The 56,387-nt window shown below is 69.3% G+C and carries 53 protein-coding genes (2 of these 53 only partly in view); 14 read left to right on the forward strand and 39 right to left on the reverse strand.

Annotated elements, in window-relative coordinates; all coding sequences use genetic code 11:
• Positions 1-327, forward strand: partial view of a sensor domain-containing protein gene (locus tag MPE_RS15400; protein WP_148210967.1) — the 3' end only. Its footprint begins 2,076 nt before the window's first position; only the last 327 of its 2,403 coding nucleotides appear in the window; its start codon lies off the left edge, out of view; the stop codon is at positions 325-327.
• A 45-nt stretch (positions 328-372) separates the two neighbouring features.
• Here MPE_RS15400 and MPE_RS15405 read toward each other — a convergent pair whose 3' ends face one another.
• From MPE_RS15405 to MPE_RS15445, 9 genes are all read right to left on the reverse strand, one after another.
• Positions 373-1,155 carry an SDR family oxidoreductase gene (locus MPE_RS15405; RefSeq protein ID WP_011830629.1) on the reverse strand — a complete coding sequence of 261 codons (783 nt, stop codon included), beginning with the start codon at positions 1,153-1,155 and terminating at the stop codon, positions 373-375.
• A 17-nt stretch (positions 1,156-1,172) separates the two neighbouring features.
• Complete coding sequence (locus tag MPE_RS15410) at positions 1,173-2,081, reverse strand: DMT family transporter (protein WP_011830630.1); 909 nt, start codon at positions 2,079-2,081, stop codon at positions 1,173-1,175.
• Complete coding sequence (locus tag MPE_RS15415) at positions 2,081-3,706, reverse strand: gamma-glutamyltransferase family protein (protein ID WP_011830631.1); 1,626 nt, start codon at positions 3,704-3,706, stop codon at positions 2,081-2,083. The genes MPE_RS15410 and MPE_RS15415 overlap by 1 nt, the downstream gene beginning before the upstream one ends.
• 93 nt (positions 3,707-3,799) lie before the next feature.
• Complete coding sequence (locus tag MPE_RS15420) at positions 3,800-5,308, reverse strand: tripartite tricarboxylate transporter permease (RefSeq protein ID WP_011830632.1); 1,509 nt, start codon at positions 5,306-5,308, stop codon at positions 3,800-3,802.
• Positions 5,309-5,324: 16 nt separating this feature from the next.
• Positions 5,325-5,789 carry a tripartite tricarboxylate transporter TctB family protein gene (locus MPE_RS15425; protein ID WP_011830633.1) on the reverse strand — a complete coding sequence of 155 codons (465 nt, stop codon included), beginning with the start codon at positions 5,787-5,789 and terminating at the stop codon, positions 5,325-5,327.
• 127 nt (positions 5,790-5,916) lie between these two features.
• A complete protein-coding gene (locus MPE_RS15430) occupies positions 5,917-7,758 on the reverse strand; it encodes a GspE/PulE family protein (RefSeq protein ID WP_011830634.1) in 1,842 nt (613 codons plus the stop codon).
• A gap of 10 nt (positions 7,759-7,768) precedes the next feature.
• Complete coding sequence (locus MPE_RS15435; RefSeq protein WP_041929718.1) at positions 7,769-8,581, reverse strand: spermine/spermidine synthase domain-containing protein; 813 nt, start codon at positions 8,579-8,581, stop codon at positions 7,769-7,771.
• A complete protein-coding gene (locus MPE_RS15440) occupies positions 8,581-9,144 on the reverse strand; it encodes a DNA-deoxyinosine glycosylase (protein WP_083767990.1) in 564 nt (187 codons plus the stop codon). Before MPE_RS15440 ends, MPE_RS15435 begins: the two co-directional genes overlap by 1 nt.
• The gene (locus MPE_RS15445) at positions 9,141-9,995 is read right to left on the reverse strand and encodes a TatD family hydrolase (protein ID WP_011830636.1); all 855 of its coding nucleotides are present in this window, start codon (positions 9,993-9,995) and stop codon (positions 9,141-9,143) included. Before MPE_RS15445 ends, MPE_RS15440 begins: the two co-directional genes overlap by 4 nt.
• A gap of 157 nt (positions 9,996-10,152) precedes the next feature.
• Here MPE_RS15445 and MPE_RS15450 point away from each other — a divergent pair, with 157 nt between their 5' ends.
• A complete protein-coding gene (locus tag MPE_RS15450) occupies positions 10,153-10,809 on the forward strand; it encodes a pyridoxamine 5'-phosphate oxidase family protein (protein WP_011830637.1) in 657 nt (218 codons plus the stop codon).
• A gap of 4 nt (positions 10,810-10,813) precedes the next feature.
• Here the strand turns inward: MPE_RS15450 and MPE_RS15455 are convergent, their stop codons facing one another.
• The 12 genes from MPE_RS15455 to flgB form a co-directional block, all read right to left on the reverse strand.
• Positions 10,814-12,025: an EAL and HDOD domain-containing protein gene (locus MPE_RS15455; RefSeq protein ID WP_011830638.1), complete on the reverse strand. Its 1,212-nt coding sequence runs from the start codon at positions 12,023-12,025 to the stop codon at positions 10,814-10,816.
• A gap of 21 nt (positions 12,026-12,046) precedes the next feature.
• Positions 12,047-13,243: a flagellar hook-associated protein FlgL gene (gene flgL, locus MPE_RS15460; protein WP_011830639.1), complete on the reverse strand. Its 1,197-nt coding sequence runs from the start codon at positions 13,241-13,243 to the stop codon at positions 12,047-12,049.
• Between the two features lie 26 nt (positions 13,244-13,269).
• Entirely contained in the window at positions 13,270-15,231 is a 1,962-nt protein-coding gene (flgK, locus tag MPE_RS15465; RefSeq protein WP_011830640.1) for a flagellar hook-associated protein FlgK, read from the reverse strand.
• A 10-nt stretch (positions 15,232-15,241) separates the two neighbouring features.
• The gene (gene flgJ, locus MPE_RS15470; protein ID WP_011830641.1) at positions 15,242-16,090 is read right to left on the reverse strand and encodes a flagellar assembly peptidoglycan hydrolase FlgJ; all 849 of its coding nucleotides are present in this window, start codon (positions 16,088-16,090) and stop codon (positions 15,242-15,244) included.
• Position 16,091: 1 nt separating this feature from the next.
• Entirely contained in the window at positions 16,092-17,246 is a 1,155-nt protein-coding gene (locus MPE_RS15475) for a flagellar basal body P-ring protein FlgI (RefSeq protein WP_011830642.1), read from the reverse strand.
• Positions 17,247-17,288: 42 nt separating this feature from the next.
• Positions 17,289-17,963: a flagellar basal body L-ring protein FlgH gene (locus MPE_RS15480; protein WP_011830643.1), complete on the reverse strand. Its 675-nt coding sequence runs from the start codon at positions 17,961-17,963 to the stop codon at positions 17,289-17,291.
• 17 nt (positions 17,964-17,980) lie between these two features.
• The gene (gene flgG, locus MPE_RS15485; protein WP_011830644.1) at positions 17,981-18,763 is read right to left on the reverse strand and encodes a flagellar basal-body rod protein FlgG; all 783 of its coding nucleotides are present in this window, start codon (positions 18,761-18,763) and stop codon (positions 17,981-17,983) included.
• A 99-nt stretch (positions 18,764-18,862) separates the two neighbouring features.
• Positions 18,863-19,591: a flagellar basal-body rod protein FlgF gene (gene flgF, locus MPE_RS15490; RefSeq protein ID WP_011830645.1), complete on the reverse strand. Its 729-nt coding sequence runs from the start codon at positions 19,589-19,591 to the stop codon at positions 18,863-18,865.
• 25 nt (positions 19,592-19,616) lie between these two features.
• Positions 19,617-20,879 carry a flagellar hook protein FlgE gene (flgE, locus tag MPE_RS15495; RefSeq protein ID WP_011830646.1) on the reverse strand — a complete coding sequence of 421 codons (1,263 nt, stop codon included), beginning with the start codon at positions 20,877-20,879 and terminating at the stop codon, positions 19,617-19,619.
• 37 nt (positions 20,880-20,916) lie between these two features.
• Positions 20,917-21,570 carry a flagellar hook assembly protein FlgD gene (locus MPE_RS15500; protein ID WP_011830647.1) on the reverse strand — a complete coding sequence of 218 codons (654 nt, stop codon included), beginning with the start codon at positions 21,568-21,570 and terminating at the stop codon, positions 20,917-20,919.
• A 26-nt stretch (positions 21,571-21,596) separates the two neighbouring features.
• The gene (gene flgC, locus MPE_RS15505; protein WP_011830648.1) at positions 21,597-22,013 is read right to left on the reverse strand and encodes a flagellar basal body rod protein FlgC; all 417 of its coding nucleotides are present in this window, start codon (positions 22,011-22,013) and stop codon (positions 21,597-21,599) included.
• A gap of 11 nt (positions 22,014-22,024) precedes the next feature.
• A complete protein-coding gene (flgB, locus tag MPE_RS15510; RefSeq protein ID WP_036230094.1) occupies positions 22,025-22,429 on the reverse strand; it encodes a flagellar basal body rod protein FlgB in 405 nt (134 codons plus the stop codon).
• A 147-nt stretch (positions 22,430-22,576) separates the two neighbouring features.
• On the opposite strand from flgB, the gene flgA reads away from it, so the two are divergent.
• The 10 genes from flgA (at position 22,577) to MPE_RS15560 (ending at position 33,667) form a co-directional block, all read left to right on the forward strand.
• A complete protein-coding gene (gene flgA, locus MPE_RS15515; protein WP_011830650.1) occupies positions 22,577-23,296 on the forward strand; it encodes a flagellar basal body P-ring formation chaperone FlgA in 720 nt (239 codons plus the stop codon).
• Positions 23,297-23,434: 138 nt separating this feature from the next.
• On the forward strand, positions 23,435-23,743 hold the full coding sequence (gene flgM, locus MPE_RS15520; protein WP_011830651.1) for a flagellar biosynthesis anti-sigma factor FlgM: 309 nt from the start codon (positions 23,435-23,437) through the stop codon (positions 23,741-23,743).
• Between the two features lie 40 nt (positions 23,744-23,783).
• On the forward strand, positions 23,784-24,176 hold the full coding sequence (locus MPE_RS15525; RefSeq protein WP_011830652.1) for a hypothetical protein: 393 nt from the start codon (positions 23,784-23,786) through the stop codon (positions 24,174-24,176).
• A gap of 169 nt (positions 24,177-24,345) precedes the next feature.
• Positions 24,346-25,509, forward strand: a complete 1,164-nt coding sequence (flhB, locus tag MPE_RS15530) for a flagellar biosynthesis protein FlhB (RefSeq protein WP_011830653.1) — start codon at positions 24,346-24,348, stop codon at positions 25,507-25,509.
• Between the two features lie 109 nt (positions 25,510-25,618).
• Entirely contained in the window at positions 25,619-27,721 is a 2,103-nt protein-coding gene (gene flhA / locus MPE_RS15535; RefSeq protein ID WP_011830654.1) for a flagellar biosynthesis protein FlhA, read from the forward strand.
• Positions 27,722-27,758: 37 nt separating this feature from the next.
• On the forward strand, positions 27,759-29,324 hold the full coding sequence (flhF, locus tag MPE_RS15540; RefSeq protein WP_011830655.1) for a flagellar biosynthesis GTPase FlhF: 1,566 nt from the start codon (positions 27,759-27,761) through the stop codon (positions 29,322-29,324).
• Between the two features lie 31 nt (positions 29,325-29,355).
• Entirely contained in the window at positions 29,356-30,255 is a 900-nt protein-coding gene (locus MPE_RS15545; protein ID WP_011830656.1) for a MinD/ParA family ATP-binding protein, read from the forward strand.
• Between the two features lie 50 nt (positions 30,256-30,305).
• Positions 30,306-31,019 carry an RNA polymerase sigma factor FliA gene (locus MPE_RS15550; RefSeq protein ID WP_011830657.1) on the forward strand — a complete coding sequence of 238 codons (714 nt, stop codon included), beginning with the start codon at positions 30,306-30,308 and terminating at the stop codon, positions 31,017-31,019.
• 31 nt (positions 31,020-31,050) lie between these two features.
• Positions 31,051-32,397: a methyl-accepting chemotaxis protein gene (locus MPE_RS15555; RefSeq protein WP_011830658.1), complete on the forward strand. Its 1,347-nt coding sequence runs from the start codon at positions 31,051-31,053 to the stop codon at positions 32,395-32,397.
• A 121-nt stretch (positions 32,398-32,518) separates the two neighbouring features.
• Complete coding sequence (locus MPE_RS15560; protein WP_148210968.1) at positions 32,519-33,667, forward strand: DUF6607 family protein; 1,149 nt, start codon at positions 32,519-32,521, stop codon at positions 33,665-33,667.
• 30 nt (positions 33,668-33,697) lie between these two features.
• On the opposite strand, the gene MPE_RS15565 is transcribed toward MPE_RS15560, so the two are convergent.
• Positions 33,698-35,131 carry a wax ester/triacylglycerol synthase family O-acyltransferase gene (locus MPE_RS15565; protein WP_011830660.1) on the reverse strand — a complete coding sequence of 478 codons (1,434 nt, stop codon included), beginning with the start codon at positions 35,129-35,131 and terminating at the stop codon, positions 33,698-33,700.
• A 108-nt stretch (positions 35,132-35,239) separates the two neighbouring features.
• Here MPE_RS15565 and MPE_RS15570 point away from each other — a divergent pair, with 108 nt between their 5' ends.
• Positions 35,240-35,494 carry an acyl-CoA-binding protein gene (locus MPE_RS15570; protein ID WP_011830661.1) on the forward strand — a complete coding sequence of 85 codons (255 nt, stop codon included), beginning with the start codon at positions 35,240-35,242 and terminating at the stop codon, positions 35,492-35,494.
• 350 nt (positions 35,495-35,844) lie between these two features.
• On the opposite strand, the gene MPE_RS15575 is transcribed toward MPE_RS15570, so the two are convergent.
• The 6 genes from MPE_RS15575 to MPE_RS15600 all read right to left on the reverse strand — a co-directional run bounded on the left by MPE_RS15575 (position 35,845) and on the right by MPE_RS15600 (position 41,862).
• Complete coding sequence (locus MPE_RS15575) at positions 35,845-36,192, reverse strand: polyhydroxyalkanoic acid system family protein (protein WP_011830662.1); 348 nt, start codon at positions 36,190-36,192, stop codon at positions 35,845-35,847.
• 18 nt (positions 36,193-36,210) lie between these two features.
• On the reverse strand, positions 36,211-37,302 hold the full coding sequence (locus MPE_RS15580) for an aminopeptidase (RefSeq protein WP_011830663.1): 1,092 nt from the start codon (positions 37,300-37,302) through the stop codon (positions 36,211-36,213).
• Between the two features lie 30 nt (positions 37,303-37,332).
• Complete coding sequence (locus MPE_RS15585; RefSeq protein ID WP_011830664.1) at positions 37,333-38,049, reverse strand: hypothetical protein; 717 nt, start codon at positions 38,047-38,049, stop codon at positions 37,333-37,335.
• Positions 38,046-39,371: an ammonium transporter gene (locus MPE_RS15590; RefSeq protein WP_011830665.1), complete on the reverse strand. Its 1,326-nt coding sequence runs from the start codon at positions 39,369-39,371 to the stop codon at positions 38,046-38,048. The genes MPE_RS15585 and MPE_RS15590 overlap by 4 nt, the downstream gene beginning before the upstream one ends.
• A gap of 107 nt (positions 39,372-39,478) precedes the next feature.
• Entirely contained in the window at positions 39,479-41,521 is a 2,043-nt protein-coding gene (locus MPE_RS15595) for a molybdopterin-containing oxidoreductase family protein (protein ID WP_011830666.1), read from the reverse strand.
• Positions 41,500-41,862, reverse strand: coding sequence for a hypothetical protein (locus tag MPE_RS15600; protein WP_148210969.1), 363 nt, complete (start codon positions 41,860-41,862; stop codon positions 41,500-41,502). Before MPE_RS15600 ends, MPE_RS15595 begins: the two co-directional genes overlap by 22 nt.
• Positions 41,863-42,013: 151 nt before the next feature.
• Between MPE_RS15600 and MPE_RS15605 the strand changes: the two genes are divergently transcribed.
• Positions 42,014-43,207, forward strand: a complete 1,194-nt coding sequence (locus tag MPE_RS15605; protein WP_011830668.1) for a M20 aminoacylase family protein — start codon at positions 42,014-42,016, stop codon at positions 43,205-43,207.
• Positions 43,208-43,239: 32 nt separating this feature from the next.
• Here MPE_RS15605 and MPE_RS15610 read toward each other — a convergent pair whose 3' ends face one another.
• The 11 genes from MPE_RS15610 to MPE_RS15660 form a co-directional block, all read right to left on the reverse strand.
• Positions 43,240-43,869 carry an HAD family hydrolase gene (locus tag MPE_RS15610; RefSeq protein WP_011830669.1) on the reverse strand — a complete coding sequence of 210 codons (630 nt, stop codon included), beginning with the start codon at positions 43,867-43,869 and terminating at the stop codon, positions 43,240-43,242.
• Positions 43,866-45,503: a glucose-6-phosphate isomerase gene (gene pgi, locus MPE_RS15615; protein ID WP_011830670.1), complete on the reverse strand. Its 1,638-nt coding sequence runs from the start codon at positions 45,501-45,503 to the stop codon at positions 43,866-43,868. Before pgi ends, MPE_RS15610 begins: the two co-directional genes overlap by 4 nt.
• On the reverse strand, positions 45,503-46,453 hold the full coding sequence (gene tal / locus MPE_RS15620) for a transaldolase (RefSeq protein WP_011830671.1): 951 nt from the start codon (positions 46,451-46,453) through the stop codon (positions 45,503-45,505). Before tal ends, pgi begins: the two co-directional genes overlap by 1 nt.
• An 82-nt stretch (positions 46,454-46,535) precedes the next feature.
• Positions 46,536-46,817 carry an STAS domain-containing protein gene (locus tag MPE_RS15625; protein WP_011830672.1) on the reverse strand — a complete coding sequence of 94 codons (282 nt, stop codon included), beginning with the start codon at positions 46,815-46,817 and terminating at the stop codon, positions 46,536-46,538.
• 6 nt (positions 46,818-46,823) lie between these two features.
• A complete protein-coding gene (locus MPE_RS15630) occupies positions 46,824-47,453 on the reverse strand; it encodes an MlaC/ttg2D family ABC transporter substrate-binding protein (RefSeq protein ID WP_011830673.1) in 630 nt (209 codons plus the stop codon).
• Between the two features lie 150 nt (positions 47,454-47,603).
• The gene (locus MPE_RS15635; RefSeq protein ID WP_011830674.1) at positions 47,604-48,392 is read right to left on the reverse strand and encodes an MlaA family lipoprotein; all 789 of its coding nucleotides are present in this window, start codon (positions 48,390-48,392) and stop codon (positions 47,604-47,606) included.
• The gene (mlaD, locus tag MPE_RS15640; protein ID WP_011830675.1) at positions 48,389-48,871 is read right to left on the reverse strand and encodes an outer membrane lipid asymmetry maintenance protein MlaD; all 483 of its coding nucleotides are present in this window, start codon (positions 48,869-48,871) and stop codon (positions 48,389-48,391) included. Before mlaD ends, MPE_RS15635 begins: the two co-directional genes overlap by 4 nt.
• 32 nt (positions 48,872-48,903) lie before the next feature.
• Entirely contained in the window at positions 48,904-49,686 is a 783-nt protein-coding gene (gene mlaE / locus MPE_RS15645; RefSeq protein ID WP_011830676.1) for a lipid asymmetry maintenance ABC transporter permease subunit MlaE, read from the reverse strand.
• Positions 49,683-50,522 (reverse strand): ABC transporter ATP-binding protein, encoded by an 840-nt coding sequence (locus MPE_RS15650; protein WP_011830677.1) that lies wholly within the window; start codon positions 50,520-50,522, stop codon positions 49,683-49,685. Before MPE_RS15650 ends, mlaE begins: the two co-directional genes overlap by 4 nt.
• 124 nt (positions 50,523-50,646) lie before the next feature.
• The gene (locus MPE_RS15655; RefSeq protein WP_011830678.1) at positions 50,647-52,113 is read right to left on the reverse strand and encodes a glutamate synthase subunit beta; all 1,467 of its coding nucleotides are present in this window, start codon (positions 52,111-52,113) and stop codon (positions 50,647-50,649) included.
• Positions 52,114-52,151: 38 nt separating this feature from the next.
• A protein-coding gene (locus tag MPE_RS15660; protein ID WP_011830679.1) for a glutamate synthase-related protein crosses the window boundary here: on the reverse strand, positions 52,152-56,387 show its 3' portion. The gene runs 504 nt beyond the window's last position; the window shows 4,236 of its 4,740 coding nt (coding positions 505-4,740); its start codon lies off the right edge, out of view; the stop codon is at positions 52,152-52,154.

The following is a 56,387-nucleotide window of genomic DNA, read 5'->3' on the forward strand; positions in this document are numbered from 1 at the left end:
CTCAAGGCGCTGGGCATGCGCATCTCGGTCGACGACTTCGGCACCGGCTACTCGTCGCTCGGTCACCTGAAGGAACTGCCGATCGACAAGGTGAAGATCGATCGATCCTTCGTGCAGGACGTGCCGCAGAACGCCGACGCCGCGGCCATCGTGCAGGCGATCGTGCAGCTCGGCCGCAGCCTGGGCATGACCGTCATCGCCGAGGGCGTGGAGACCGAGGCCCAGGAGCGCTTCCTGCGCGAGCTGGGTTGCGAGGAACTGCAGGGCCTGCGGATCGCGCCGCCGCTCTCGGAGGCCGACCTGCAGCTCTGGGCCTCGCGGCGCTAGGGCCGTTGACGCGACCGGAGGGCTCGCGCCCGTGCTGCGCAGGCCCTAGAACGTGCCGGGGTAGGCCCCGCCGTCCATCAGCAGGTTCTGACCGGTGATGTAGCCGGCCTGGGCGCCACACAGGAAGGCGCACGCCGCGCCGAACTCGGCCGGCGTGCCGAAGCGCCCCGCGGGGTTCTTCAGCGCACGCTGCGCCATCACCTGCGCCGTCGTCAGGCCGCTGGCCTGCGCGGCACCCTCCAGCGTCCTGGCGAGCCGTTCGGTCTCGAACGGGCCGGGCAGCAGGTTGTTGATCGTCACATTGCGCGCCACCGTCGTGCGCGACAGGCCGGCCACGAAGCCGGTGAGCCCCGAGCGCGCGCCGTTGGACAGGCCCAGGATGTCGATCGGCGCCTTCACCGCCGCCGACGTGATGTTGACGATGCGGCCGAAGCCGCGCGCCATCATCGGATCGACCACCGCCTTCATCAACTCGATCGGCGTCAGCATGTTGGCGTCGAGCGCCGCGATCCAGGCGGCGCGGTCCCAGTCGCGGAAGTCGCCGGTCGGCGGACCGCCCGCGTTGTTCACCAGGATGTCGACCTGCGGGCACGCCGCCAGCGCCGCGGCACGCCCTTCGGCAGTGGTGATGTCGCCGGCGACCGCGCGCACCTCGATGGCCGGGTTCGACGCGCGCAGCGCGGCCGCCGCCGCCTGCAGCGCCTCGGCCCCGCGCGCCGTGATCACCAGGTTCGCGCCCTCGGCGGCGAGCGCCTGCGCGCAGCCCAGGCCGAGCCCCTTGCTGGCGGCGCACACGAGCGCCCATTTGCCGGTGATGCCCAGATCCATGTCGTGCTCCTTGTCGTTCAGCGCGCCCGCGCCAGCAGCCAGATGCCCACCAGCACCAGCGCGGTCCCGGCAGCGACCCAGGCGGTGAAGGGCTCACCGAGGATCACGATGCCCATCAGCAGCGTGCTCATCGGTCCCACCATGCCGGTCTGCGCCGCCAGCGTGGGGCCGATGCGCTCGATCGCCATCATCACCATCAGCACCGGCGCCACGGTGCAGACCGTGGCGTTCAGCAGCGACAGCCACAGCGCCGGCTCCGGCACGGCCAGCGCCACCGCCGGCGAGCGCAGCACGAAGAACTGCGCGATGCACAGCGCGCAGGCCACCGTGCTCGCCAGGCCCACCAGCCGCATCGAGCCCAGGCGCTGCACGAGCTCGCCGCTGTAGACCAGGTAGACCGCATAGCTCACCGCGCTGGCGAACACCAGCAGCGCGCCCAGCACGACGTCGGGCCCCTGGAAGCCGACCTCGTGGCCGAACACCAGCAGCACGCCGAGGTAGCTGACGCCGATCGCCAGCGCCTGCGGGCGCGTCACGCGCCGGCCGAACAGCAGCACGCCGAAGGCCAGCACCAACGTGGGGTTGAGGTAGAGGATCAGCCGCTCCAGGCTGGCGCTGATGTACTGCAGGCCCAGGAAGTCGAGGAAGCTCGCCAGGTAGTAGCCGGTGACGCCGAGCAGCAGCACCATGCGCCTGTCGTGCGCCGTCAGCGGCCGCCTGCCGCGGCTGACCCACCAGGCCATCGCCAGGAACAGCGGCAGCGCGAACAGCATGCGGAAGAACAACACCGTGACGGCGTCGAGGCCGTGGCGGTACAGCAGCTTGGCGACGATGGCCTTGCCGGAGAAGGCGATCGCACCGGCCATCGCCAGCGCCAGCCCGCCCCAGGGCAGGCCGGGCCGCACCGCGGACGGCGGTGGCGACACTACCAGCCCACCGCCTGGCCGTCGCGCCGAGGATCGCTCGCGGCGACGTAGCCCTCGACCGCCGGATCGCCCAGGCGCCAGATGAACTGCCCGGCGCCGAAGTCCTGGTAGCTGTCCTGGATCACTTCCATACGGTGACCCAGCGCCGCCAGGCCCTGCACCGTGGCCAGGTCCATGCCGGCCTCGACGTTGATCTCCAGGCCGGCGTTGTAGCGCCAGCGCGGAGCGTCGCAGGCGGCCTGCGGGTCCTGGCCGTAGTCGACCATGCGCACCAGCGTCTGCAGGTGACCCTGCGGCTGCATGTTCGCGCCCATCACGCCGAAGCTCATGCGCGGCGCGCCGTCGGCATCGCTCAGGAAGGCCGGGATGATGGTATGGAAGGGCCGCTTGCCCGGTGCCACGACGTTGGGGCTGCGCGTGTCCAGGCTGAAGGCGTGGCCGCGGTTCTGCAGGCTCAAGCCCCAGTCCGGCAGCACCACGCCGGAACCGAAGCCCATGTAGTTGCTCTGGATGAAGCTCACCATCATGCCGGTCTCGTCGGCTGCGGTGAGGTAGATGGTGCCGCCCTTGACCGGGTTGCCGGCGCCGAAGTCCTGGGCGCGTTTCGGGTCGATCAATCGGGCCCGGACGGCCAGGTAGTCGTCGGCCAGCAGCTGTTCGGCACTCACCTCCATGCTGCCGGGCTCGGCCACGTAGCGGTAGACGTCTGCGAAGGCGAGCTTCATCGCCTCGATCTGCAGGTGTTGCGACGCCACGCCGTCGACCGGCAGTGCGGCGACATCGAAGTGCGCCAGGATGCCGGCCGCGAGCAACGCCGCGAGGCCCTGCCCGTTCGGCGGAATCTCGTGCAGCACCTGACCGCGGTAGGCCTGCGCGATGGGCGTGACCCATTCGGGTCGGTAGGCGGCGAAGTCCTGCACGGTCAGCGCGCCGCCCTGCGCGCGTGCCTGCCGCGCCAGCGCCTCCGCGATCTCGCCGCCATAGAACGCCGCGCCGCGCGTCGCGGCGATCGCGTGCAGCGCCCGGGCCGCACCGGGCAGCTTGAACAACTCGCCGACCCGCGGCGCGCGGCCCTGCGGCAGGAAGGCCTCGGTGAATCCGGGCTGAGCCACCAGCGCCTCCACCTGGGCGGCGGCGGCCCACTTCTGTCCCACCACGACCGGCACCGCATAGCCGCGCTCGGCCACCTCGATCGCCGGCGCCAGCAAGTCGCCGAAGGGCAGCTTGCCGAAGCGCTCGCTCAACGCCAGCCACGACGCCACCGCGCCAGGCACCGTCACGCTGTCCCAGCCGCGCGCCGGCGGCGAGATCGTGTCGCGACCGTACTTGCGATGGAAGTACTCGGGCGTCCAGGCCTGCGGCGCGCGGCCCGAGGCATTGAGTCCGTGCAGCGCCTGCCCGTCCCAGAGGATGCAGAAGGCGTCCGAGCCCAGGCCGTTGCTGCAGGGCTCGACGATCGTCATGACCGCGGCGGTGGCGACCGCGGCATCGACGGCATTGCCGCCAGCCGCCAGCATGCGCAGCCCGGCCTGGGCCGCCAGCGGATGCGAGGTGGCGACGACGTTGCGTGCGAACAGCGGCAGGCGCTGGCTGCCGTAGCCCGCCCGGTAGTCGAAGGGGTTCATGGTTCGATTATGGGCAGCGGCCTCGCCGCTCGCTGCCCGGACCGTCCTGCCACAGCCGGATGCGGGGGCTTGGAGAGCCCCCGGGGCGCAGCGTCAGTCGGCGTCCTGGAAGGCTTCTTCGCGCTTGCTGCGGATCGAGGGCAGCATCACCACCACGATCATCGCCACCGCCGCCAGCAGCAGAGCGGCCGACAGCGGACGGGTCGCGAAGGTGCTCCAGTCGCCGCGGCTCAGCAGCAGCGCGCGGCGCAGGTTCTCCTCCATCATCGGCCCGAGGATGAAGCCCAGCAGCAGCGGCGCCGGCTCGCAGCTGAGCTTGTAGAACAGGTAGCCGATCAGGCCGAAGCCGGCCGCCATGTAGACATCGAAGTTATTGTTGTTCAGCGTGTACAGGCCGATGCAGCAGAACGTGAGGATCGCGGGGAACAGAAAGCGGTAGGGCACCGTCAGCAGCTTGATCCAGATGCCGATCAGCGGCAGGTTCAGCACCACCAGCATCAGGTTGCCGATCCACATGCTGGCGATCAGGCCCCAGAACAGCTCGGGGTTGCTGGTCATCACCTGCGGGCCGGGCTGGATGCCCTTGATGGTCATCGCGCCGACCATCAGCGCCATCACCGCGTTGGGGGGGATGCCGAGCGTGAGCATCGGGATGAAGCTGGTCTGCGCGCCGGCGTTGTTGGCGCTCTCCGGACCCGCGACGCCGCGGATGTCTCCCTTGCCGAACTTGCGCGCGTCCTTCGCGACCTTCTTCTCCAGCGTGTACGCGGCGAACGAGGCCAGCAGCGCGCCCCCGCCCGGCAGGATGCCGAGCACCGAACCGAGCGCCGTGCCGCGCAGCACCGCAGGCGCTGCCAGCTTGAAGTCTTCCTTGGTCGGCCACAGACCGCCCACCGACTTGGTGAACACCTCGCGGTGCTCGGGCGGCTGGCCGAGGTTGGCGATGATCTCGCCGAAACCGAACACGCCCATCGCGATGGCGACGAAGCCGATGCCGTCGGTCAGCTCGGCGATGTCGAAGCTGTAGCGCGGCACGCCGGAGATCACGTCGGTGTTGATCTGGCCCAGCAGCAGGCCCAGCACGATCATCGAGATGGCCTTCACCAGCGACCCCGAGGCCAGCACGACCGCGCCGATGAGGCCCAGCACCATCAGCGAGAAGTACTCGGCCGGGCCGAACTTGAAGGCCAGCTCGGTGAGCGGCGGCGCGAACGCGGCCAGGATGATGGTGCCCACGCAACCGGCGAAGAACGAGCCCAGGCCGGCCGTGGCGAGCGCGGCGCCGGCACGGCCCTGGCGCGCCATCTGGTAGCCGTCGATCGCGGTCACGACCGAGCTCGACTCGCCCGGCACGTTGATCAGGATCGCGGTGGTCGAGCCGCCGTACTGCGCGCCGTAGTAGATGCCGGCCAGCATGATCAGCGCCGGCGTCGCGTCGAGCGCGTAGATCGACGGCAGCAGCATCGCGATGGTGGCGACCGGGCCGAGGCCGGGCAGCACGCCGATCAGCGTGCCGAGCACGCAGCCGAAGAAACCGTACAGCAGGTTCTGGAACGAGAGCGCGACGCCGAAGCCGGTCGCGAGGTTGTTGAGCAGGTCCATGACAGTGCGCCTCGCTTCAGCCGCCCAGGAAGGTGGGCCACATCGGGATCGTGAGGTTCAGGCCCTTCACGAACACCAGGTAGCTGCCGACGGTGAGGATCACGCAGGTCGCCAGCACGCCTTTCCAGTGGAACTCGTCCCCGCCGAAGCTGGCGATCACGATCAGGATCGGCACCGTGATCGCCATGCCCAGCCGCGGCAGCAGCGCGCCGAACAGGATCACCGCGCCCAGGATCAGCAGCAGCGGCTTCCAGGCGATGCGCCCGATCGGGTCGCCCCCGTCGCTCTCGATCGTCAAGGCCTTGAACAGCACCGCCGCACCCAGCAGCGCGAGGATCAATCCCAGCAGCAGAGGAAAGTAGCCCGGCCCGGGCTTGGCCGACGTGCCGAAGCTGTAGGTTGTCGCGCCGATCGCGAAGCCCAGGCCGATGGCGACGAACATCACGCCGGACACGAAATCTCGCTGACTCTTGATCTTCACCGGATGCCTCCTCGCGGTCCGTGCCCTGTGGCACTGTTGTGAACCCGATTCTAGGAAGCGCCCGGCGGCACGCTCTGTGTGGTTTACACGTAGCGTCCGAGAGCCCCGGCGCGATGTCAGCGTCGGTCTAGGCCTCCCAGCGCGGCGTGGCGCGCAGCACCTCGTCGATCGTGGTCAGGCCCTGCGCGACCTTCATCGCACCGGCCAGTCGCAGCGGCTGCAGGCCCTGCTTCACCGCCTGCCTGCGCAGGGCTCCGGCGTCGTAGTGAGGATGGATGCTCGACTGCAGTGCGTCGTTCAGCTCCAGCAGTTCGTACAGGCCGGCCCGGCCGCGGTAGCCGGTGTGGCGGCATTCGAGACAGCCGACGGGCTTGCAGGGCCGGTACTCGCCGTTGAGCTTCCAGGGCCGGATGGCCTCGTCGAGCACCTCGCGGCCGGCGGCACTGTCGTCGGGCTGCTTGCACGACGGACAGAGCGTGCGCACCAGGCGCTGCGCCAGCACGCCGATCACCGTCGCGCCGATCAGGTAGGGCGGCACGCCGAGGTCGGTGAGCCGCGTGACGGCCGCCGCGGCGTCGTTGGTGTGCAGCGTGCTGAACACCAGGTGCCCCGTGAGCGCGGCCTGGATCGCCATCTCGGCGGTCTCGAGGTCGCGGATCTCGCCGACCATGATGATGTCCGGGTCCTGCCGCATCAGCGCGCGCAGGCCCTCGGCGAAGCCGAGGTCGAGCACCGGCTGGACCTGGGTCTGGTTGAAGGCCGGCTCGATCATCTCGATCGGGTCCTCGATGGTGCAGACATTGACCTCGTCGGTCGCCAGGCGCTTGAGCGTGGAGTAGAGCGTGGTGGTCTTGCCCGAACCAGTGGGGCCGGTCACGAGGATGATGCCGTGCGAGCGCGTGACGAGTTCCTCCCACAGTCGCACCTCGTGCGGCGCGAAACCCAGTCCCGACAACGGCTTGACCGCCGCATCGGGGTCGAAGATGCGCATCACCATCTTCTCGCCGAACGCCGTGGGCAGCGTGGACAGCCGCATTTCCACATCGCGCGACGTGCCCTCGGGGCCGGGCCGGCGCGTCTTGATGCGACCGTCGAGAGGGCGTCGCTTCTCGACCACGTCCATGCGGCCGAGCAGCTTGATGCGGCTCGTCATCGCGCCCATCACCGACAGCGGCACCTGGTAGACGGTGTGCAGCACGCCGTCGATGCGGAAGCGGATCGCCCCCATCTCGCGGCGCGGCTCGAGGTGGATGTCGGAGGCGCGCTGGTCGAAGGCGTACTGCCACAGCCAGTCGACCACCTGCACCACGCCCTGGTCGTTGGCGTCGAGCTGCTTGTTGCTCTTGCCCAGCTCGACGAGTTGCTCGAAGCTGGCCGGCCCGGCGCCATCGCCGCTCTTCTGCGCCGCACGCACCGAGCGCGACAGCGTGTAGAACTCGGTCGTGTAGCGCTGGATCTCCAGTGGGCTGGCGAGCGCGAGCTTGATGGTCTTGCGTGTGTGGGCCTCGATCTGCGGCAGCCAGTCGGTGTCGAAAGGCTCGCAGGTCGCCACCAGCGCCTCGGTCGGGCCGACCTGCAGCGGCAGCGCGCGGCGGCGCTCGGCGTAGGTGGCCGACATCACGTCGGCCACGCGCGCCACATCGACCTTCAGCGGGTCGATGCGCACATAAGGCAGCTGGCAACGCTTGGCCAGCCACTCGGTCAGCGATTCGACGTCGAGCGCCGCGCCGGTGGTCGCATGCACCAACCCGGCGCCGCTCAGCCGCACCAGCGGGTGCTGCGCGCTGTCGCCGGCGGCGAAGCGCTGCGCCACGCGCTTGCCGTCGGCCAGCGTGATCACGCCGTCGGTCAGCAGCCAGGTGACGAGCTGGCGCCAGTGCAGCGGCCCTTGCGGCGCCGCGTCGGCCGCGGGAAGCGCCGTGTCAGCGGAGGCCGGCGCGCGCGCGGCAGCGGGAGTGCGAGCGGTCATGCAGGTTTCGTCAGGCAGCAGTGGGGAGGCGTTCGGGCAGATTCTGCAAGAGCTTGAGCCATTTGCGGGCCGGCAGGTCGAACTTTGCCTCGATCGCCGCGGCACGGCGTTCGAGTTCTTCACGCCCCGGCCGATCGCTGCCTCGCCAGGCCAGCAGGATGGTGTTGCCCTCGCGGGTCGGCTTGAGCATCAGGATCCGGTCGGCACCGAACACCGCGGCGATGCGCCGCGCGCTGCGATCGAAGCTCACGTCGCGGCCGAACAGGTTGACGCTCATCACCCCACCCTCCGCCAGCAACGCGCGGCAACCGCGGTAGAAGGCCTCGTCGTCCAGCACCGGGGCCGCGGCATCGTGGTCGTAGAGATCGACGCACAGCGCATCGGCCTGGCCGGCGTGCGCCGCATCGGCCGCGTAGGCGCCGGCGTCGGCCTCGATCACTGCCAATCGCGCGTCGTCGGCCGGCAGCTTGAACCACATGCGGCACACGCCGATCACGCTCGGGTTGATCTCGACGGCGGTCGTGCGCCAGCGCAGCTTCTTGTGACAGAAGCGCGTGATGGCCGCCGCCCCCAGGCCCAGCTGCACCGCATGCGGAGGCTCGCCATCGGGGTCCTTCTCGACCGCGGCGCCGTGCAGTCGGTCCGAAAGCAGCATCCACGCCATCATCCGCTGCACGTACTCGAGCTCGATCTTCTGCGGCTTGGCGATGCGCATCGCGCCCTGCACCCAGGGCGTGCCGAGGTGCAGGTAGCGCACGCCATCGAACTCGGACATCGTGGCCGGCGCGAGCGTCGGCGACTTGGGCTTGCGGGAGGTCGCCATCAGGAGGTAGGGATCAGTCCGTGTTGTTCGAAGACCGCCCGCCAGGCCGCGAGCTTGCGCTCGAAAGACCAGCTGGCGTTGGCGGGGCTGGTGGAGGGCAGCCGGTGCACCACCAGCCCGAGCGCGGCGGTGAGGCGCGCCGACCGCGCCGACTCCCCACCGTTGTGGGCCACGGCCTGCCAGTGCGGCGCAAGCCGGCGCAGGCCGGCCAGGTCGTTGGGCCGCGCGTCGCGGATCGCGCTGTCCAGGCTGCCTTCGCGCCGGCAGGTGGCGTACACGTCCCACAGGCCGAGACCGCGCGCGGTGAGCTCCTGCAGCCGCCGCGGGTAGTCGAGCGCGCGCAGGTCCACGCCCCACAGCGCTGACAGCAGCGGCCAGAAGTGGTTGCGGGGATGCGCGTAGTACTGCTGTGCGGCCAGCGAGGCCGCGCCGGGGAAACTGCCCAGCACCACCAGGCGCGTGGCCGGGCCGACGACCGGCGGCAGGCCGGACAGAGGCGGCAGCGTGGCAGCGTCGACCCGCGATCCGGCGGCCAGGGCATCCGGCGCCTGCGGTCGGGTCATGTCGACGCCTCCACGGCATCGAGCGTGGCCAGGCGCGGCAGGGCCGTGCGCGCATTGGTCTGGGTCGCGTGCGCCAGCGCCTCGAGCGTCAGGCCTCGCAGGGCGGCCAACCCGGCGGCGATGCGCGGCAGTTCCGCCGGCTCGTTGCGGCTGCGCTCGCCGGCAGTGCGCTGGGCTGCGGTGCGGTACAGCCACTGTGGCGGGATGTCGGGCGCATCGGTCTCCAGCACGATGGCCTCCAGCGGCAATTCGGTCGCCAGCCGGCGTAGCTGCAGTGCGCGCTCGAAACTCATCGCGCCCCCGAAACCGAGCTTGAAGCCCTGGGCCACGAAGGACTGCGCCTGCTGGGCGCTGCCGTTGAACGCGTGTGCGATGCCACCGACCTCCGGCATGCGGCGCAGGTGCTTGAGCAGGCTGTCGGCCGAGCGGCGCACGTGCAGCAGCACCGGCAAGCCGGCCTCGCGCGCCATCGCGAGCTGCTGCACGTAGAAGTGCTCCTGCTTCGCGCGATCGAGCCCCGGCACGAAGTGATCCAGACCGATCTCGCCGACGGCGACCAGCCGGGGGTCGTCGCGGTGCGCCGCCAGCGCCTCGCGCAGCGCATCGAGCGCCGCGTCGTCGAGCGGGCCGGTGTACATCGGGTGGACGCCGAGCGCATAGGCCAGCCCGTGGCGGTGCGCCAGTTCCCGCACGGTGTCGAAGTCGAACGGCGCGACCGCGGGCAGCACGATCTGCGTCACCCCGGCATGGCGCGCACGCTCGACCACGGCCGTCCGATCGGCATCGAACTCCGGGGCATCGAGGTGGCAGTGGGTGTCGGTCCAGCCGGCGGGCACGGTGGGCGTGGCCATGGCGACATTAGACCGCGGGCCGCGCCACCGCCCCATCGGGCGCCGGCAGGCGCAGCGGTTCTGTGGGTAATCCTGGGCCCGCAACGGACGGGCTCGCCCCTACCCTAGCGCGTTTGCTTGCGTCACACGGCCCGATCGGCCCCAAAGGAGACCCCGGATGAGCGATTTCTATGGCGATGCACAGCGCCAGCTTCAGGACCGGTTCGGCAGCCGCGCGCTGGCGGACCGCCTCACCGAACTGATCATTCACGACGAAGTGCAGGACGACGAGCGCGGCTTCATCGAGAGCCGCGACATGTTCTTCCTCGCCTCGGTCGGCGCCGACGGTCAGCCGTCCTGCTCCTACAAGGGCGGCGCCCCGGGCTTCGTGCGGGTGGTCGACGCCAGGACGCTGGCCTTCCCGAGCTACGACGGCAACGGCATGTTCCTGTCCACCGGCAACATCCGCACCAGCGCGAAGATCGGCCTGCTCTTCATCGATTTCGAGACCCCGCACCGCCTGCGCGTGCACGGCGAGGCCTCGATCGCCGACGACGACCCGCTGAAGGCCCACTACCCGGGGGCAGAGCTGGTGGTGAGGCTGGCGATCTCGTCGATCTTCGTCAACTGCCCGCGCTACATCCACCGGCACCAGAAGATCGCACCGTCGAAGTACGTGCCGCAGGCCGCCTGCGAAGCGCCGCTGGCGCAGTGGAAGCGGATCGACCTGGTGCAGGACGTGCTGCCGGCGCAGGACGTGGCCCGCGTCCCCGCGGCCGGCGGGGTGATCGACTTCGGCAACTACCTGGGCAAGGTGGCCGCCGGAGACGGCTGAACGCTCAGGCGTCCAGCTGCGCCGCTTTCGCCAGCGCGCGCAGCAGGCCGCGGTTGATCTCGGCCGGATCGGTGAACAGGCCGTCGCAGGCCTCGCGGATCGCGTCCAGCGCGTTGCCCTCGACCGCGCGCACCAGCGTGCAGTACGGGGCATAGGGCCCGGACTCGTCGGCCAGTGCCTGGTACACCCGCTCGGGCACCGGGATCGTGCTCAGCAGATCGGAGAACGGCTGCTTGAACATGCGGTCGAGCAACGAGAACACGCCACAGATGAAGAGCTCGTTGCGCATTTCCTCGTCGCCGAGGTTGCGCACCAGCTCCTCCATCAGCATGCCCCGGCGCACGGCGGCGAACATCACCGGCTTGAGGTTGGCGTCCTTGCTGCCGGTGGCCAGCAGCAGTGCCAGCCAGCGCTTGAGCCGGCTGTAGCCCAGCATCATGATGGCGTGGCGAAACGAGCTGATCTCCACGCTCAGCCCGAAGGCCGGCGAATTGATGTAGCGCATCAGCTTGAAGGCCAACGTCGGGTCGCGCCGCAGCGTGTCCTCGAGCTTCTCGATCGGCTCCTGCTGGTCGACCCGGTGGATCAGCTCGACCATCACCTGCAGGTCCGGCGTCGCCGCCTTGGGGTCCTTTTCCTTGCTGACCGACGAGTGCGCGATCGCATCGTCCATCGGCCAGCCGAGCACCGCGACCGCGCCGCGCGCGAACGAGGCCTCCATGTCGACGAGCGTGTTCACGCCCGACTGCACGTAGCCGATGCTGCGCGTGAAGCCGGCGGCCGGTGCCGTCTCGCCGACGCGGCGGTCGTCGGCCAGGTCGACGATCGAGTAGCGGAAACAGGGCAGCACCTCGCGAGGCAGTTCGCGCAGCGGCCGGCCCTTGATGAGCAGGGTGCTGCCACGCGCATGCAGGTCCTGGATGGCCTGGGTGTGCGCCTCGTCGCCGGCCATGAAGGCCGGGATCTCGATCATCACGTTCGGCGTCGGCTGCGCCTGCAGCAGGCCGGTCAGCAGGTTCTCGCTGACGACGTTCAGCGACACCTGGCCGCCGCCCTCGGGCCACACGCCGGCCACCTCCTCGAGCAGGCCGGCCGCGTCGAGTTCGGCGCCGGGCTGCAGCGGGAACACCGTCAGACGGGTCGCGCTGACCGTGCGCTGCCGGTCGATCATCGGGGAGTAGCTCAGCGCCACCTGGCCAAGGAGGGAGTCACTCACGAAAGGGTCTCCGCAGACGAATCACACATTGAGGTATTGGAACAGCGACAGGTTCTGTACCGAAGCATAGGACTTCAGCGCTGCCTCGTAGCCGGTCTGTTGTTTCTGGAACGTGGAAATCGCCTCGACCATGTCGAGATCCTCGGCCTGCGAGCGGTCGGTCTGCGCGGCGAGCTTCTGCCCGCTCAGGCGCTCGGCGGCGCGGTCGATGCGGTTCAGCGTCTCGCCCGCCACGGCGCGCTGCGCCGTCAGCTTGGCGCTGGACGCGTCGATGTCGCGCAGCGCGGTGGCCACCGACTGCGCGATCTGGCCGTTGTTGCGCCCGGGCGTCTCCAGCTCGGTGGCGACGCGGTCGAGCACATCGAAGATGCTGAGCGACGCCGAGGACGGGGTGATGTCGAAGCGGTCGGCGTCGGCCGGCGCGCCGGTCACGGTGAACGACAGGCCGTCGATCTCGATCGCCTGCCCGCTCTGGTAGGGCACGTCGGTCAGTGCGGTCGGGTTGCCGTCACGCAGCACGGTGTAGGTCGTCACGCCGCCGGCCACGGTGAAGCTCAGGCTGTAGGGATCCCCGGTCGCAGCCGACGGATCGATCACGCTGCCGGTGTTGATCCACCCGGTGCCCGCCTGCTGGGTGGCACTGGTCACGAACACGCCGTTGCCGCTGGAGGCCTGCAGCCAGGTGCTGCGGCCGTCCATCGTCAGCGGCAGCGGCTCGGTGGAGGGCGCGCCGGTCTCGCCCGACACGCCGCGGAACTGCACGCCGGTCGGCGTGTCGACGAACGGCGGGTTGCTGGCGCCCTGCCCGGCGAACAGATAGCTGCCGGCGCCGTCGGGGCTGTTGGCGATGGTCAGCAGTTCGGCGCGCATCTGGCGCAGGCTGATCGCGAGGTTGGCGCGCTCGGCGTCGCTGAAGCTGGCGTTGCCGGCCGAGACCACCGAGTCGCGCGCCTGCTGGAGCAGGCCCAGCGCGTCGCCGAGGGTCGATTCGGTCTGGCTCACCGCGTTCATGCTGGCGTCGATGGCCCGCTGCGTCGCGGCGCTGCGCGCCTCGACGGCGAGCGCCCGTTCGGCCCGGGCGGCGGCCGTCGGGTCGTCGCTGGCGCGGTTGACGCGCTTCAGGCTGCTCATCTGCTCCTGGCTGCGGCTCAGCTCCTGGGCCCGGCGCTGCAGGTTGGCGATGGTGGCGTCGTAGGTGCTGGAAGTGCTCACGCGCATGGAGGAATCCTCGTCGTGTCGATCGGTCAACGGGCGGCGACGCTGAGCAGCGTGTCGAACACGCTCTGCGCCACCTGCAGGACCTTGGCAGCGGCCTGGTAGGCCTGCTGGAACTGGATCAGGCGGGCGGCTTCCTCGTCGAGGTTCACGCCGGACACGCCGGCGCGCGCCGCCTCGGCATTGGTCGCGACGGCGGTGGAGATGTTGCTCGACGAGCGTGCGCTCTGCACGCGAACGCCGATGTCGGCCATCGCGCTGGCGTAGGCGCTGGTGATGCTCTCGCCGGCCGACACCACACCACCGGCCAGCAGCTGCTCGCCCACGATGCCGGCGTCGCGCAGGGCCAGCAGCGACAGCGCGTTGCCGTTGTTCGCGGCCGGGAAGGTGGTAGGCGCGACCTGCACAGCGTCGCCGCTGCGCGGTACGCCGGCCAGCGTCAGTTCGAAGCCGTTCAGCGCGATGGTCGACCCCGCGGTCCAGGTGCCGGTGCCGCTGCTGACCACCGCGTTGCCGGCGTCGCGCAGCTCCCAGTTGTAGTTGCCGCTGTCATCGGTGAAGCTGATGTTCGCGGTCTGGGTCGGGTCCAGCGCCGTGCTGGTGACGGTGAGCGAGCCCACCGTGGCGGTGCCGGTGTTGCCGGAGGCCACCGTCGCGACCACCGGCGACGACGCGGCGATGCCGTTGGGGTTGTTGAGCACCCGCGCCATGCCCTGCGCGGCCTGGCTCACCGGCTGCAGCAGGAAGCGGTCGGTCGCGCCCGGCGCCGGCGTGCCGATGGCGAGTGTGAAGCCGTCGACGGTGTCGCCGTCGGCGACGGTGCGCGTCACGCCGTCGCTGAGCCGGGTCAGGAAATACTGCCCCGGCGTGCTGGCGTCGGTGCGGAGTTCGTAGTCGCTGGCCTGCAACTGCTTCGGATCGGCCACGGTGAGCGAGACCGAAGACAGGAAGTTGCCGCCGGCATCGCGCGCATTGGTCGACGCCGGCAGCGCCGCGGGTGCACCGAGCGCGAACATCGGTGCACCGCTGCCCGCCGGCTGCCCCAGGTCCAGGCCGAGCGACTGCTGGCGGTTCACCGCGCCGGCGATCGCACTGGCCAGCTGCCCGATCATCGCCCGTGCGTCGGCCAGATCCTGGTTCTGGAAGGCCAGCAGGCCGGGCAGCTTGCCCGCCACCAGCGAGTCCTCGGGCAGCAGGCGCTCGCCGCCGGCCTCGCTGATCGCCAGGCGCACCTTGGCGGCGTCGTAGGCGTCCGGCACGACCTTGAGCTGCTGGGCATTGCTGCCGAGCACCAGCCGCTGGCCGCCGCCGATGAAGACCCCGAGCGAGCCGTCGTCGGCCTCGATGGTGGTGACCTGCACGTAGCTGCCGATCTCGCTGATCAGCTGGTCGCGCTGGTCGAGCAGGTCGTTCGGCGCATGGCCGCTGCCCTGCGCCGCGGCGATCTGGCGGTTGATGTCGGCCACGCGCTTGGCCAGCGTATTGACCACCGTGACCGAGTTCTTCACGTCCTCGGTCACGCCGCTCTGCAGCGCGTCGAGCTGGCTGTCGGCGGCACGGAACCGCGAGGCCAGTTCCTCGGCGCGCGCCAGCACCACCTGGCGCGCCGAGGCATCCTGCGGGCGGTTGGCCACGTCGACGAAGGCATTCAGCAGGTCGCCCGCGGCATAGCCGAGGCCGGACTCGCCGGTCGGGAACACCTTCTCCAGGCGTTCGAGCTGTTCGAGCCGCGCCGCGTCGCGTGCGGCCTGCGACTTCGACATCGCGGCGTCGCGCGTCAGGAAGGCGTCGCTCGCCCGCGTCACGGTCTGCACGCTCACGCCCTGGCCGAAGAAGCCGGCGCCGGTCGACTGACCGCCGGCCGTGCCGAGCTCGACCTGCTGGCGCGAGTAGCCGGGCGTGTTGGCATTGGCGATGTTGTTGCCGATCGTCTGCAGCGTCGCGTAGTTCGCGAACATCGCGCGCGTTCCGAGGGACATCAGGCCGGCCATGGGCTACTCCTCACGCGGTCAGGGTGCGCTGCAGGCGCAGCGTGGTGTTGATGACGCGACCGAGCTTCGCGGCATAGGCCGGATCGGTGGCGTAGCCGGCGCGCTGCAGGTTCACCGCGAAGCCTTGCGCGGTGCCCCCCTGCTCCACCACCTTGGCGTAGCGCGGGCTGTTCTTGATGAGGCTGGCGTAGTCGCGGAACGCGTCTTCCGGCGTCGCGTAGGCGCGGAACTTCGCCTTCACCTTCTGCGGCTGGCCATTCACGTACTCGGTCGTGGTGACCTCGGTGACGGCGCCCTTCCAGCTGGCGCCGGCCTTGATGCCGAACACATTGTGGCTGCTGCTGCCGTCCGCGTTCTTGATCTCGCGCTGGCCCCAGCCCGATTCGTGCGCGGCCTGGCTCAGGATGAAGGCGGCGGGGATGCCGGTCTCGGCCTCGGCCTGCTCGGCAGCGCTGTTGTGGCGCGCCACGAAGTCCTGTGCCCGCGACGCGCCGGGCAGGCGGTTCCACACCTGCGCGCCCTCGGCAGCGCCGGCCCGCGCCGTGGGCGCGGTGACGGCGGCGACCTTGCCGTTGAGCTGCTGCTCGAGCTGCCGCGCGATCTGGGCGCTCAGCCCGCCGGGCAGGCCGGTGAGCTTCTGCGCGAACTGGGTGTCGAGCAGCTCGGTGCCCATCTGGGTGCCCGAGTTGTCGAGCATGCCGCTGGACATCGTGGCCTGGCGCATGCTCTTCATCAGCTGCTGCATGAACAGCGCCTCGAACTGCTTGGCCGTCTCCTTGATCGCCGCACGCGGGTCGGCGCTCGCGTTCGCCTGCAGCGAGCGCAGCGCGTTGGCGTCGAGGCCGACGGTCGACTTCACGTCAGATCACCTCGAGCTCGGCATTCAGCGCGCCCGCCGCCTTGATGGCCTGCAGGATCGCAAGCAGTTCCTGCGGCGTCGCACCGAGCGAGTTCAGCGCCTTCACGACGTCGGTGAGCTGCGTACCGGCCGGCAACTGGATCAGCGAGCCGGCGTCCTGCTTGATGGCAATGTCGGCGCGCTCGGCCACCACCGTCTGGCCGCTCGACAGCGGGCCCGGCTGGCTGATGACCGGCTGCGAGCTGATCGTGACCGACAGGTTGCCGTGCGCCACCGCGCAGGGGTTGAGCGTGACGGACTGGTTCACCACCACCGAGCCGGTGCGGGCGTTGACGACCACGCGCGCAGCCGGCGCGGCCAGGTCGATCGGCAGGTTCTCGATGTCGGCCAGGAAGGCCACGCGCGCATTCGCGTCGGCCGGCATCAGCACGCGCACCGTGCGGCCGTCCAGCGCCTGGGCGGTGTTCGCGCCCATCTTGGAGTTGATCACGCGCGCCACTTCACGCGCGGTCGAGTAGTCGGCGGCGTTGAGGTCGAGCTGGATCGCATCGCCCTGGGCCAGCGGCGTGGGCACGCCGCGCTCCACGGTGGCGCCGCCGGGCACCCGGCCAGCGTTGAGCGTGTTGACCTGGACCTTGGAGCCGCCGGCCGAGGCGCCGGCGCCGCCGATGATCAGGTTGCCCTGCGCCAGCGCGTAGATCTGGCCGTCGGCACCGCGCAGCGGCGTGACGACGAGCGTGCCGCCGCGCAGGCTCTTGGCATTGCCCATCGACGAGACGTTGATGTCGATCTGCTGGCCTGGCTGCGCGAACGGCGGCAGCGAGGCGGTGACCATCACCGCGGCGACGTTGCGCAACTGCACGCTGGTGCCGGGCGGCACCGTGACGCCCAGCTGCTGCAGCATGGCGTTGAGGCTCTGCGTCGTGAACGGGGTCTGGGTGGTCTGGTCGCCGGTGCCGTCGAGGCCGACGACGAGGCCGTAGCCGATCAACTGGTTGGAGCGCACGCCTTGCACGGCGGCCACTTCCTTCAGGCGCGCGGCCTGGGCATCGACCGGCCACCAGACGGCCGCACTGGCGATGAACAGGCTGAACGCGATCAGCAGGCGCAGCAGCAGGTCGGCGCGCTGTTCAGCAGGGAAGAAGGGGCGGTGCATGGTGGTGGCTTTCCCAGGGGGATGCCACCATTCTGGAAAACTTTAGAGTGGCAGAACGTTCAAAAAGAAGCGTCCCAACCAGCCTATTCCCTGCGCTTCGGCCTGGGCACCGCGGCCGCGCTGCTCGATGCGCACGTTGGCGATCTGCGCCGACGCGACCGAGTTGCCGGGCTGGATCGCCCGCGGGTCGACCTGGCCGGAGAAGCGCAGCACGTCGACATGCTGGTTCACGCCGATCTGCTTCTCGCCGCTGATGACGAGGTGCCCGTTCGGCAGCACGTTGATCACGGTGGCCGTGATGGTGCCGCTGAAGGTGTTGGCGCTGGCCGTCGTGCCCTTGCCCTCGAAGGCCTGCTCGTTGCTGCCGGTGGCCGAGGCGCGCTTGAAGGAGTTGGGCGCGAAGAACGGCAGCGCCGAGATGCTGCCGTTGACCGAGCCGTTCTTGTCGATGCTGCTGGTGGACTGCTGGCTGGCCGCCACCTTCTCGACGATCTGCACCGTGATCGTGTCGCCGACCAGGCGCGCGCGGTGGTCCTCGAACAGCGGCCGGTAGCTGGCACCCTGGAAGATCGCGCCGTTGTTGACCGGCGGTGCCACCACCGCCTGCGGCAGCACCGGCGAGGTGTCGGCGATGTCGACCTTGGGCGCCATCGCCTGGCAGCCGAACAGCAGGACGAGCGGCGCCAGCGCAGCGACACGGCAGAGGGCGAAGGACATGGCGGCGGCTTTCAGGCTCACAGCTGGGCCAGCTTCTGCAGCATCTGGTCCGAGGTCTGGATGGCCTTGGAGTTGAGTTCGTAGGCGCGCTGGGTCTGGATCATCGCGACCAGTTCCTCGACCACGTTGACGTTGCTGCCCTCCACGAAGCCCTGGGCGATCGCGCCCAGGCCGTTGCTGTCCGGTGCGCCGGCGTTCGGCGTGCCCGAGGCCGCGGTCTCGGTGTAGAGGTTCTCGCCGCGCGGCTCCAGGCCGGCCGGGTTCACGAAGCTCGCGAGCTGGATCTGGCCGACCGTCTGCGCGGCGGCCTGGCCGGGCAGCGTGACGCTCACGTTGCCGTCGGCACCGATGGTCACGTTCTGTGCATTGGCCGGGATGGTGATGCCGGGCTGCACGACGTAGCCGTTGTTCGTGACCAGCTGACCCTGCGCACTGACCTGGAAGGCCCCGTCGCGGGTGTAGCCGGTGGTGCCGTCGGGCAGCTGGATCTGGAAGAAGCCCTGGCCCTTGACCGCGAGGTCGAGCGGGTTCGTGCTCTGCTGCAGCGAGCCCTGGCTGAACTGGCGCGAGGTGGCGACGGCGCGCGTGCCCAGGCCGAGCTGCAGGCCGGTGGGCAGCTGCGTCTGCTCGGAGCTGTTGGCGCCGGGCTGGCGGATGGTCTGGTACATCAGGTCCTCGAACACCGCGTGCGAACGCTTGTAGCCGTTCGTCGCGCTGTTGGCGAGGTTGTGCGAGATGTGGTCCAGCTGGGTTTGCTGGGCTTCCATCCCGGTCTTCGAGATCCAAAGGGAACGCATCATGGCGGGGGGCTCCTCATCGACCGATCATGACGGGGATGAAGGCGAGCGAGAGCGGGATAAGCGCCCGGATCGGGCCCCAGTTCCGCCGGGGCCCGGACATCAGCCGTTCATCGACAGCAGCTGGCTGGCGGCCTTCTCGTCGCCCTCGGCCGTCTGCAGCATCTTCATCTGGCTCTCGAACTGGCGCGCCGCAGCGATCATGGCCACCATGTTCTCGATCGGGTTCACGTTGCTGCCTTCGAGCGTGCCTTCGGCCACGCGCGCGTTCGGGTCGACCGGCAGGTCGCCGTCGGCGGCGCGGAACAGGCCGTCATCGCCGCGCTGGAGCGCGGCCTCGGGCGTCACGAGCTTGAGGCGGCCGACCGAGGTGACGCCGCCGTTGGCCTGCTTGACGCTGACGGTGCCGTCGGCGGCGATCTGCGGCGACGAGTTCGCCGGCAGTGCGATCGGGCCGCCATCGCCCAGCACCGTGAGGCCGCCGGAGGTCTTCAGCGTGCCCTCGGCGTCGACCTGCAGCGAGCCCATGCGGGTGTAGGCCTCGGTGCCGTCGAGCCCCTGCACGGCCAGCCAGGCGTTGCCCTGCATCGCCACGTCGAGCGCGCGGCCGGTGGCGGCCATCGGCCCCGGGGTGGGGTCGTAGCCGGTGGTGGTCTCGAGCGAGTAGACGCGCGTGCTGGCGCCGTCGCCGCGCACGGGCACGGCGCGAAAGGCCTGCAGCTCGGCGCGGAAGCCGGTGGTCGAGGCGTTCGCGAGGTTGTTCGCGAGCGTCTCCTGCCGCTGCATCGTCGCCTTCGCGCCCGACATCGACAAGTAGATCATCCGGTCCATCGCGACTCCTCAGTGCCCGCTGCAATCAGCGCAGGTTGACCAACGTCTGCATCATCGAGTCCTGCGTCTTCACGGTCTGCGCGTTGGCCTGGTAGACGCGTTGCGCGGTGATCATGTTGACCAGCTCGCCGGTCAGGTCGATGTTGCTTTCCTCCAGCGCGCCGGACTGCAGCACGCCGAAGTTGCCATCGCCGGCCGCGCCGACCACCGGATCGCCGGAGGTGAAGGTGGTGGCCCAGACGTTGTTGCCCAGCGGCTGCAGGCCCTGCGGGTTGCGGAAGTTGGCGAGCTCGAGCTGGCCGCCCGGCTTGGACTGGCCGTTGCTGTAGCGCGCCATGATCACGCCGTTGGCCTCGATCGAGATGCCCGACAGCTGGCCGGGCGCGTAGCCGGTCTGCGACATGTCGGTCACGCCGAAGCCCGAGCCGTACTGCGTCGCGCTCGTCACGTCGAGTTCGATGCCGGTGATCGGCAGCGTGGTGCCGCCGGCGGCGTTGGTGGTCGCGGGGATGTTGATCGGCACCGCACCGACCGGCGCCGTCGGCGCCGAGCCGTTGGCCGGGAAGGTCATCGTGGTGCTGGGCAGCGCGGCGCCAGTGCCGTCGACGCTGATCGGCGTGCCGTTCGCGGTCACGTACACGTCCCACTGGTCGGCGCCGGACTTCTGGAAGTAGTAGGTCAGCGCCACGTCCTGGCCCTTGGCGTCGTAGACCGTCACCGAGGTGGCGTTGTTGTAGGTGGCCGGATCGTCGAAGTCGATGCCGCCGGTGGCCGGCGTGGTGACGGCCTGGCGCGCGTCGAGGTTCATCTCGATCGCGATGCGGTCGGTCGCGCGCGGCGCGATGCCGGCGGTCGGCAGCTGGATCGCCTGGGCCTGGCCCGGCACGATCACGCCCTGGCCGTCGGCCGGGTAGCCCAGCAACTTGTAGCCCGAGTTGTTGACGATGAACCCCTCGCGATCGATCTTGAACTGGCCGTTGCGTGCGTACATGGTCGGGTTCTTGCCGTCGCTCACCTGGAAGAAGCCTGAGCCGTTGATCGCCAGGTCCATCGGGTTGTCGGTGGTGGTGATGTTGCCCTGCGTGAACTGCTGGGCCACGGTGGCCAGATTGACGCCGATGCCGACCATGTTGGTGCCCGAGCCGTTCAGCGCGTTGGCGTACACGTCGCCGAACTCTGCGCGCGAGCTCTTGGCCCCGAAGGTGGATGCATTGGCGACGTTGTTGCCGATGATCTCGAGGTTCTTGCTGGCGGCGTTCAGACCGGACAGACCTTGCTGGAAGCTCATGGGGAATTCCTCTTCGGTAGGGGGCGGCAGGCGCGGCTCAGGAGATGGCCTTGACCTGGGTGTAGGGGATCGAGCCGCCGAACAGCAGCTCCAGGTTCAGGGTGTCGCCGCTGGTGGAGACGGCCTTCACGAGATCGGTGGTGAGCGGCGTGGCCGTCAGCGTCGTGCTGCCGGCCTTCGCCGTGACGCGGAAGGTCATGCCGTCGGTGCTGGTGCCGGTGGGCGCAGTCCATTCGAAGCCGCTGCGGCCGGCCGAGGCGGCCCCCATGTTGATGGTGTCGACCACCCGGCCGCTCGGCGACAGGATCTCGACCTTCACGCTGTCGGCTGCGTTGGCGAGCTCGAAGCCGCCGGCCGTCGTGCCGTCCTCGCCGAAGTGCAGCTTGCTGCCTGCCATCAGCACGGTGTGGCCCACCAGCCCGGCGCCTTGCAGCACCTGCGAGGACAGCATCTGGCTCGACAGCGACTTCACGGTCTGGTTGAGCGTGCTGATGCCGGTCACCGTGTTGATCTGCGCGATCTGGCTGGTGACCTGCGCGTTGTCCATCGGGTTCATCGGATCCTGGTTCTTCATCTGCGTGACCAGCAGCTTGAGGAAGCGTTCGGAGCCGTCGTCCGTCTTGGTGGTGGTGCTGCCGTTCAGCGCGTCGTACACGCTGGACGAACTGTTGGTGACGGGGGCGGTGGCCATGGCGGATCCTGTTCAGGAAGGAGTCGTTACTGACCCATCTGCAGCGTCTTCAGCAGCAGGGTCTTGGCGGTGTTCATCACTTCGATGTTGTTCTGGTACGAACGCGAGGCCGAGATCATGTTGACCATCTCCTCCACCGCATTGACGTTGCTGTAGGTCACGTAGCCGTCGGCATCGGCCTGCGGATGCTTGGGGTCGAGCACCTTGCGGCCCGGGGCGTTGTCCTCGGTGACCTGCGAGACCTGCACGCCGGCGGCGGTGCCGGCTTCGCCGGGCTGCTGGAAGGGCAGCGTCTGGAACACGACCTGGCGCGCCTTGTAGGCCTTGCCGTCGGGGCCGGCCACGGTGTCGGCGTTGGCCAGGTTGGAGGCGACGACGTTGAGCCGCTGGCTCTGCGCGCTCACCGCGCTGCCGCTCACGTTGAAGATGTTCAACATCGACATGATCGTTCCCCTTACTGGCCGGTGATCGCGCTGAGCATGGTGCGCACGCTGCCGTTGATGAAGCGCAGCGTGGCCTCGTAGTGCACGGCGTTGTCGGCGAAGGCCGCGCGCTCGCGGTCCATGTCGACCGTGTTGCTGTCCAGATTGGTCTGGCTCGGCGTGGCGTACTTCAGTCCGGCTTCGCTGCGCGCACCGGCGGTCGGGCTCAAGTGCCCGGCCTGCGTGGCCGATAGCGCATTGCCGGGCGTTGCGGCGCCCGTGGCCTCGCGCAGCGCGGCACCGAAGTCCATGTCGCGGGCCTGGTAGCCCGGCGTGTCGGCATTGGCGATGTTGCTCGCGATCAGGCGCTGGCGCTCCGACCTCAGCAGCAGCGCCTGGGTCTGGAAGTTCAGCGAGTTCGTGAGTCGGTCCATCATGATGAAGTGCCCGGACGGATGGCCACGCTGGGTGGCAATGGTGGGCATTCTTGGTCGTGACCGTCTGAAACATTAGCGGGAATAGGACCCTCTTCCCCGCTCAATTCCCGGCCCGCCGACGCAGGCCGCCCCCTAAAGTCCTGCTCGATGAAGCCGAACGCCGTCCCTGCCGCCCTCGCCCTGTGCCTGCTCCTGCTGGCCGTCGCGACCGCGTCGCTGCCCGCCCGGGCGCAGGACGCCGCGGCCACCGCCGTGCTGGCCGAACAGGTGCGCAGCCTGGCCCTGAAGAGCTCGCAGCCGGCTGCCGGCCTGCGGGTCGAGGTCGAGGCCGGCGCGCTGGACCCCCGCCTCAAGCTGGCGCCCTGCCAGCAGATCGAACCCTATCTGCCCACCGGCTTCAAGCCGTGGGGCCGCACGCGCGTGGGCCTGCGCTGCCTGCAGGGCGAGAAGAAGTGGAACGTCTACCTGCCGATCACCGTCAGGGTGTACGGCCGCGCGCTGGTCGCCGCCAGCGCGCTGCCGGCCGGTACCGTGCTCACCGCCGCCGACCTGCGCGAAGCCGAGATCGACCTCGCGGCCGATCCGGCCGCCGCCCTCACCGATCCGCAGGAGGCCATCGGCCGCTCGCTGCTGCGCATGGTCAGCGCCGGCGAAGACCTGCGCCAGAACCTGCTGCGCGCCCGCCAGTGGTTCGCCGCTGGCGAGACCGTGCAGCTGGTCGCCGTCGGCCCCGGCTTTTCCGTCCAGAGTGAAGGCCAGGCGATCACGCCGGGCCTCGACGGCAGCCCGGTGCGCGTGCGCACCGAGAGCGGCCGCATCGTCACCGGCCTGCCGGTCGGCGAGCGGCGCGTCGAGTTGCGGCTGTGACCCGCGCCTGAACCCGGAGCTTGCCGTGCCATCGCGTCGCTGTTACAAAAGAATCTCTCAAGTTCGGCGAGCCCTCGTCGATACCGCTGGGATGTTGAACCGTCCGGGGGCTCTGCCCCTGGATTGCAGGAGTCCGTCATGAAGATCGGTCAAACCTCCACGCCCGCCGCCGATGCTGCGATCCTGGCTCGCTCCAATGCCGAAGCCGGCGCCGCAGCGGCCAAGGCCCGCGTCGCTCAGGCCGCAGACGCCGGCACCAGCACGGTGGAGCTCTCCAGCACTGCGACGGCCCTGCTGGCCGGCGCCAGCAGCCCGGAGTTCGACGCTGCCAAGGTGGAGCGCATGAAGCAGGCGATCGCCGACGGCTCCTTCAAGGTGAACGCCGATGTCATCGCCGACAAGCTGATCGCCAATGCGCAGGAAATGCTCGACGCCGTGAAGCGCTGAGCCCGGTCCGCCGATTCCCACCGCCCTTCCCCACGCCCTCATGCAGACCGATCCGAGCTCCACCCAGCTGCGCGCGTCTGCGCCCCAGATCCTCGAGGCCTCGATCGCCGACGTCGAGCAGCGCCTGGCCGCCCTGGCGCAGGCGCTGCTCGAGCGCGACAGCCGCGGCGTCGACACGGCCGCCGTCGAGCTGCAACGCGCCCTGGCCACCGCCCTCGACTGCTTCAGCCGCCACCGCGGCCCGGTGCCGACGGCCCTGCGCCAGCGCCTGGCCCAGGCCAGCGGCCAGGTCGCCTCGCAACGCGACACGCTGGCGCGCGCCACCGCGGCCCTCGACCGCGCGATCGAGGTGCTGATCCCGCGCGAAGCAGCCGTCTACAACGCACGCGGCGCAGCAGCGCTGGCCGCGCACAGCGGGGTGGTGAAGGCCTGAGGCCCGGCGAACCCCAGGCTTCTTCCTCGCGGCGCTCTCAGGAGCGCCGTTCGCATTCCGGGCGGCATTCGGCCCGCGACCGGAAAAGCACGGTCCCTGCCCCGCTTATCTCGCTCAAGTTTTCGCGGCCTCCCGGAAGAATCCTCCTTCAGGACTCTTCCGAGGAACCATGGCCGATCAAGGCGCCCAAGACCGCAACCTGCCCGCGTCAGAACGCAAGCTGAAGAAGGCGCGTGAAGACGGGCAGGTGCCGCGCTCGCGCGACCTCGGTCACTTCGCGGCCGTAGCGGCCGGCATCGCCCTGCTGGCGGCGATGGCCCCCACTGCCACCGGCTGGATGACGCGGCTGCTGCAGAGCGGCCTGCGCTTCGATGCCGGCACCCTCAACGGCACCGCCAGCATGTCCGAGCGCCTGGCCGAACTGGGCGTGCAGTTCGCGTGGGCGATGCTGCCGATCGGGGCGGTGATGGTGCTGGCGGCGCTGGCGAGCAGCCTCACGGTCGGCGGCTGGAACTTCACGCTCAAGGCGATCGAGCCCAAGTTCAGCAAGCTCAACCCCCTGACCGGTCTCCCGCGCATGCTGTCGGCCGACCGCCTGGTGGACACCGTGCGCAGCTGCGTGCTGGCGCTGGTGATCGGGCTGGTCGGTGCCTTCTATCTGTCGCAGAACGTCTTCCAGTTCACCAGCACGCTGACGCTGCCGCTGCCCACTGCGCTGGCCCAGGCCGGCAACGACGTGCTCTACGGGCTGATGTTCCTGCTGCTCGCGCTGGCCGTGTTCGCCCTGATCGATGTGCCACTGCAGCGCTTCCAGCACGCCAAGCGGCTGAAGATGAGCCACCAGGAAATGAAGCAGGAGCACAAGGAGAACGAGGGCAACGTCGAGGTCAAGGCCAAGGTCAAGGCGCGCATGCGCGAGATGGCCAACCGCCGCATGCTCGCCGCCGTGCCCAAGGCCGACCTGGTGGTGATGAACCCGACCCACTATGCGGTCGCGCTGAAGTACGAGGAAGGCCGGGGCGGTGCCCCGCGCGTGGTCGCCAAGGGCGCCGACCTGATGGCGATGCGCATCCGCGACCTCGCCAAGGATTCCAAGGTGCCGGTACTGCAGGCCCCAGTGCTGGCGCGTGCCCTGTACGCGCACGCCGAGCTCGACCGCGAGATTCCGATCGCGCTCTACACCGCGGTGGCCCAGGTGCTGGCCTATGTGTACCAGCTGCGCGCCGCGCTGGCCGGCAAGGCACCGCTGCCGGGCGAACTGCCCGAGCTGCCGGTGCCCGCCGAGCTCGACCCGCACAACAAACCGTCTTCCGATGCCGGAGCCCTCGCATGAAGTCACTGACACCCATCGGAGCTGAGCGGGCCGAGCGCCGGGCCGCTCCCAAGCCGGCCCGCACCCCCACGGGGGGGCGAACGGCGTACTCGCCGGTCGGGGGGCGGTCATGAACCCGATGCTCTCCCAAGTCCAGGCCTGGCTGGGTCCCAACGCCCGCATGATCCGCAGCCTGGCAGTGCCGCTGCTGGTGCTGATGGTGCTGGCGATGATGGTGCTGCCGCTGCCGCCGCTGGCGCTGGACCTGCTGTTCACCTTCAACATCGCGATCGCGCTGATGGTGATGATGGTGTCGGCCTACATGGTCAAGCCGCTGGACTTCTCGGCCTTCCCGGCGGTGATCCTGCTGACCACGCTGCTGCGGCTGTCGCTGAACGTGGCCTCGTCGCGCGTGGTGCTGATGGAAGGCCACACCGGCCCGGGCGCCGCCGGCGCGGTGATCGAGAGCTTCGGCCACTTCCTGATCGGCGGCAACTTCGCGGTCGGCATCATCGTGTTCGCGATCCTGGTGGTCATCAACTTCATCGTGGTGACCAAGGGCGCCGAGCGCATCGCCGAGGTCGGCGCGCGCTTCACCCTGGACGCGATGCCCGGCAAGCAAATGGCGATCGACGCCGACCTGAACGCCGGCCTGATCGACGAGAAGGAGGCCAAGCGCCGTCGCGCCGAGGTGGGCAACGAGGCGGAGTTCTTCGGCTCCATGGACGGTGCCAGCAAGTTCGTGCGCGGCGACGCGATCGCCGGCATGCTGATCCTGTTCATCAACATCGTGGGCGGCTTCATCATCGGCGTGGTCCAGCACGACCTCAGCGCCGGCAAGGCCGCCGACAGCTACATCCTGCTGGCCATCGGCGACGCGCTGGTGGCGCAGATCCCGGCCCTGCTGATCTCGGTGGCGGCCGCCATGGTGGTGTCGCGCGTCGGCAAGGAGCAGGACGTCGGCGAACAGATCATGGGCCAGATGTTCAAGACGCCCAAGTCGGTGGGCATCGTTGCCGGCGTGATCGGGCTGCTGGGCGTGATCCCGGGCATGCCGCACTTCGTGTTCCTGCTGATCGCGAGCGCGCTCGGCTACGTCGCATGGCTGATGCACCAGCGCGAGCAGCGCGCCAAGCTGGCGCCCCCCAGGCCGGCCGCCGCGGCCGGCCCGGCCCCCGACGCCGAGGCCAGCTGGGACGACCTGCAGCCGGTCGACACGCTGGGCCTGGAAGTGGGCTACCGCCTCATCGCGCTGGTGGACAAGGAACGCCAGGGCGACCTGATGACGCGCATCAAGGGCGTGCGCCGCAAGTTCGCGCAGGACGTGGGCTTCCTGCCGCCGTCGGTGCACATCCGCGACAACCTCGAGCTGCGCCCCAGCATGTACCGGCTCACGCTGCGCGGCGCCGTGATCGGCGAGGGCGAAGCCTTCCCCGGCATGCTGATGGCCATCAACCCCGGCCACGCCAGCACGCCGTTGATCGGTACCACCACCACCGACCCGGCCTTCGGCCTGCCCGCCACGTGGATCGAGGAGCGCCAGCGCGAAGCGGCGCAAATGGCCGGCTATACGGTCGTTGATTGCTCGACCGTGGTGGCGACCCACCTCTCACACTTGATGCAAGTGAATGCAGCGCGCCTGCTGGGCCGCGTGGAAACGCAGCAGCTGGTCGAGCATGTGACGAAGTTGGCACCCAAACTCATCGAAGACGTGGTCCCGAAGATGGTCCCCATCGCCGCCCTCCAGAAACTGCTCCAGCTGCTGCTGGAGGAAGGCGTGCACATCCGCGACATGCGCTCGGTGGTGGAAGCGCTGGCCGAGCACGTCGGCGCCAACCCCAACCTCGCCAACGACCCGCAGGAGCTGTCGCGCCGTATCCGCGTGGCACTGGCGCCTGCGATCGTGCAGCAGATCTACGGCCCGGTGCGCGAGCTCGAGGTGATCGCCATCGAGCCCGACCTCGAGCGCCTGCTGTCGCAGGCCCTGACCTCGCAGAACGGCCCGGTGCTGGACCCCAGCATGGCCGACATCCTGACCCGTTCCGCCGCCGACTCCGCCAAGCGCCAGGAGGACCTGGGCCACCCGGCCTGCCTGCTGGTGCCCGATGCGATCCGCGTGCCCATCGCCCGTTTGCTCAAGCGCGCCGCGCCGCGGCTGCGTGTGCTCTCGCACAGCGAGATCCCAGACACCCATTCGATCCGCATCGGCTCGATCATCGGCGCCGCCGCTTGATCCGCCCCCCTGACAGACCCCGACCCAGAGGCTCCGCATGAACGTCCAACGCTTCACAGGCCGTACCTCGCGCGACGCGATGACCAAGATGCGCCAGGCCCTCGGCGACGACGCCGTGGTGCTGTCGACCAAGCCCTGCCCCGAAGGCATCGAGATGCTGGCGATGGCGCCGGGCGCGCTGGCCGCGGTCGAGCGCCAGGCCGCCGTGCAGCAGCAGGCCGCCGCCGCGCAGCCGGCGCCCGCCAAGCCCGCGAAGCCGGTCAAGGCCGCCAAGGGTGGCCGTTCCGCGACGGCCGACGATGTGCAGCAGGACGTGGAACAACTGTCGATGAGCACGCTGTCCTTCCAGGACTACGTGCGCGACCGCATGCTGAAGAAGCGCGAGGCCGCGTTGCGCGGCGAAGCGCTGCGCGAGGAACGCACCGAGCCGACCCTCAACGTCGCCCCGATGGCGCCGGCCCGTGCCGCCGCCCAGGCGACGCTGTACGCCCAGGATCTGGACGACGACGATGCGGTCGACGCGGCGGTCGATGCCGTGCAGCACCGGATTGCCAGCCAGCAGGCCGCCACCATGCCGGTGCTGCGCGAGCAGGTGGTCTACGGCCGCCAGACACAGTCCGCCACCGCCAGCCCGCCGATCCTGCGCGAGGCCCAGGCCGATGCCACGATGCTGAGCGAGCTGCGCTCGATGAAGGGGCTGATCGAAGAGCGCTTCGGCGCGCTGGCCTTCATGGAGAAGCTGCAGCGCGAGCCCGCTCAGGCCAAGCTGACCCAGAAGCTGCTCGAGTGCGGCTTCTCGCCGGTGCTGATCCGCAAGCTGGTGGCTGGCATGACGGCCGACGTCGGCGACGAGCAGGCCTGGGCCGCCAGCGTGCTGGAGCGCAACCTGATGACCGGCGAGCGCGAGCTGCCGATCGAGGACCAGGGCGGCGTGTTCGCGATGATCGGCGCCACCGGCGTCGGCAAGACCACCTCGACCGCCAAGCTGGCCGCCGCCTTCGCCACCCGGCATGGCGCGTCCAACCTCGGCCTGATCACCCTCGACGCCTACCGTCTCGGTGCCCACGAACAGCTGCGCGCCTACGGCCGCATCCTCGGCGTGCCGGTGCACACCGCCCACGACCGCACCGCGCTGGAAGACCTGCTGGAGCTGCTGTCGGCCAAGAAGATGGTGCTGATCGACACCGCCGGCGTCGCCCAGCGCGACACCCGCACGCGCGAACTGCTCGACATGCTGGCGCACCCTTCGATCAACAAGCTGCTGGTGGTCAACACCGCCGTGCAGGGCGAGACCATCGACGACGTGATGACCTCCTACCGTGCCGCCGCCTGCAAGGGCATCGTGCTGTCCAAGCTCGACGAGGCCGTGAAGCTGGCGCCGGCACTCGACGCCGTGATCCGCCACAAGCAGAAGATCGTCGCGGTGGCCAACGGCCAGCGAGTGCCCGAGGACTGGCATCGCCTGTCGGGTCAGGCCCTGGTGCACCGCGCGCTGCGCGCCACCGGCAGCCCGGCCTACAACTTCGACGCGAGCGAGATGAACCTGGTGTTCGCCACGCCGCAGATGACGGAGCGCCGCCCCGTACCGGCCGGCCGCGCCTGAGCTTCCAGATCCCGACGACCCCGCTGCCGCCATGTCCACCGACCTGCCCCGCCGCGCCTGCCGCCCCGCCACCGACAGCTGGTACAACCAGCTCGACGATCTGCCGACCCACCCCGCACCGGCCGACCAGGCCCAGGGCCTGCGCCGCCTGTTCGTGAGCCGCACGATGCGCTGCATCCCGGTGGTGTCCAACCCGAAGATCGCCTTCGGCGGTGCCCTGCTGGAGCGCCTGTGCAGCGCCTACGCCGAGCAGGGTCTGCGCACGCTCGTGGTCGACGCCGGCGAGAACGCCCGCGCACCAGCCGAGCTGGCGAGCTTCGACCTCGCAGAGGGCGTGGAGACGCTGAGCCCGCACGTGAGCTACCTCGCTGCCGGCGGCCTGACGCTGCGCTTCGTGGATGCGAGCGGCTCGACCTCCGGCTTCCTCGACGCCATTTCCGAAGCCGCTCCCGACATCGATGTGCTGCTGGTGCATGCCAGCGCTGCCGAACTGGCCCGTCTGTTCGCGCGTCGCGTTCAGGAGCTGCAGGCGGCCACGGTGCGCCCCATCGTCCTGTGCGACGAGCAGCCCGACAGCGTCACGCACGCTTATGCGGCCATCAAGCTGCTGGCGACGCGCGCCGCCTTGCTGACGCACGACCTGCTGTTCAGCGCCCCGCCCGATTCGCCGCGCGCGGCCAAGGTGGCCGAACGCATGGCGCGCTGCGCCGACGACTTCCTGGGGGCCACGCTGCACGACTGGGTGGCCGTCGACCCGGCCGAGGCGCCCACCGATGGCCCGAGCCTGCGGCTGAAGCGCCTGGCACGTGAACAGCTCGCCTGCGCACTGCCGCACACCGTGAGCGACAGCGTGTTCGGCGCACTGGCCGGCGAGATCGGCGCACGCTCCGCGCTGCCGTCGCTGGGCTCGCGCCTGCCGCGGTCGCGCTGAATCCCCGATCGAAGACCGAACGAACCGCCGAACACCGCCTGGAGCCCGACATGTACACCGCCACCGGTCGCCTCGAAACGAACGCCATGATCAAGCAGTACAGCCCGCTGGTGCGTCGTCTTGCGCACCAGATGATCGCCAAGCTGCCGGCCAACGTGGAGATCGACGACCTGATCCAGGTCGGCCTGATCGGCCTCACCGACGCGATGTCGCGCTTCGACAGTGCGCAGGGCGTGCAGTTCGAGACCTTCGCCACCCAGCGCATCCGTGGCGCGATGCTCGACGAGCTGCGCGGCAGCGACTGGATGAGCCGCGGCAACCGCAAGCAGCAGCGCGAGATCGAGGTCGCGGTGCACAAGCTGCAGCAGCAGCTCGGCCGCGCGCCGGCGGAGAGCGAGATCGCCAAGCAGATGGGCCTGTCGCTTGCCGACTACCAGGAGCTGCTGGGCAAGGTGCGCGGCACGCAGCTCGTCTATCTGGAGGACATGTCCGGCGACGATGGCGACAACGACTTCCTCGACCGCCACGTCGCCGACGAGAACGAGAACCCGGTGGCCCTGCTGCAGGACCATCGCATGCGCCTGGCGCTGATCGAGGCCATCAAGACCCTGCCCGAGCGCGAGCAGTTCGTGATGGGGATGTACTACGAGCAGGACATGAACCTCAAGGAGATCGCCGCAGTGCTGGGCGTGACCGAATCGCGCGTCTGCCAGCTGCACAGCCAGTCGATCGCGCGCCTGCGCGCCAAGCTGCGCGATCACTGAAACCCAAACAAGAAGCGAGCACGAGACAACCATGCTGAGCCTGTTCAAGAAGACCCCGAGCGCGGCCACCGACCCGGCACCCGTCGCGGCGCCAGCTCCCGACCTGCGCCAGGCGGTGCAGAGCATCGCCCAGGCGGCCTCCCGTCTCGGCCGTGACGCGGCCGAGGTGCGCGGCCTGATCGAGGACAGCAACCAGGTCAACCAGCGCCAGGTCCAGGCGCTGCAGACGCTCGGCAGCCAGCTGGGCGAGGTGCAGCGCGCGCAAGGGGGCATCGGCACCACCACCACCGAGAGCCTGAAGGCGGTGGAGCGCGCACGCGCCGCGGTGGAGCAGGTGGGCACCGAGGTGGGCGGCATCGTCGACACGCTGCGCCAGGTGGCGGCCGCGGCCGGACAGATCACGCAGATCGCGCTGCAGACGCGGCTGGTGGCGTTCAACGCCTCGGTCGAGGCCGGCCGGGCCGGCGAGGCCGGACGCGGCTTCGGTGTCGTGGCCGACGCGGTGAAGGACCTGTCGGCCAAGGTCGAGGCCTCGTCGAAACAGATCATGAGCACCGTGGCCGAGCTCGACCAACGCGTCGGCGCGCTGGCGCGCGAGATCCAGTTGCGCGAGGGCGAGGCGCCGCAAGGCGCCTTCCACCGGGCGCTGGCCGAGGTGCAGGGCGGGGTCGGCAGCATCAGCGCCGCGGCGGTGCAGAGCCGCACGATCTGCGACGGCCTGAACGAGCAGATGGCCGCGATCGACCGCGAGATGCAGCGCTCCAGCCAGACGCTGGGCAGCGCCACGGCGCGCAGCGAAGCCTTCCTGAAGGTCAGCGAGAACATGATCGAGGTGGTGGCCGACTGCGGCATCGACACCGACGACACGCCCTACATCCGCGGTGTCCAGGAGGCGGCCTCGCAGATCAGCAAGTTGCTGGAGGACGCGCTGCGCACCAACACCATCGCCATCGCCGACCTGTTCGACGAGAACTACCAGGCCGTGCCCGGCACCAACCCGGCCCAGCACACCACGCGCTTCGTCGCGCTGGCCGACCGGCTGTTCCCGCAGGTGCAGGAGCGCCTGCTGACGCTGAACCAGAAGGTCGTCTACTGCATCGCGGTCGACCGCAACGGCTACGTCGCCACGCACAACCGCCAGTACTGCAACCCGCAGCGCAGCAACGACCCGGTGTGGAACACCGCGAACAGCCGCTACCGCCGCATCTTCAACGACCGCACCGGCCTCGCGTCGGCGCGCAACACCCGGCCCTTCCTGCTGCAGACCTACCGGCGCGACATGGGCGGCGGCAACTTCGTGCTGATGAAGGAAGCCGCAGCACCGATCACCGTCAACGGTCGCCACTGGGGCGGCGTGCGGCTGGCGTTCCAGTTCTGAGCCTGACCCGATCGACACAGGACGGCGCCCCAGGGCGCCGTTTTTCATGGGCGAGCGCCAAGCCCGGACATTCGGCAGGTGCATTGCGGCCGGCCGCGCGAACGCGCACAGAATGCGCCGCATGAAGAAGTCCCCCGCACTGCTGTTCCTGCTTGCGCTGCTGACCCTGCCCTGGGCCGCTGCGGCCTACACCGAGGCGACTCCGGCCGCCGCACCCAGCCAGTTCATCTTCGCCTGGCCGCTCGGCGAGGCGGCACTGAAGCCGCGCGGCGCCAGCACGCGCGGCGTGCCGGTCGAGCTCGACACCGCGGCCGGCGAGGCCTGGAAGCGGCTGCGCGAGCCCGGGCTCAGCGCGCGCGAGCGCGACCGCCGCGCCATCCTCGCGATGGCCGGTCCCTACCGCGTGAGCTTCGACTTCCTCGAAGTGCTGCGCTTCGACCCCGCGCTGAAGCCGGACGCGCCCTACCAGAGCTGGGGCACCGAGCAGGTGTTCGTGTCCGAGGACCGCGGCGACTTCATCGCGCTGCAGCACATTCTGGTGATGAGGGTGCAGATGCAGGACGGCCAGGTCAGTGAGCCCATCGTCGTGCGGCACTGGCGGCAGGAGTGGCGCTACGAGGCCGACAGCCTGCTCGCCTACGAAGGCCGCAACACCTGGGTGCGCCGGCCGGTGCCGGCCGGCGAACGCAGCGGCAGCTGGGTGCAGAGCGTGCTGCAGGTCGACGACTCGCCGCGCTACGCGGCGCGCGGGCGCTGGCAGCATGGCGACAGCTTCTCCACCTGGATCGGCGACGAGACCTGGCGCCCGCTGCCGCGGCGCGAGTTCAGCGTGCGCAGCGACTACCAGGTGCTGGTCGGCAGCAACCGTCACACCATCACGCCCGGCGGCTGGGTGCAGGAGGAGAACAACCTGAAGCTCGCGCTCGGCGACGGCGGCCGGCCGCGCGCGACGTTGCCCTATCTGGCGCGCGAGTACGGCGTGGCGCGCTACGAGCGCATCACCGGCCACGACTTCAGCGCCGGCCAGACCTACTTCGAGCGCACCGAGCCGTTCTGGGCCGAGGTGCGCGCCGCCTGGCGCCGCATCGGCAGCGCCCAACCGCGCTTCGCGCTGCGCGCACCGGTCGACCAGGGCGGGCTGTTCGCGCCCTTCTTCGAGTACGCCGAGGGCCTGGTCGAGGGCAAGCGTTTCGACGTCGACGATGCCCGGCGCTTCATCGACCGGACGCTGGCCGAGCGCTACCTGGCCGGCCTGCCGGCGCCGCCGTGATCGCCACCGCCGGGCGTGCGTGAGGCGCCCTCACTCACCCCACGGCAGCATCAGCGTCACCAGCAGCAGCTTCTCGAACTCGGGGGCGAAGCGCTCGATGATCGCCTCGGGGTCCGGGCACAGCGTCGAGTCGGTGATCAGCCCGAACTGCACGCCGCCACCATAGGAGAGGATGGACACGCCCATGCCGATATCGCCCGACTGCGGCACCCAGAACATGGTCTGCCGCAGCGTGGCGCCGCAGAACTTCAGCGGTTCCTTCGGTCCCGGCACGTTGGTCATGACCGCCGTCGCCTTCTTGGCGAACAGGTTCAGCAGCGCGTGCTGCACCGGCTTGACCAGCAGCCCGGCGATGGCGAGCACGCCGAACGCGAGCACCGGCTGGTAGCTGCCCTTGAGCTCGTTCATGCGGCGGCGCACCGCGTAGACACGCTGCACCGGGTTGGCGATGCCGATCGGCAGCACCAGCGGCACCAGGCCGAAGCGGTTGCCCAGCTGATGTGCCTTCTCCAGCGGCCGCAGGTTGACCGGCACCATCGCACGGATCTCCTTGCCGGTGGGATCTTCGCCCTTCGCCGCGAGGTAGCCGCCGATTGCGCCGGCGGCGCAGGCCAGCAGAACGTCGTTGATCGACGCGCCCAGTGCCTTGCCGACCGAGCGCACGTCGTCCAGCGGGATCGGCTCGCACCAGGCCACGCGCTTGCCGGTGCCGGGCTTGCCCTTGAGCCGCGTCGGCGAGTCGTCGGGCATCAGCGCGAGCGCAGCGACGTCCTTGACGATCTGGGCGCCGGTGAGCGCCATCTCGACCGAGCCGAACAGCGGCTGCTGCGGCTTCGACAGCAACTCGACGGACTTGGCCACGCCGTCGCCGTAGAGGCCGATGGCCTTGATCGCGACGTCGGTGATCGGCTTGAGCACCGCGTCGCTCAGCCAGTCCTTCTCGTCGTCGGGCTTCTGCGCGCGCTCGGGCGGCGGCTTGCCGCCGTCGGTGATCGACAGCATCACCGAGATCAGCGCGATGCCGTCGGCGATGCAGTGGTGGATGCGCGCGATCATCGCGCTGCCGCGCCGGCCTTCGACGTCGGGGTAGTCCTCGATCAGGTGCAGCTGCCACAGCGGGTGGGCCGGGTCGAGCGGCGTGGTCGCCAGCTCGGCGGCCCGCGCCTCCAGCGCCTGGCGCGGGCTCTGACCCTTGCGCGGCGACAGTCGCTCGCTGCGCACGTGGCGCTGCAGGTCGAAGGCGCGGTCGGTGACCCAGCTCGCGCCCATCGCGTCCTCCACCACCTTCTGGCGGAAGCGCCTGTACTTCAGCAGGCGCTCCTCGACACGCTGGCACAGCGCCGCATGCGACACGCCGGGCTCGAGCAGCCAGACGCCCAGGATCATCATCAGGTTGGACGGGTTGTCCATGCGCAGCCACGCGGTATCGACACGCGACATGCGCTCCGGCGTGGCGGTGGCCATCAAGGGTCTCCTCGGGTTGTTCTCGGGTTTTGGCCGCGACGATGCTCGGTAAGATCGACAGCGTCAATCTGATTTTCACTGCTGTCCCCTGCCCACGAGGAGCGCTCCATGGCCGATCTGAAAGCCCGCTTCGATGCCGCCGTCGCTGCGTCCAAGACCCTGCCGGAGAAGCCGGACAACCAGACCTTGCTGAGGATCTACGCCCTCTACAAGCAGGCAACCGCCGGCGACGTGGACGGCAAGCGCCCCGGCTTCTCCGACATGGTGGGTCGCGCGAAGTGGGACGCGTGGAATGAACTGAAGGGCACCGCCGGCGAGTCTGCGCAGCAGGATTACATCGAGTTGATCGAGTCGCTGAAGTAGGGAGTCGCGCTTGGCATGTGCAGCGTGTGAGCGCTGCTGACCAGGGCATCGGGTGAACGGCTGCGTTCGTGTCCCCCGCGGCCGGCCCCGCGGGCCGACCGCTCCTCCTTTACCTCACTTCGCCATTCACCCGATGCCCTGGTCGCACGCACCACCGCGGCACGCGAAGGCTTTACAACCCCAGCACACCGCGGTGTATTGAAGCGCCGTGACGGGCCGCTGTGTGGAGTGAAGTAGAGGAGGAGAGCCCGGCCGGAGGGCGGGCTCGGGGGACATGAACGCAACACAGTGGACCGGCGCGGCGCCCGCTCAGCGCTCGCATACAGGCCGTATGAAACGTGCAGACCTTGTCAGGTCTTCTTGCGCGCTGCCTTCTTCGCCGCAGCCGGCGCCTTGGCGCGCTTGTGCTCCGCCGCCAGCAGGCCGTCGAGGTTCTTCTCGATCTCGCCCTCGATGGTCTTCTGGAAGGCGCCGAGCAGGAAGCTCAGCTTCGCGGCGAGCTCGAAGGCATCGCTGCGCACGAGCAGCGTGCCGTTCACGCCACTGCGCGTGAAGTGCACCACGTCCTCGTCATCGCCCTCCTCCACCGTGCATTCCATGCCGAACTTGGCCTCCGCATCTTCGGCCCATTTCCACGCGATCTCGCGGGCGCGCTTGAGGCCGAGCTGGTGGGGGCGATGCAGGGCGATGTCGGGCATGGAGGCACTCGGTTCGGTTCAGGGCGGCGGCAGCTGACGGCCGGCTCCGAGTGTGGCGCGGCGTTCGGCCTGCGGCAAGCTGGCGAGGCGCCGCACCTCGGCGTAGAAACGCGCGAAGTCGCGACCCTCGGCGGCGAACAGTGCCTCGAAGCCCGGCACCAGCGCGTTGTAGGCCGACTGCACCCCCAGGCTGGCGTTGTTGGCCCGCGCGAACCAGGCGTCGTAGCCGCCGTAGCCAGCCCACGGACCTGCCTTGAGGCGCGCGTGTTCGGCGCGCATCTGCGCCATCAACGTGGCCTTGCCGGCACGCTTGTCGGCTTCGCTGCCGGGCCCGCGGTACAGCGCGTCGAGCTGCGTGCGGGTGGCGAGCACGAGCGTGCGGAAGTCGCGGCGGCGTGCGTCGTAGCGCTCGTACTCCTCGCGTGCCGACACATCGGCCCGTTGCGCGAGCCAGCGCTCGCCACCGAGGCGTTCGACCGCGGTCGCGAAGCTTTCGTTGAACTCGGTGTCGTCCTTTGCATAGGCCACCTGGTGCGCCAGCTCGTGGAAGATCAGCCGTGCCAGCTCGCCTTCGGGGTAGCCGATGAAGGTATTGAGCAGCGGATCGGCAAAGAAGTCACCGGGCAGCTTGCCGAGCGTGGAATAGGCAGGCACACCGTAGACGCTGACCTCCTGGCCCTGGGACAGCAACTCGGCCGCCAGCGCGTCGGCCGCGCCGCGGTCGAAGTAACCGCGGTAGCCGACGCAGCCGACCACCGGGAAGCACCAGGTCTTCAACCTCAGCGACAGCTCGGGCGCCGCGACCACGTTCCACACCACGGCAGGCCGGCCGAGGTCGGCATAGCGGCGGTAGCTGGCGTTGTCGGGCAGGCCCAGCTCCTGGACAGCGAAGTCGCGGATGCGCTGGCTCAGCAGCAGGCGCTCGCGCAGCACGGCCGGCGTGCCGGCGTCGGCCAGCCAGTCGTCGACCGGCTTCGCGGCGCGCATCACGCCGAGGTGGCCCTGCACCGATTGCGAGAGGTAGGCGACGCTGCCGCAACCGCCCAGCAGCGCCAGCGCAGCACCGACCGCGACAAGAGTGAACCACCAGGACCGTGCACGCAGCAGCATGGCGCGCAGTCTACGGCCCCATGCGGGGCGCTACAGGTAGCGGCGGATACCGGTCAGCGCAGGGACCCCACTGGCCTCGAGCCGGTCGACGGCCTGCGTGAAGCAGGCGTCTGCGCGCACCGGCCCCAGCAGTTCGGCGAGTGCCACGTACATCACGTTGATCAGCAGCGTGCCATGGCCGCCGGCCGGCCAGTCGCCATCGAGCGTGCTCACCTGCCCGCTCCACCACAGCGAGGCCGCGTGCTGCTGGGGCCGCGGCAGGCTGGCAGCGTGGCGGATCAGCGCGCGGCGCACGCGCGCCGGCGTCAGGCCGACCGGCAGGTCGCGAGAGAGCTGGGCCTCGATCGCCGCGAAGAAGGCCTGCAGGGCCGCCACCCCCTCGCCCAGCCGCGGCGCCACCGGCGCGACGGAGCCCGGTGGCAGGCTGCCCGGCTCGGTGGACTCGAAGGGTTGCGAGGACAGTGGATCGTCCGGCAGGCGCCGCGGGTCGCTCTGCAGCGCGCGGAAGATCCTGAGGTGCAGTTCGGCTTCCTTGCCGGCCAGGCCGAAGCCGTCGGCGATCTGCCGGCAGTAGCGGCTCAGGCCGAGGAACAGCGCGCCGCGCCCCTGGAACTGCTGGCACCACAGCATCACCGCGTCGCGCACGCGCGGCGCCTCCAGGTACTCGGCCAGCGCGTGCGCCAGCGCACGCCGCACGGTGACCGGGTCGTTGTCGCGGCTCGCCATCGTCGACGCACCGCCGCTCATCGCTTGCCCCGGTGCACCGCGTCCTGCTGGAACTCGGGGTAGCCGATCTCGTAGTGTTCGGTGAAATCGAGGCCGCGCTGCTCGTCGAGCGTGCTGGCACGCAGACCCACGCCGCGGGCCAGCAGCCAGTACATCAGCAGCGCGGTGCCGAAGGACCACGCGAAGGCGACGCCGCAGCCGATCGCCTGCACGCCGAGCTGCCGCAGGTCGAACATCGCGTCGTGCTTGAACAGCCCGGCCGCCAGCGTGCCCCAGACGCCGCCGACCGCGTGCACCGAGACGGCCCCGACCACGTCGTCGATCCGACCCGCCTCGAGCAGCCAGCCGGCCAGCACGCTCAGCCCGCCGGCCACGAAGCCGGTGAGCAGCGCGTAGGCCGGCTCCATCACGTGGCAGCCGGCGGTGATGCCCACCAGGCCGGCGATGCTGCCGTTGACGGCCGCGGTCATCAGCACCGGCTGGCGGCCGAGCGCCAGCACCGCCAGCGCGCCGATCGCGCCCGCCGCGCCGGCCAGGTGGGTGTTGAGCACGATCTTGCCAATGCCCACCGTGGCCGCGGCGGTGCTGCCGCCGTTGAAGCCGAACCAGCCCAGCCACAGGATGAACCCACCGAGCGCGACCGAGGTGAGGTTGTGGCCGAGCATCGGGCGCGCCTCGCCGTTGGGTCCGAAGCGTCCGAGCCGGGGCCCGATCACCAGGATGGCAGCGAGTGCCGACCAGCCGCCCACCGAGTGCACGACGGTCGATCCGGCGAAGTCGATGAAGCCCATCTCGCGCAGCCAGCCCTGGCCGGAGAACAGCGAGCCCCAGGCCCAGGACCCGAACACCGGGTAGATGAGCCCGGTGATGAGCACGGAGCTGACGATGTAGGCCCAGAAACGCGCACGCTCGGCGATCGCGCCGCTGACGATGGTGGCCGCCGTGGCGGCGAACATCATCTGAAAGAACAGCAGCCCGTAGTCGGCCTCGGGCATCGCGTGCGGCAGGAAGCGGTCGGTGCCGATCCAGCCGCTGGCATTGGCGCCGAACATCAGGCCGAAGCCGACGGCCCAGTAGGCGACCGCGCCGAAGCACGTGTCGCAGTAGTTCTTCATGATGACGTTGATCGCGTTCTTGGCGCGGCTCATGCCGCTCTCGAGCAGCGCGAAGCCGGCCTGCATGAAGAACACCAGGGCGCCGGCGGCCATCATCCAGACCATGTCGGTCCCGGACTTCAGCTGTTCGATCGTCGTGGGGTCGGCGGCGTGGGAGGCGGCCGCGAGGCTCGCGAGCAGGACGGCGCACGCGAAAGGACGCGCGGCCCGACGGACAGCAGGTTTCAAGACAGATTCCCAACGTTCTGGTGACGCGGCAACGTGGCAAGACACATGCCATCGCGTTCGCCGGCGAGCGGACTCCCATGCGACGCATCGGCCGCGTGACGGACTGCTCAGTCCGCGCTCACCTCGACCAGGCAGTCGTAGAAGCTCGGGGCCCGACCGAGGTCGGTGAGCTTCTGGTGGGTGACTTCGTTCACGTTGCTGCCGCGCACACCGAGCTTGCGCCACCAGATGCCCAGGCCGTTGACCACGCCGGGGCGCGCCCGCTCGCTGAGCACGGCCTTGCACCAATACTGGCCACGCTCGTTGAAGACACGCACCAGCGCACCATCGTGGATGCCGCGCGGCGCCGCGTCGCCCGGGTGGATCTCCAGCACCGGCTCGCCCTCGATGTCCCGCAGGCTCTTCACGTTGACGAAGCTGGAGTTGAGGAAGTTGCGCGCCGGCGGCGAGATCATCGCCAGCGGATAGGCCGCGGCGAGCGCGGGCGTGCTCTGCGCCGACTCGTGGTTAGGCACGTGGTCGGGCACGCCCCAGCCGGGCGCGTCGATGCGGCAGCGCCCGCTCGGCGTGGGGAAGCCGCCGTGGGCGAACGGCGCCTCGGGCAGTGGCAGCTGGACCCAGCCGCGGGCCCGCAGCTCGTCGAAGTGGACATGGTGGCCGAAGGCCTGGCGGGCGATCGCCTCGTCGCTGTCGCCGAAGCAGGGTTCGTCATAGCCCATGCGCGCGGCAAGGCGCCGGAAGATCTCGGTATTGGGCAGCGCCTCGCCCAGCGGCGCGACCGCCGCTTCGTTGATCAGCACCGAGGTGTGGCCGTAGCTGCGGTGCACGTCCAGGTGCTCGAGCTGCGTGGTCGCGGGCAGCACGAAGTCGGCGTGGTCTGCGGTGTCGGTGAGGAAGTGCTCCAGCACCACGGTGAACAGATCCTCGCGCGCGAAGCCCCGCACGACCTGGGGTGATTCGGGCGCCACCGCGACGGGATTGCTGTTGTAGACCACCAGCGCCTCGATCTTCGGGCCGAAGCCGGCCGAGCTCTCGTGCAGCAGGTCGTCGCCGATGGTGCTCATGTTGATCGTGCGCGGGCGGCGCGCGCCCAGCAGCTCGGGCCGCTGCAGAGCGCCGTGATCGATCGGGTACCAGCCGCTGCTCGACAGCAGCAACCCGCCGGCGCGATGCCGCCAGGCGCCGACAAGGCAGGGCAGCGTGGCGACCAGGCGCACCGCGTTTCCGCCTCCATGCACGCGCTGCATGCCGTAGTTGAGGCGGATCGCGGCCGGGCGCGTGCTGCCGTAGTCGCGCGCCAGGCCACGCACCTGCTCGGCGTCCACGCCGCAGACGGCGGCGGTGCGCTCGGGCGTCCAGGCAAGCGCCTTCTCGCGCAGCGCCGGCCAGCCCTCGGTGTGGCGGTCGATGTAGTCGTGGTCGAGCCAGTCGTTGACGATCAGCTCGCGCATCAGGCCGAGCACCAGCGCACCGTCGGTACCCGGCAGCAGCGCAAGGTGCTGGTGGCACTTGTCGGCGGTCTCGGAGCGGCGCGGATCGATGCACACCAGCTTCGCGCCGGCGCGCTTGGCAGCCTGGGCGTAGGTCCAGAAGTGCAGGTTCGACGCAATGCTGTTGCTGCCCCAGATCAGGATCAGCTTCGCCTCGGCGAAGTGCTCCACGTGCATGCCAACCTTGGCTCCGTAGCTCGCCGTCAGCGCTTCGCCGCCGGCGCTGGCGCAGATGGTGCGGTCGAGCAGCGAGGCCCCCAGGCGGTGGAAGAAGCGCGCGGCCATGCTCTCGCCCTGCACCAGACCCATCGTGCCGGCATAGCTGTATGGCACGATGGCCTGCGGGTCGCGCGCGGCGATCGCCTGCAGGCGCGTCGCGATGGCGTCCAGCGCTTCGGTCCAGCCGACCTGCTCGAAGCGCCCGGCGCCCTTGGGTCCGACGCGCCGCAGCGGGTGCAGCACGCGCTCGGGGTGGTAGGTGCGCTCGGGATAGCGCGAGACCTTGGTGCACAGCGCGCCGTGCGTGGTCGGGTGGTCGGCATCGCCCTGGACCTTGACCGCGCGGCCGTCGCGCACCGTGACGCGCAGCGCGCAGGTGTCGGGGCAGTCGTGCGGGCAGGCGCCGCGCACGCTGCGGGTCAGCCCGCCGTCGCCTTCCACTTGCCGTCCACCTTGCAGAGCTGCTGCTCGCTGCGGGCGCTGAGTGCCTTGTGCCGGTTCTCCATCACCACCACGCGGCAACCGGCGCGCTCGCCCTCGCGCGCCGTGACACTCCCCTCGCTGCCGCTGCGTTCGTTGCGCCAGGTCACCGGCACGCCCAGTTCGGGCGCGACCAGTGCCTGCGTGACGGCGGCGCGGTAAAGCTTGAAGTCCTGCTCGTTGAAGCGGCTGATCGGCGTGTTGCGCAGGAAGCCGTAATTGGCGACCTGGGCCAGCGCCGCACTGCCGGCGGCCAGCGCCCCGAACGCCACGGCGGCACCGACAAAGCTTCGTCCTCTCATCGCGGTCCTCCCTGCCGCCCGCATCTCGGCCGGCCCGGCATGGAGTGTGCCTCGTGCCGGCCGAGGCTGCAGAACGACCCTGCCGCGGCTGCGTCGCCGGGCGCGGCATTACCATGCCGAAGTGGAATCTTCGCCCGCTGGGGAGACGCCGATGCAGTTGATCGAATCCATCCTCGCCGACAGTGCCGCGGTCACCGCGATCCGCCGAGACCTGCACGCCCACCCCGAGCTGTGCTTCGAGGAGCGCCGCACCGCGGACGTGATCGCCCGCGCCCTGGGTGACTGGGGCATCCCGGTGCACCGCGGGCTGGGCACGACCGGCGTGGTCGGCATCGTCAAGAATGGCTCGTCAGACCGCGCGATCGGCCTGCGTGCGGACATCGACGCGCTGCCGATCACCGAGCACAACACCTTCCCCCACGCCAGCCGCCACGCCGGCAAGATGCACGCCTGCGGCCACGACGGTCACACCGCGATGCTGCTCGCGGCCGCCCAGCATTTTTCCAGGCACCGGCATTTCGACGGCACCGTCTACCTGATCTTCCAGCCGGCCGAGGAAGGCGGCGGCGGCGCGCGCGAGATGATCAAGGAGGGCTTGTTCGAGCGCTTCCCGATGGAGGCGGTGTTCGGCGCGCACAACTGGCCCGGGCTGAAGGTCGGCCAGTTCGCGCTGAAGACCGGTCCGGTGTTCGCGAGCAGCAACGAGTTCCGCATCACCATCCAGGGCAAGGGCGCGCACGCGGCGATGCCTCATCTCGGTGTCGATCCGGTCCCGGTGGCCTGTCAGATGGTGCAGGCCTTCCAGACCATCATCACGCGCAACAAGCGCCCGCTCGACACCGGCGTGATCTCCGTGACGATGATCCACACCGGCGAGGCCACCAATGTCATGCCCGACAGCTGCGAGATCCGCGGCACGGTGCGCACTTTCACGACCGAGGTGCTCGACCTGATCGAGCAGCGCATGAGGACCATCGCCGACGCCACCTGCGCGGCCTTCGAGACGCGCTGCCGCTTCGAGTTCTCGCGCAACTACCCGCCCACCATCAACCATGCGGCGGAGACCGCGTTCGCGCAGTCAGTGATGACCGAGGTGGTGGGCGCCGAGAACGTGCTGGAGTTCGAGCCGACGATGGGGGCCGAGGACTTCAGCTACTACCTGCAGCACCGGCCCGGCTGCTATTTCGTCATCGGCAACGGGGACGGCGCGCACCGCGAGGGCGGACACGGCCTGGGCCCGTGCATGCTGCACAACCCGAGCTACGACTTCAACGACGACCTGATCCCGCTCGGGGCAACGCTGTGGGTGCGGCTGGCCGAGCGCTGGCTGGCGACGTCGCGCTGATCGAAAACACCGCGAACGGGCCGCAACGGCGGCTAGAGCCAACCTTCGGCCTTCAGCGCCGCTTCGCAGCCCTGTGGGCTGGTGAAATGCAGGGCCTGCCATCCTGCAGCCCGCGCTGCGGCGACGTTGTCGGCATGGTCGTCGATGAAGATGCTGCGCGCCGGGTCGATGCCGAAGTCGCTTACGGCGCGCTCGAAGATCGCCGGTTCGGGCTTGATCAACCCCACGCGCGCCGAAAACAGGCCCGCCTCGAACCACGCGAAGAACTCGTGGTGCCGCTCCAGGTAGTCGGCATAGGGTGCGGGCATATTCGACAGGTAGTAGAGCGGATGCTTGGCCTCGCGCAGCGACCGCATCAGGGCCAGCGTGCCGGCCTGCACCTCCAGATGCGGTGGCACGGCCTCAACGACGGCACGCACCTCGTCGTCGGCCAGACCTGTGCGCGCCGAGATGCGCGCCACCAGTTCGTCGGTGCCGACCGTGCCGCGGTCGAACGCGGCCCAGTCGCTGCCCAGCCGGAAACCCTGGAAGATGCGCTCGGCCAGGGATTGCGAGGCCTCGGCATCGCCGGCGTGCTGAGGCAGCACCTGCTGCAGCAGCTGCAGCGGCTGCCAGCGGAACACGACGCCACCGAAATCGAACACCACCGCGCGCTGCGTCATGGCGTCCCCAGCTTGCGCAGCAGGCCGACGGTCGAACCATCGAGACCGCTCGCGTCGCCCGTCGTCAACCGCGGCAGAAGTTCACTGCACATCGCCTTGCCGAGCTCCACGCCCCACTGGTCAAAACTGTTGATACCCCAGACTGCGCCGCTGGTGAAGACGCGATGCTCGTACATCGCGATCAGCGCGCCGAGCGTCGCCGGATCGAGGCGCTCCAGCAGCAGCGTGGTGCTCGGTCGGTTGCCTGGGAAGCTGCGGTGCCGCGCCAGCACGTCGCGCGGCATGTCGGCTGCGGCCGTCGGGGCCCGCTCGGCCAGCGCCTGTGCCTCGCTTTTACCCGCCATCAGCGCCTGGGACTGCGCCAGGCAGTTCGCCAGCAGCTTGCGCTGCTGTTCGGCCAGCAATGGCTGAAGGGCCGGCGGCAGATCGAGGTGTGCATGGCTGGTATCGCGCACGGCGATGAACTCGACCGGGATCACGTCGCTGCCCTGGTGCAGCATCTGGAAATAGGCGTGCTGAGCGTTCGTGCCCGGTTCGCCCCAGACCACCGGCGAGGTCGCGAACGGCAGCGGCTCGCCGTCGCGGTCGACGCACTTGCCGTTGCTCTCCATCTCGAGCTGCTGCAGATAGGCCGGCAGGCGGCGCAGGCCCTGGTGATAGGGCGCGACGCTGCGGCTCGTCAGCCCGTGGAAGTTGCGGTACCAGACGTCGAGCAGGCCCAGCAGCACCGGCAGGTTGCGCTCCAGCGGCGCCGTCGCGAAATGGCGATCCATCGCATGGGCGCCGCCCAGCAGTGCGCGGAAGTGCGTGGCACCCAGCGCGATGGCCACCGGCAGGCCGATGGCCGACCACAGCGAGTAGCGGCCGCCGACCCAGTCCCAGAAGCCGAAGGCGGTGTCGATGCCGAAGGCCACCGCGGCGTCGACGTTGGTGGTGGTCGCGACGAAGTGGCGAGCGATGTCGCGTCCACCGCGCGCCAGGAACCAGGCCTTGGCCGTCTCGGCGTTGGCCATCGTCTCCTGGGTGGTGAAGGTCTTGGACGCGATGATGAACAGCGTGCTTTGCGGATCCAGCTGCGTCAACAGCGGCGCGAGCTCGTGGCCGTCGAGGTTGGAGACGAAATGGCTGCGCAGGCCGGCCTGCGTGTAGGCCTGCAGCGCGGGCACCGCCATCTGCGGGCCGAGGTCGGAGCCACCGATGCCGATGTTCACCACATCGGTGATGCCACTGTGCGCGGTGTCGCGCACGCGCTCGGCAAAGGCCAGCATCGCATCGAGCGTCGCGTGCACCTCGCTGCCGTGGGGCGCTGCGTCGCGCGGCGCCCGCAGCGCGGTGTGCAGCACGGCGCGGCCTTCGGTGTTGTTCAGCGGTGCGCCGGCGAGCATCGCGTCGCGCCGCCCTTCCAGGCCGACCTCACGCGCCAGACGCAGCAGCAGCGCCAGCGCGGGCGCATCCAGCCAGTTCTTCGACAGATCGGCGAACAAGTGGGGGGCCTCGACACCGAAGCGCTCGAAGCGCCGCGCATCGCCGGCGAAGGCGGTGCGCAGGTCGAAGTTCGCGGCCGACGCGGCGAAATGCGCGCTCAAGTCCGCCCAGGCCGCCGTGCGGTCGCCACGCACCCAGGAAGCGGACATCACAGCGCCTGGATCAGCCGGTCGAGCTGCGCGGCGTCGACCGCGAAGGCACGGATGCCCTCGGCGAGCTTTTCGGTGGCCATCGCGTCCTCGTTGAGTGCGTAGCGGAAGCTCGCCTCGTTGAAGCTCAGCGCCTTGGCATCGCAGTGCAGCGCGGCATCGACGTCGAGTGCCCGCATCACCGTCGCCTCGCTGGCCTGCAGCTGGGCCAGAAGCTCCGGCGAGATCGTCAGCAGGTCACAGCCCGCCAGTGCCAGGATCTGCCCGGTGTTGCGGAAGCTGGCGCCCATGACCTCGGTCTCGATACCGAACTTGCGGAAGTAGCGCCAGATCTGCGCCACCGACTTCACGCCGGGATCATTGGCACCGGCATTGGCGGCCTCGTCCCAGCGCGCGCCGGCCGCCTTCTTGTGCCAGTCGTGGATGCGCCCGACGAAGGGCGAGATCAGCCGCACGCCCGACTCGCCGCAGGCCACCGCCTGGCAGAACGCGAACAGCAGGGTCAGGTTGCAGTGGATGCCGTGGTGCTCGAGCGCCTTGGCGGCCTGGATGCCTTCCCAGGTGGCGGCGATCTTGATCAGCACGCGCTCGCGAGCGATGCCCTCGGATTCGTACAGCGCCATGATGCGCTGGGCCCGCGCCACGGTGGCCGCGGCATCGAAGCTCAACCGGGCGTCGACCTCGGTCGAAACGCGTCCCGGGACGACGTTGAGAATTTCGCAGCCGAAGCGCACCAGCACGCGGTCGACGATCGCGTCGAGCGGCTGGCCGCGGTGCGCCGCGGCAGTCTGCGCCAGCAGCGGCGCATAGGCCGGCTGGCTGACGGCCTTCAGGATCAGCGACGGGTTGGTGGTGGCATCGCGCGGCGCGAAGGCCGCGATCTGCTTGAAGTCGCCGGTGTCGGCGACCACGGTGGTGTAGGCCTTGAGCTGCTCGAGTTGGCTGGACATGGGCTTCGCGCACGACACGGTCGAGTGAGCGTCGATGGTAAACCGACACCCGTCCCGCACCGCGCCCGCCAGGGCACCGAACTCACGCCTGCACTGGCGAGGGCGTGAGCAAATCGTCGATCCCGTAGAGCCGGGACAGCTCGCTGAGCTTCTCGGGCACGGCCGTCAGCTCGAAACGCTTGCCCCAGGCCTGGGCGAGCCGGCGGCATTCGAGGAGCACGGCCAGTGCCGTGGAGTCGAAGCGCTGCAGCTGCGATCCGTCGATCACCAGCAGCGGCTCGGCCTCGCGCTCCAGCGAGACCTTGAGCAGCCGCAACGTGTCGCGCGCCTCGTTCAGGGTCAGCGTCTCGGGCAGCAGCAGCATGCCCGCTCAGCCCCGGGCGCCAGCGCTCTTGTTGCGCTGGGCCAGTTCGGCGATCAGGGCGTCCATGCCCTTGGCCTTGATGATGGGCATCCACTGCTGCTGGTAGCTCAGGCCGAGGCGGATGCCCAGCACATCCAGGTCGTGGATCTTCCAGGCATCGCCGGTCCGACGCAGGTAGTAGTTGATGGGCACCGGATCGCGCTGGCCGACGATCTTGGTGCGCACGATGACTTCACCGGGGTTGTCCGGACTCTTGACGACCCGGCCGAACTCGATCGTCTGGTCGCGTACCTGCGCAAACGCCGCCGCGTACTGGCGCACCAGCATGACCTTGAACTCGTCCTGGAGCCGGGCGCGCTGGTCCGGCGTCGCCTGACTCCAGGCCGCCTTGCCGGCAGCGAACTCGGTCATGGCGTCGAAGTCCACGTGCGGCAGGATCTTGGCGTCGACCAGCGCGAGGATGCGCTGGGTGTCGCCACCCTGGATGGCCTTGTCGGCCTTGATGGAATCGAGCACCTCGGTGGACACCTGCTTGACCAGGCCGTCGGGCGTCTGCGCCACGGTCTGGGCCAGCGCGACGCCGTGCGCCAGACCGAGGGCGACCAGACTCAGCGACAGGAATTGACGTTTCAGCATGTTTGTTTGCCTTTCAGTGGAAACGACCACGATCGAGCCTTTTGGAGACCGTTTGCGGCGACAAGTTCGCCACGCTACATGACGTTGCAATGAGGTTCAACGCGACGCAGCGCCCGGGGTTTCAGGATCGGGCGCATCACCACGCCGCGCTCAGGGTCGGGCCTGTGGCACTGGCGCACTGGCGGGCTCCGCCGGCGCAGAGGCAGGAGTAGCCGGTTCGTCGGGAACGTAATCCTCTTCGACCGCTCCTGCATCGCGACGCCGGCCGTCCTCCACCAGGCTGCGGCGGCGCTGCAGGTAGGCGTCGCGCACGAAGCTGTACTTGTCGAGCGCGATGTCGTCGAGCAGCCCGGTGGCGTCGAGCAGCCCCGCGCGCGTGTTGATCACGCGCAGGCCGGTCAGCGCATTGCGCAACCGGACCGATTCGACCACCTGGTCCGGCGAGGCCAGCAGGTCGACCGGCAGACCGACCGCATCGCGCGCCGAAGACGGCCCCAGCACCGGGAGCACCAGGTAGGCACCGGCATCGAAGCCCCAGACGCCCAGCGTCTGGCCGAAATCCTCGTAGTGCGGCGCGAGGCCCAGCGCGGAGGCCCAGTCGACGAAGCCGACGAGGCCGAACACGGTGTTCGTGCCGAAACGCATCACGTCGTTCGCACTGTCGCCGAAGCGGCCCTGGAGGATCAGATTGAAGGCCGACCAGACATCGCGCAGGTTGTTGAAGAAGTTGTCGATGCCCTGGCGAGCGACCGAGGGCACAACTTCGCGATAGACGCGCGCCGGCGGCGCGATCAGGTACTGGTCCACCGTCTCGTTGAACGCGAAGGTCTTGCGGTTGAGCTTCTCCAGCGGGTCGGGCTGCTCGACGGTGGCGCAGCCGACGAGGCCGAGCGCCAGGGCCACCGCCAGGATCGCCGATCGACAGACACCCGATTTCACTTCTTCGCTCCCTCGCCGTTGTTCGAGTCGGACGACTTGCTGTACAGGAACTGGCTGATCAGGTTCTCCAGCACCACCGCCGACTGCGTGACGCGGATCTTGTCGCCGGTGACCATCAGCTTCTCCTCAGTGCCTGGCTCAAGGCCGATGTACTGCTCGCCGAGCAGCCCAGACGTGAGGATTTTGGCCGAACTGTCCGCCGGGAAGCCGAAGCGCTTCTCGAGATCGATCTCGACGCGGGCCTGGTAGGTGTCGGCATCGAAGCCGATCGCGACCACGCGCCCGACCACGACACCGGCGCTCTTCACCGGCGCGCGCACCTTGAGCCCGCCGATGTTGTCGAAGCGAGCCGAGACCGTGTAGGTGTCGTCGAAGCTCAGGCTCAGCAGGTTGCCGGCCTTCAGGGCCAGGAACACGATCGCCGCGGCACCGATCATCACGAACAGACCGACCCACACGTCATGCTTGGATTTCTGCATCTTCCTACTCCTGACGGGCGCCTCGTCCGTCGTCAAATCGAGAACATCATCGCCGTCAGCACGAAATCGAGCCCGAGCACGGCGAGCGAGGCCACGACGACGGTGCGTGTGGTGGCCCGGGACACACCCTCCGGCGTCGGTTGGCAGGTGTAGCCCTCCCACAGCGCCACGAACGTCACCGTGACACCGAACACCATGCTCTTCACGATGCCGTTGCCGACATCCTTGAACACGTCGACCCCGCCCTGCATCTGCGACCAGAATCCGCCAGCGTCGATGCCGATCAGCAGCACGCCGACCGCCCAGCCCCCCAGGATGCCGACGGCACTGAACACCGCTGCCAGCAGCGGCATCGCGAAGACACCGCCCCAGAAACGCGGCGCGAGCACCCGCTGCACCGGGTCGACCGCCATCATCTCCATCGCGGTGAGCTGCTCACCGGCCTTCATGAGGCCGATCTCGGCGGTGAGCGAGGTGCCCGCGCGCCCGGCGAACAGCAGCGCGGTGACCACCGGGCCGAGTTCGCGCACCAGCGACAGCGCGACGAGCAGGCCGAGCGCTTCCGACGAGCCGTAGCGCTGCAGCGTGTAGTAGCCCTGCAGGCCGAGCACGAAGCCGACGAACAGGCCCGACACGGTGATGATCGCGAGCGAGTGGTTGCCCAGGAAGTGCACCTGGTCGACCACCAGCCGCCCGCGCCGCAGGGCCGGACCGAAGCTCGCGAGCATGCGCCCGAACAGGCGCGCCGCGGCACCCAGGCCTGTGAGCTGGGCGCGCACCGCGTATCCGACGTCCGACGGGCGGTACCAGCTCATGAGGAGCCCACCTGGAAGTCCTCGTTCGCGCTCGCGGCGGGGTAATGGAAGCGCACCGGGCCGTCGGCCTGGGCGTCGACGAATTGACGCACCAGCGGATCCTCGCTGGCCCGCATCTCGGCTGGCGTGCCTTGCGCGACCACACCGCCGTTGGCAATGAAGACCACCTGGTCGGCAATCGAGAAGGTCTCGTCGACATCGTGCGAGACCACGATGCTGGTGATGCCGAGCGCCCGGTTGAGCTCGCGGATCAGCCGTGCGGCCACGCCCATCGAGATCGGGTCCAGACCCGCGAAGGGCTCGTCGTAAAGCATCAGTTCGGGGTCGAGCGCGATCGCCCTGGCCAGCGCCACACGGCGCGCCATGCCGCCGGACACCTCACTCGGCATCAGATCGCGAGCACCGCGCAAGCCGACGGCGTTGAGCTTCATCAGCACCAGATCGCGGATGATGGCTTCGCCGAGCCCGCTGTGTTCGCGCAGGGGAAACGCCACGTTGTCGAACACCGACAGGTCGGTGAACAGGGCGCCGAACTGAAACAGCATGCCCATGCGGCGCCTCGCCGCATAGAGGCCGTCCCGGCCCAGCGTGGCGAGGTCGGTGCCGTCGAACAGCACCTTGCCGCTCATCGGCTCGAGCTGACGACCGATCAGTCGTAGCACCGTTGTCTTGCCGCCGCCCGAAGTGCCCATCAGCGCGAGCACGCTGCCGCGCGGTACGACCAGATCCACGTCGCGCAGGATCACGCGCTCGCCGTAGCCGCACGTGACATGCTGGAGTTCGACGAGAGCGTTCGGGTCGCGGCCGGGGTTCGACGGCGCTGTTGGACTTGTCATGGGCCGAAGTGAAAAAGCCGAATCAGAGGACCCGGCTTCGCGGATGATAGGGGATACCCGGGGCGCCTGCTGCGCAGCGCCCGGAGGCCGGCCCGTCCGCACGGGCTCGGCGTTGCGGCAGGCCCTAGCGGGGCAGGTCGCTGTATCCCATCAGGAACTCGTCCACGGCGCGGGCGGCCTGGCGCCCTTCGCGGATCGCCCACACCACGAGCGACTGACCACGGCGGACGTCTCCGGCAGCGAACACCTTGGGCACATTGGTCTGGTAGCCCCCGGTGAAGTCGGTCGTCGCCTTGGCGTTGCCGCGGCTGTCCTTGTCGATGCCGAAGGCGTCGAGCACGGTCGACACGGGGCTGACGAAGCCCATCGCCAGCAGCACCAGATCGGCCTTGAGCACCTGCTCACTGCCCGGCACCTCGACCATCTTGCCGCCCTGCCACTCGACGCGCACGGTCTTCAGCGCCGTGACCTTGCCCTTGTCGCCGATGAACTCCTTGGTGGCGATCGCGAACTCGCGCTCGCAACCCTCGTCATGGCTGGAGCTGGTGCGCAGCTTGTACGGCCAGTAGGGCCAGGTGAGCTCCTTGTTCTCCTGCTCCGGCGGCATGGGCATCAGCTCGAACTGCGTCACGCTCTTCGCGCCGTGGCGGTTGCTGGTGCCGACGCAGTCGCTGCCCGTGTCGCCACCGCCGATCACGATGACATGCTTGCCGTCGGCGCGGATCTGGCCCTTGAGCTTGTCGCCGGCATTGATCTTGTTCTGCTGCGGCAGGAACTCCATCGCGAAGTGCACGCCGTCGAGATCACGCCCCGGCACCGGCAGGTCGCGACTCTGTTCGGCACCCCCGGTCAGCACGACGGCATCGAACTCGGCCTTCAGCTGCTCGGGCGACACGATCTCCTTGGCCCAGTTCGTGACCTTCGAGCCTTCCGGCAGGTGACCGACCAGCACCCCGGTTCGGAACACCACCCCTTCGGCCTTCATCTGCTCGACGCGCCGATCGATGTGCGTCTTCTCCATCTTGAAGTCGGGGATGCCGTAGCGCAGCAGGCCGCCGATGCGGTCGTTCTTCTCGAACAGCGTGACGGCGTGGCCGGCCCGTGCGAGCTGCTGTGCCGCCGCCATGCCGGCCGGCCCCGAGCCGACGACCGCCACCGTCTTGCCGGTCTTGTGGCGCGCAGGCTGTGCCTGCACCCAACCCTCGGCCCATGCGCGATCGATGATGGCGTGTTCGATGCTCTTGATGCCGACCGCGTCGTCGTTGACATTGAGCGTGCAGGCGGCCTCGCACGGCGCCGGGCAGATGCGACCGGTGAACTCGGGGAAGTTGTTCGTGCTGTGCAGCACCGCGATCGCGTTCGCCCAGTCCCCTCGGTACACGAGGTCGTTGAAGTCGGGAATGATGTTGTTGACCGGACAGCCGCTGTTGCAGAACGGCGTGCCGCAGTCCATACAGCGTGCGCTCTGGACCTTGGCTTCCTCGTCCTTCAGCCCGATGACGAATTCCTTGTAGTGCTTGAGCCGCTGCTCGACCGGCGCGTAGCCTTCCTCGAGACGCTCGTATTCCAGAAATCCGGTGACTTTTCCCATGGTGTGATGCTCCGTGCGGCCGCTCTGGAAGGCCGGCCTCAGGCCTTGGCCTTGCTCGACTTCTTGTCGTTGGTCCTGGCCTTGGCGATGGTCTCGCTGGCCTCCTTCTTGGCGTGGATCTCGCCCAGCGCCCGCTTGTACTCGTGCGGGAAGACCTTGACGAACTTGCCGCGTGCCGCCGGCCAGTGGTCGAGGATGTCGCGCGCGCGCAGCGAGCCGGTCCAGCGGTGGTGGTCCTCGATCAGCTTGCGCAGCAGCACCTCGTCGGCCACACCCTTGTGGAAGATGGCGGCTTCCTGGGTACTGCGCTGCTCGTCGGCCGTGAGTACCTTGTCCATCGCGACCATCGCGGTGTTGCAACGCTGCGAGAAGCTGCCGTCTTCGTCGTAGACGTAGGCGATGCCGCCCGACATGCCGGCCGCAAAGTTGCGCCCGGTCTTGCCGAGCACGACCACCGTGCCGCCGGTCATGTATTCGCAGCCGTGGTCACCGGTTCCTTCGACCACCGTGGTCGCGCCCGACAGTCGCACCGCGAAGCGTTCGCCGGCCACGCCGCGGAAGAAGGCCTCGCCGCTGGTGGCCCCGTAGAGCACCGTGTTGCCGACGATGATGTTCTGCGTGGCGTCGCCTCGGAAGTCGATGCTCGGGCGCACCACCACGCGGCCGCCGCTCAGACCCTTGCCGGTGTAGTCGTTCGCATCGCCGATCAGGTAGAGCGTGATGCCCTGCGCCAGGAAGGCGCCGAAGCTCTGGCCGCCCACGCCTTCCATCTGCATGAAGATGGTGTGGTCGGGCAGGCCTTCGGGCCGGTGGCGGATCAATTCGCCCGACAGCATGGCGCCGACGGTGCGGTTGACGTTGCGCGTCTCGTCCATGAACTGGACCTTCTCGCCACGCTCGATGGCTGGACGGCACTTCTCGATCAGGCGCACGTCGAGCGCCTTGGCCAGGCCGTGATCCTGCACGTCGACCTGGCGACGCGGCACGTCCGCGCCCACCTGCGGCAGGTGGAACACACGCCCGAAATCGAGGCCGCGCGCCTTCCAGTGCGACACGCCCTTCTTGGTGTCGAGCAGATCGGCGCGACCGACCAGTTCGTCGAAGCTGCGGATGCCCAGTTGCGCCATGATCTGGCGCGCTTCCTCGGCAACGAAGAAGAAGTAGTTGACGACGTGCTCGGGCTTGCCCTGGAACTTGGCGCGCAGCACCGGATCCTGCGTTGCCACGCCCACCGGACAGGTGTTGAGGTGGCACTTGCGCATCATGATGCAGCCCTCGACCACCAGCGGTGCGGTCGCGAAGCCGAACTCGTCGGCCCCGAGCAGCGCACCGATCACGACGTCGCGGCCGGTCTTCATCTGGCCGTCGGCCTGCACGCGGATGCGGCCACGAAGACCGTTGAGCACCAGCGTCTGCTGGGTCTCGGCCAGGCCAAGCTCCCAGGGCGTGCCGGCGTGCTTGATGCTGGACCACGGCGAGGCCCCGGTACCGCCGTCGTGACCGGCGATCACCACGTGGTCGCTCTTGGCCTTGGCGACGCCGGCGGCGATCGTGCCGACACCCACCTCCGACACCAGCTTGACGCTGATGGAGGCGCGCGGGTTGGCGTTCTTCAGGTCGTGGATCAGCTGCGCAAGGTCCTCGATCGAGTAGATGTCGTGGTGCGGCGGCGGCGAGATCAGGCCGACGCCCGGCACCGAGTAGCGCAACATGCCGATGTACTCGGACACCTTGCCACCCGGCAACTGGCCGCCCTCGCCGGGCTTCGCGCCCTGGGCCATCTTGATCTGGATCTGGTCGGCCGAGACCAGGTACTCGGTCGTCACGCCGAAGCGCCCCGACGCCACCTGCTTGATCTTCGAGCGCAGCGAATCGCCGTCCTTCAGCTCGTAGTCGGCCTCGATCACCTTGCTGCCGACCACTTCGCTGACCATCGTGCCCTGCTTGATCGGGATGCCCTTGAGCTCGTTGCGGTAGCGCGCAGGGTCCTCGCCGCCCTCGCCGGTGTTGGACTTGCCGCCGATGCGGTTCATCGCGATCGCGAGGGTGCTGTGCGCCTCGGTGCTGATCGAGCCGAGCGACATGGCGCCGGTGGCGAAACGCTTGACGATCTCGCTGGCCGGTTCGACCTGATCGAGCGGGATGGCCTTGCTGGGGTCGAGCTTGAACTCGAACAGCCCACGCAGCGTCATGTGCCGGCGCGACTGGTCATTGATCAGCTGGGCGTATTCCTTGTAGGTGTCGAACTTGTTCGCGCGCGTGCTGTGTTGCAGCTTCGCGATGGCGTCCGGCGTCCACATGTGCTCCTCGCCGCGTGTACGCCAGGCGTACTCGCCACCAGCGTCGAGCATCGTCGCCAGGACCGGGTCGTCGCCGAAAGCTGCCCTGTGCATGCGCAACGCCTCTTCGGCAACCTCGAACACGCCGATGCCGCCGACTTGCGAGGCCGTGCCGCGGAAGTACTTCTCGACCAGCGGCTTGTTGAGGCCGATCGCCTCGAACAGTTGCGCACCGCAGTAGGACATGTAGGTCGACACGCCCATCTTGGACATGATCTTCGACAAGCCCTTGCCGATCGCCTTCACGTAGTTGTAGATCGCCTTGTCGGCCGACAGGTCGCCTGGCAACTCCTTGTGCAGCGAGGCCAGCGTCTCCATCGCGAGGTAGGGGTGCACGGCCTCGGCGCCGTAGCCGGCAAGCACGCCGAAATGATGCACCTCACGCGCCGAGCCGGTCTCGACCACCAGGCCGGCGGTGGTGCGCAGGCCCTCGCGAACCAGGTGCTGGTGGATCGCAGACAGGGCCAGCAGCGCGGGGATCGCGATCTGGTCGCGGCTCATGCGACGGTCGGTGATGATCAGGATGTTGTGGCCGCCCTGGATCGCGTCCACCGCCTCGGCGCACAGCGATGCCAGCTTGGCCTCCACGCCCTCACCGCCCCAGGCGTACGGATAGACGATGTTGAGCTCATACGACTTGAATTTGCCGTGCGTCGGCTTCTCGATGCTACGCAGGCGCGCCATGTCCTCGAAGTCGAGGATGGGTTGCGCGACCTCCAGCCGCATCGGCGGGTTGACCGCATTGATGTCCAGCAGGTTGGGCTTGGGGCCGATGAAGCTGTTCAGCGACATCACGATCGCCTCGCGGATCGGATCGATCGGCGGGTTGGTGACCTGCGCGAACATCTGCTTGAAGTAGCTGTACAGCGGCTTGTTCTTGTCGGACAGCACGGCCAGCGGCGAGTCGTTGCCCATCGATCCGATGCCCTCTTCCCCGGTCTGGGCCATCGGACTCATCAGGAACTTGATGTCTTCCTGCGTGTAACCGAAAGCCTGCTGGCGATCGAGCAGGTTTTCGGCAAAGGCCGGCGCGGCCTCGGCCGGCGCGGCGATGGCGTCGAGCTTGATGCGCACGTTCTCGATCCACTGCCGGTAGGGCTTGGCCGAGGCGTAGGTGTTCTTCAGTTCCTCGTCGTCGACGATGCGGCCCTGTTCCAGGTCGATCAGAAACATCTTGCCGGGCTGCAGGCGCCACTTCTTGACGATCTTGTTCTCCGGGATCGGCAGCACGCCGGACTCGGAGGCCATCACCACCAGATCGTCGTCAGTGACGATGTAGCGGGCCGGACGCAGGCCGTTGCGGTCGAGGGTGGCGCCGATCTGCTTGCCATCGGTGAACACCATCGCGGCGGGACCGTCCCACGGCTCCAGCATTGCAGCGTGGTATTCGTAGAAGGCACGGCGCCGCTCGTCCATCGTCGCATGCTGCTCCCACGCCTCCGGGATCATCATCATCGCGGCGTGAGCCAGCGGGTAGCCGGCCATCGTCAGCAATTCCAGCGCGTTGTCGAAGGTCGCGGTGTCGGACTGGCCATCGAAGCTGATCGGATACAGCTTGTTCAGGTCATCCCCCAGCACCGGCGACTTCATCACGCCCTGGCGCGCGCGCATCCAGTTGAAGTTGCCCTTGACGGTGTTGATCTCGCCGTTGTGCGCCACCATCCGGTAGGGGTGCGCCAGCGGCCATTCCGGGAAGGTGTTGGTCGAGAAGCGTTGGTGCACCAGCGCAAGCGCCGACACCGTGCGTTCGTCTTGCAGATCCAGGTAGTAAGTGCCCACCTGATCGGCAAGCAGCAAACCCTTATAGATGATGGTGCGGCAGCTCATGCTGGGCACGTAGTACTCGTGGCTGTGCGTGAGCTGCAACTTCTGGATCGCCGCCGATGCCGTCTTGCGGATCACGTAGAGCTTGCGCTCCAGCGCATCGGGCACGAT

Source organism: Methylibium petroleiphilum PM1 (assembly GCF_000015725.1).
In the GTDB taxonomy this organism is placed as follows: Bacteria; Pseudomonadota; Gammaproteobacteria; order Burkholderiales; family Burkholderiaceae_C; genus Methylibium; species Methylibium petroleiphilum.

Bases quoted from the DNA above. Each gene is read 5' to 3' on its own strand.
- MPE_RS15440 (WP_083767990.1), bottom strand. From the start codon at position 9,144: ATGACCCGACCGCAGGCGCCGGATGCCCTGGCCGCCGGATCGCGGGTC.
- tal (WP_011830671.1), bottom strand. From the start codon at position 46,453: ATGTCCAGCCAACTCGAGCAGCTCAAGGCCTACACCACCGTGGTCGCC.
- MPE_RS15450 (WP_011830637.1), top strand. From the start codon at position 10,153: ATGAGCGATTTCTATGGCGATGCACAGCGCCAGCTTCAGGACCGGTTC.
- flhB (WP_011830653.1), top strand. From the start codon at position 24,346: ATGGCCGATCAAGGCGCCCAAGACCGCAACCTGCCCGCGTCAGAACGC.
- flgC (WP_011830648.1), bottom strand. From the start codon at position 22,013: ATGTCGATGTTGAACATCTTCAACGTGAGCGGCAGCGCGGTGAGCGCG.
- flgB (WP_036230094.1), bottom strand. From the start codon at position 22,429: ATGATGGACCGACTCACGAACTCGCTGAACTTCCAGACCCAGGCGCTG.
- MPE_RS15580 (WP_011830663.1), bottom strand. From the start codon at position 37,302: ATGCTGCTGCGTGCACGGTCCTGGTGGTTCACTCTTGTCGCGGTCGGT.
- MPE_RS15585 (WP_011830664.1), bottom strand. From the start codon at position 38,049: ATGAGCGGCGGTGCGTCGACGATGGCGAGCCGCGACAACGACCCGGTC.
- MPE_RS15415 (WP_011830631.1), bottom strand. From the start codon at position 3,706: ATGAACCCCTTCGACTACCGGGCGGGCTACGGCAGCCAGCGCCTGCCG.
- MPE_RS15475 (WP_011830642.1), bottom strand. From the start codon at position 17,246: ATGCACCGCCCCTTCTTCCCTGCTGAACAGCGCGCCGACCTGCTGCTG.
- MPE_RS15570 (WP_011830661.1), top strand. From the start codon at position 35,240: ATGGCCGATCTGAAAGCCCGCTTCGATGCCGCCGTCGCTGCGTCCAAG.
- MPE_RS15545 (WP_011830656.1), top strand. From the start codon at position 29,356: ATGTCCACCGACCTGCCCCGCCGCGCCTGCCGCCCCGCCACCGACAGC.
- mlaE (WP_011830676.1), bottom strand. From the start codon at position 49,686: ATGAGCTGGTACCGCCCGTCGGACGTCGGATACGCGGTGCGCGCCCAG.
- MPE_RS15405 (WP_011830629.1), bottom strand. From the start codon at position 1,155: ATGGATCTGGGCATCACCGGCAAATGGGCGCTCGTGTGCGCCGCCAGC.
- MPE_RS15500 (WP_011830647.1), bottom strand. From the start codon at position 21,570: ATGGCCACCGCCCCCGTCACCAACAGTTCGTCCAGCGTGTACGACGCG.
- MPE_RS15430 (WP_011830634.1), bottom strand. From the start codon at position 7,758: ATGACCGCTCGCACTCCCGCTGCCGCGCGCGCGCCGGCCTCCGCTGAC.
- MPE_RS15550 (WP_011830657.1), top strand. From the start codon at position 30,306: ATGTACACCGCCACCGGTCGCCTCGAAACGAACGCCATGATCAAGCAG.
- MPE_RS15650 (WP_011830677.1), bottom strand. From the start codon at position 50,522: ATGACAAGTCCAACAGCGCCGTCGAACCCCGGCCGCGACCCGAACGCT.
- MPE_RS15600 (WP_148210969.1), bottom strand. From the start codon at position 41,862: ATGAGAGGACGAAGCTTTGTCGGTGCCGCCGTGGCGTTCGGGGCGCTG.
- flgK (WP_011830640.1), bottom strand. From the start codon at position 15,231: ATGGCCGGCCTGATGTCCCTCGGAACGCGCGCGATGTTCGCGAACTAC.
- flgE (WP_011830646.1), bottom strand. From the start codon at position 20,879: ATGAGCTTCCAGCAAGGTCTGTCCGGTCTGAACGCCGCCAGCAAGAAC.
- MPE_RS15630 (WP_011830673.1), bottom strand. From the start codon at position 47,453: ATGCTGAAACGTCAATTCCTGTCGCTGAGTCTGGTCGCCCTCGGTCTG.
- flgG (WP_011830644.1), bottom strand. From the start codon at position 18,763: ATGATGCGTTCCCTTTGGATCTCGAAGACCGGGATGGAAGCCCAGCAA.
- pgi (WP_011830670.1), bottom strand. From the start codon at position 45,503: ATGTCCGCTTCCTGGGTGCGTGGCGACCGCACGGCGGCCTGGGCGGAC.
- MPE_RS15480 (WP_011830643.1), bottom strand. From the start codon at position 17,963: ATGTCCTTCGCCCTCTGCCGTGTCGCTGCGCTGGCGCCGCTCGTCCTG.
- MPE_RS15565 (WP_011830660.1), bottom strand. From the start codon at position 35,131: ATGGCCACCGCCACGCCGGAGCGCATGTCGCGTGTCGATACCGCGTGG.
- MPE_RS15625 (WP_011830672.1), bottom strand. From the start codon at position 46,817: ATGCTGCTGCTGCCCGAGACGCTGACCCTGAACGAGGCGCGCGACACG.
- MPE_RS15445 (WP_011830636.1), bottom strand. From the start codon at position 9,995: ATGGCCACGCCCACCGTGCCCGCCGGCTGGACCGACACCCACTGCCAC.
- flgF (WP_011830645.1), bottom strand. From the start codon at position 19,591: ATGGACCGGATGATCTACTTGTCGATGTCGGGCGCGAAGGCGACGATG.
- flgL (WP_011830639.1), bottom strand. From the start codon at position 13,243: ATGCGCGTGAGCACTTCCAGCACCTACGACGCCACCATCGCCAACCTG.
- MPE_RS15435 (WP_041929718.1), bottom strand. From the start codon at position 8,581: ATGGCGACCTCCCGCAAGCCCAAGTCGCCGACGCTCGCGCCGGCCACG.
- flhA (WP_011830654.1), top strand. From the start codon at position 25,619: ATGAACCCGATGCTCTCCCAAGTCCAGGCCTGGCTGGGTCCCAACGCC.
- MPE_RS15575 (WP_011830662.1), bottom strand. From the start codon at position 36,192: ATGCCCGACATCGCCCTGCATCGCCCCCACCAGCTCGGCCTCAAGCGC.
- mlaD (WP_011830675.1), bottom strand. From the start codon at position 48,871: ATGCAGAAATCCAAGCATGACGTGTGGGTCGGTCTGTTCGTGATGATC.
- MPE_RS15655 (WP_011830678.1), bottom strand. From the start codon at position 52,113: ATGGGAAAAGTCACCGGATTTCTGGAATACGAGCGTCTCGAGGAAGGC.
- MPE_RS15560 (WP_148210968.1), top strand. From the start codon at position 32,519: ATGAAGAAGTCCCCCGCACTGCTGTTCCTGCTTGCGCTGCTGACCCTG.
- flgA (WP_011830650.1), top strand. From the start codon at position 22,577: ATGAAGCCGAACGCCGTCCCTGCCGCCCTCGCCCTGTGCCTGCTCCTG.
- flgM (WP_011830651.1), top strand. From the start codon at position 23,435: ATGAAGATCGGTCAAACCTCCACGCCCGCCGCCGATGCTGCGATCCTG.
- MPE_RS15525 (WP_011830652.1), top strand. From the start codon at position 23,784: ATGCAGACCGATCCGAGCTCCACCCAGCTGCGCGCGTCTGCGCCCCAG.
- MPE_RS15605 (WP_011830668.1), top strand. From the start codon at position 42,014: ATGCAGTTGATCGAATCCATCCTCGCCGACAGTGCCGCGGTCACCGCG.
- MPE_RS15610 (WP_011830669.1), bottom strand. From the start codon at position 43,869: ATGACGCAGCGCGCGGTGGTGTTCGATTTCGGTGGCGTCGTGTTCCGC.
- MPE_RS15555 (WP_011830658.1), top strand. From the start codon at position 31,051: ATGCTGAGCCTGTTCAAGAAGACCCCGAGCGCGGCCACCGACCCGGCA.
- MPE_RS15420 (WP_011830632.1), bottom strand. From the start codon at position 5,308: ATGGACCTGCTCAACAACCTCGCGACCGGCTTCGGCGTCGCGCTCTCG.
- flhF (WP_011830655.1), top strand. From the start codon at position 27,759: ATGAACGTCCAACGCTTCACAGGCCGTACCTCGCGCGACGCGATGACC.